The sequence below is a fragment of the Pseudomonas sp. nanlin1 genome (assembly GCF_045571515.1).
GTDB lineage: Bacteria > Pseudomonadota > Gammaproteobacteria > Pseudomonadales > Pseudomonadaceae > Aquipseudomonas.
The window spans coordinates 5,212,303-5,268,574 of record NZ_CP124218.1; the positions used below are offsets into that span (position 1 = coordinate 5,212,303).

Sequence of the window (56,272 nt, forward strand, 5' to 3'; positions counted from 1 at the left end):
CAGCACGTACACCAGGCTGACGAAGCCTTCGCCCTCGATGGCCAGCGCCCGGCCGAGACCTACCTGGCGATCGACAAGTTGCTCGCCGTGGCCAAACGCAGCGGTGCCGACGCCGTGCACCCCGGCTACGGTTTTTTGTCCGAACGGGCCGAGTTCGCTCGGGCGGTGATCGATGCAGGGCTGATTTGGGTCGGGCCGAACCCAGACACCATCGACGTGCTGGGCGACAAGGTCCAAGCGCGCAAAATTGCCCAGCAGGTAGGTGCGCCGCTGGTGGCTGGCACCCCGGGGCCGGTGGAAAATGCCGCCCAGGTGCTGGCCTTTGCTGAGCAACACGGCCTGCCTATCGCTATTAAGGCCGCTTTCGGTGGTGGCGGGCGCGGCATGAAAGTCGCCTGGCGCTTGGACGAGGTGGCCGAACTGTTCGCATCGGCCGTGCGTGAGGCCGAGGCCGCGTTTGGCCGTGGCGAGTGTTTCGTCGAGCAATTCCTCGACCGCCCGCGGCATATCGAGGCGCAGATACTGGCCGACAAACACGGCAAAGTGGTGGTGGTCGGCACCCGCGACTGCTCCCTGCAGCGGCGCAACCAGAAGCTGGTGGAAGAAGCCCCAGCGCCCTTCATCAGCGAGCAGCAGCGCCAACGCATTCACCAGGCCGCCCAGGATATCTGCGCCAAGGCCAACTATGTAGGCGCTGGCACGGTGGAGTTTTTGCTGAGCCAGGACGGTACGCTGTCGTTTCTGGAGGTCAACACGCGCTTGCAGGTGGAGCACCCGGTGACCGAAGAGACCACCGGCGTCGACCTGGTGATCGAACAACTGCGCATCGCCGACGGCTTGCCGCTGTCCATCAGCGAAACCCCGACCCCGCGCGGCCACAGTTTCGAATTTCGCATCAATGCGGAAGACCCGGGCAAAGGCTTTCTGCCAACTCCTGGCCACATCACTGTGTTCCACCCCCCCTCAGGCCCTGGCGTACGCCTGGACAGCGGTGTCATCAGCGGCTCGCAAGTGCCGAGCAACTTCGACTCGATGATGGCCAAACTGATCGTCAGCGGCGCCACCCGCGAACAAGCCATCGCCCGCGCCCGCCGCGCCCTGGCTGAATTCAACATCGAAGGCATCGCCTCGGTGCTGCCTTTCCATCGCGCGGTGATGGAGCATGCCGACTTCACCGGCGCGGACCGCTTTGCCGTGCACACCCGCTGGATCGAAACCGATTTCGCCGACCAAGTCACCCTCGCCCACCGCAGCGACACGCCGGCCGACCCGGGTGTACTGCGCACCTTCGTCGAGATCGACGGCAAACGCCACGCGCTGGGCCTGCCAACCGCGCTGTTGCAGGGCCTGAGCCTGCCAGATACCCGCCGCGAAACCACCCCCGCCGCAGAACCCGCCGACCCAAATGCCGTGCTAACCCCGGTGGCGGGCAACCTGTACGCCTGGGTGGTGGAAGAAGGCGACAGCGTGAGCAGCGGCCAGGTGATTGCCGTGGTTGAAGCGATGAAAATGGAAACCTCAGTGCTGGCGCCGTGCGCTGGGCGGGTACGGATTAGCCAAGCGGCGGGGGAATATTTCGAAGCGGGTGCTGTTATTGGGCGCATCGAGGTTGGTGATTGATGCCGAACAGATCGGGGGCAAGCCCCCTCCTACGTTTGGATGTGTGGACGCATGAACGTGTGCGCGCATGAACGTATGGGCGCATGAACGCATGAACGCATGAACGCATGAACGCATGAACGTGTGAACGCATGAACGCATGAACGTGTGAACGCATGAACGTATGGCTCGTAGGAGGGGGCTTGCCCCCGATCTGTTCCGCGCCCCCCATCACCCCTACCCTCGCGCCAATAACCGCTCCACCTGCACCAACTCCCAGGTACTAAGCAAGCTAACCGGGTCGGTGCCAAAACGTTGGTCGGTGTCGAGCGACCATTGGCGGCCGTCCGGGGTTTGGCAGTGGGTGCAGTGGTGCAGGTGATAGCCGTCGAAATCCAGGCTCAGGTGCCAACCGTCGATATCGACTTGCTGCAGGCCGAGCCGGCGCAAGGGGCGGAGCCCCAAGGCAGCGTCGCGTAATTGTTGATAGACCTCGCGGGCCTTGAGGGTGGGCATTGGGGCGCCTTTCGTTACGGGCTGACGCGTTCGAAGCGCTGCACGACCACCGGCGGGCCCCACTGCTCGCCTACGCTTTCTTCCATCAGCACGAACCCGTGCTGCTCATAAAGTGCACGCGCCGCGTCCAGGCCTTGGAACGTCCATAGCCGCACGCAGGTGAAGCCTTGCTGGTCGCAGAACTGCAGCGCCTGGCTCAATAACTGGCGGCCCAGGCCGGCGCCTTGGGCTTGGGGATCGACGATAAACCAGCGTATCAGCGCAACCTTATCGCCCGGTGCATCGCCATCGACGCTCACCGAACCGACGATCTGCTCCTCCTGCATCGCCACCCAGACCCCATTGCGCGGTGCGCCCAGGCGCCCGGCGAATTCCGCTAGACCACTGGCAACCTGGCTTTCGAAGAACTGCCCGAAGCCCGCGTGCTGCGCGTAGAAGGTGGCATGAAGCTGCGTGACTCGGCCGATCAAGCCCGGTTGGTAGCCGCATTGAATAGAAGTCATATCAGCGCCTGCACGAAAAGACCGAAGGCCCCACAGGTTAACCCAACCCGGCGATGACCGCCCCGCTCAGGCGAATTCGACGCGGTTACGCCCATTCTCTTTTGCCCGGTACAGGGCTTGGTCGCTGCGCGAAAGCACCGCATCGGGGCTGTCATCGCCCCGGCCCAGGGCGCTGATGCCGATGCTCACGGTGAGCGGCAGGTTATCGCCGTCGAAGGTCAGCGGCGCTTTGGCCAATTCCGACTGCAAGCGCTGAGCGAAGGCCGTGGCGTCTTTGGTGTTGGTGTCGGGCAACAGCACCGCGAATTCCTCACCGCCCAAGCGCCCGGCGCTGTCGGATACGCGCAGTTGGCGGCTCAACAGGTTGGCGAAGTGCCGCAGCGCCAGGTCACCAAACGCGTGGCCGAAACGGTCATTGATGCTTTTGAAGTGGTCCAGGTCGCACATGAGCACACTGGTGGTGTGGGTTTCATTACGACGGGCGCGCCCCAGTTCAGCGTCGAGCTGATGCATAAAGTGTCGCCGGTTGGGCAACTGGGTCAGAAAGTCGATGGTGGCCAAGGTCTTCAGCTCAGCTTCCATTTTCTTGCGTTCGGTGATGTCGGTGGTCGTGCCGACCATGCGTATGGGCTGGCCATTCGCATCACGGCTGATCACCTTGCCGCGGCTGGCGATCCATTTATAGCGCCCGTCCTTGCACCGGATACGGTGCTCCACCTCGTAGCTAGGGGTGATCTGCTGAAAGTGCGCCTGGATACTGGCCTGCACGTAGGGCAGGTCGTCAGGGTGCAGGCGGTGATAGCTTTCATCAATCGACGTGCCGATCTCATCTTCGCCGTAACCCAGGATGGCTTTCCAGCCAGTTGAATAGTGGATTTCATCGGTGGCCACATTGCGGTCCCAAATACCGGTGCCACTGTTGTTGATCGCCAGGGCCATACGCAGCTCGCTCTCACGCATGGCCGCCACTTCATCGCGCAGCACGGCCCTGGCGTGGTCACCTTCCACGGCGATGCCCGCCAGGTGAGCCAGGTCGGTGAGCAGGGCGTGTTCTTCGTCAGTGAGCTCGCGGAAGCGGCCGTCAAGCAATATGAAATCGCCCAGGCGCTTGCCCTCGGCACTCATGATGGGCTCGACCACGTGCAAACTGGCGTTAGTCGAGCGCGCTGGCACTCGGCTCGAGGCATCACCGATGCAGGATCGCAGCTTAAGCCGCTCGCCTTCGTGCTCGACTATCAACGCAGTGGCCACCTTGAAGTGGCGATGGGCCAAGCGGGTCAACGCGTCAAAGCGCTCATCCGCAACGCGGGTTCGGCCAACGTCAGAATCCAATAAGGCACTGATGCTCATGTTTTCGGCCGTCGCGGGCCTGCTGGCGGTATCGACATTGTGGGGGCACCGCTCCGGGGGTCAGTTCGGGCCCGCTACACAGGGCCGCTAAATGCGCTTCGAGTACTAAACAGGGCTAATCCGATGATAACGGTGCTGGTCGCAAGCGCACCGGGATCGAAACCCTGAACCTCTTTGAACCACCAGGTGCACATCACCATTCCCGTGACGAATAGGCTCAAGCCTAGCCATTTGCGCACGACATAACGGTGCAGGCCGGCAAACAGTAGCAAAAACAGGATAAATCCTGCGGTGTACTGGGCAATTTCGCTCATTTCATTTCAATCCGTTGAAAGAAGATAAGAGTTTTTCAAAACCGGTCAGACGCCAGAGAGGGCCCTGTCCGGGCCCCGTCGAGCGTACCACCGAGTAACTAATGACAACCATTTACGCGCGTGGTTCGTCTATCGACGGCCTGCATGAGGGCGATAGATTATTTTTTGTGCAAGAAAATGAACCGAAGCCGCTAATGATGGCACTAAGACATCAACTTCCTGTCTATGCCCAGACAGATGCCCAGGCGACCTCACTTTTCAGCACAGCCGGTGCAATATGCCAATTTCAGACGCGGTGTCACCCGCCTTCAAAACCGATGCTCAAGCGCTCGAGGCTATCGAACGCAAGATCGCATCGGGCCTTTGTCGCCTGCGTTTCAGCCCGGCTATCGAAGCCCAATACGAAAGCGAAACCCGAGTAGAGCGCAACCGCTTCTTAGCGCTCACGGGTTTGGTAGGCGTATTGGTCTACAACTGCTTTCTGATCAACGATTACCTGTCGCTGAACGACGCGTTCCACATCATCGCCCTGGGCCGCCTAGGGGTTTTCACCCCGGCAATCATTTTGACCCTGATCATCCTGCCGCATTTGCATTCGCGGGGTGCACGCGAGGGCCTGGCATCGTTTGGCAGCGTGCTGTCGGTCATTCTGCCGCTGGTGGCCATGCTGTTCAGCGATAGCCCGTACCGTATGCACTTCCAGATGGGCACCATATTGAACATGGTGTTCTGCACCATGATTCAACGCCTGCCCTTTCAATACGCCTGCGGTTCCATCGTCATCATGGTAAGCCTGCAAATGCTGGCGACCTTTGTCTCGGGCGCCATGGAATTTGCCGTGTGGCGGGCCAATAGCCTGTTTTTTATCGCCGCTGCGATCTTCTTGCTGATGGGCTCTTACTTTCTCGAACGCGATAGCCGCATGGCCTACCTGTTTGCCCTGCGCGGGCGAATTTTGCAGTCGCAACTCACGACCATGGCGCGGACCGACTCGCTGACCAACCTGTACAACCGCCGTTACTTGGTAGAGGTCACCGAAACCACCTGGGAAGACGCCTTGTACTCGCCCCGCAATGTTTCAGTGATTCTGCTCGATATCGACAACTTCAAAGCCTTCAACGACACCTACGGGCATATGCAGGGCGACCAGTGCCTGCAACGGTTGAGCGCCTGCATCAAGAAAACCGCCAGCCAGGAAGACACCTGGGTGTTTCGCTTCGGCGGCGAAGAAATCCTCGTACTGATGCTCAATGCCCAACCAGCCGAAGCCCGCAGCATGGCCGAACGACTGCGCGCCGAGGTCATGGCTGCGGCGATCCCCCACCCGGTCATGGGCGCCGAGGCCGTGGTGACGATTAGCCTGGGCATCGCCAGCGGCATTGCGCCGCACATCCGCGCTGATGATTTGATCGCCTCTGCCGATACAGCGTTATACGCCGCCAAAAAAGCCGGCAGAAACCGTGTGTGTTGTGCCCGCCCCGAAGTGGTGAATGCCTGACTGACCGCCAACCAATACGCCTCGTTTGCCCCCAATTAACCGTGAGCTGTAGCGGAACACGCTATGGCCAAACCTAAACGAGAAATGGAGTTTCTCAAAAAGGCCTAAAAGGCTGTCACTGAGCCCCAGTGAGCGAGAACCTGATGAACTTATTAGCCCCTGCCGTTTACGTTACCAACCGCGTTCGCTTCCCCATAAAATTTGTGATCCTGGGGATTATCATCTTCATCCCCTTGCTGCTGCTCGGTACCCGCATCATGCAGGGGCTAAACGCCAGCATCACCAGCCTGACCCATGAACAAATCGGTCAGCAATACTTGCAGAACGTCACTCCGGTGCTGCGCCTGAGCATGATGCAGCGCGCTTTGTCCCAGCGCCTGCTCAGTGGCGACACCAGCGCCAGCGCCGATTTAGTACGCAACGCCGAGAAACTCGACGACGCCTATGCGGCCCTGGCCAAATCCGATGACACCCTGGGTAAAGGGCTGGAAACCGCCGACCGCGTGCAAAAGCTGCGGGCTGACAGCCGCCAGTTGACCGAGCGGGTCAAGGCCGGCGAACCAGCCTTAGTAATGTTCGGAGCCTGGAACGACCAGCTCACCAGCGTGCTGAACTTTATCTACTACGTTTCGGCCACCTCCGGCATGGTGCTGGATGAAGACTACGGTTCGCTGTTTCTGATCGACCTGAGCACACTGCGCCTACCCCGTCAGATCAACATGATCGGGCAACTGCGCGGCTTGGCCAGCGGGTTCGACTCCAGCCGTACGCCCAATGAAGCCACCCGCTCCTTTACCTTGACGCTGCTCAAGCAAGAACAGCAGATCCGCCAGGAATTGCTACAGAGCTTACGACTGCTGCGCCGTGAAGAACCGGGACTTGCCGATACGGTGGAGCAGCCCATCAATGCGGCGGTGACCGAACTGGAAAGCCTGCGCCGCGACCTCAACGACTATTTGGACCCCACCACCCCCTCGACGGTGGTCGCCAATACCCTTGGCGAGCGCGGCAATGCCGTGGTCGCGCTGTTCTACAAGGCGCAGGAGCAGATGCAGGCCACCCTGCGCGACGAGTTGGCTTCGCGCCTGCATGCGCGCAGCAGTGAGCGCGCCTTTGTCATCGGCTTGTTTGTGGTCATCGGCGCATTGCTGCTGTATGCCTTTGCCGGCATCTATAGCGCGCTGCGTAGCGCTGTCGACGAACTGCTGAAAGTCACCGCGCGTATTGCCGAGGGCGACCTGACGGCACGCGTTCGCGTGCGCAGCCGAGATGAAATTGGCGATGTGGGTACTGGCTTGAATAGCATGGTCGAAGCGTTTTCCAGCTCGCTGAGCCAGGTCGAACGCAGTTCGCAGTCGGTTTCCGAGGCGGCCCTGCGCTTGGAGCGCTCGATTGGCCAGGCCAAGGTATCGATGAACGCTCAGCAAGGGGAAACCGAACAAGTGGCCACGGCGATCAATGAAATGACCGCCAGTGTCGCCGACGTGGCACAGAACACCGAAGGCGCCGCACGCGCTGCCGAAGAGGCCAGCAGTGCGTCCAACAAAGGCCTGCAGGTGATGCGCGACACCCACGCAACCATCGAAGCCCTGGCTGAAGAAGTGGAGCTCAGCGCCCGCAAAGTTGAAGCGCTGGCCACCCACAGCCAGGAAATCGGTGGCGTTATCGAGGTGATTCGTACCATTGCCGACCAGACCAACCTACTCGCCCTCAACGCTGCCATCGAAGCCGCGCGCGCCGGCGAACAAGGCCGCGGGTTTGCCGTGGTGGCTGACGAAGTACGCACCCTGGCCTCGCGCACGCAAAACTCCACAGAGGAAATCCGCCGTATCATTCTGCAATTGCAAAGCGCCACCGACGCGGCCGTACAGCAAATGAAAGCGGGCCAAGGCCGTGCTCAAGCGTGCATTGAGTCAGCGGCTCAAGCCTCGGGCAGCCTGACGCTGATCAACCAGGCGGTGGACGGCATCGTGGGCATGAACACGCAAATTGCCAGTGCCGCGGTGCAGCAGCACTCGGTATCCGAAGACATCAACCGCAATGTCATCGGTATCCGCAACAGCAGTTCCGTCGTGATGGAGGGGGTAGAAGACAACGCCGTTACGGCTGATGAACTCTCATTGCTGGCTAATGAGTTGCGTACCGTTGTAAGCCGCTTTCAGTTGTCCAAAGGCTGAAACCGGACGGTTCTGATAGGCTCGGCGCGCTCACTAATGCACCTTGAGCGCCCCGCCGAGCGCTGAACCCCAGGCATCGTCGAGGAATGGGCCCCAGGTGTTGGGGCCCTGTCATTTGCGCCGTGGTGCTCGGCGGAAAACGCCAGCCAGGGCGTCCATCTCGGCCTCCGTCAACAGCCCTGCCGGGTAGCGCTCTAGCATCGAACGGCGCGGGTCGACCTTATTGACGCTGGCGCCGCCGTTGCTCTTCAACCAGCGAGCAAGCATCTGCATGGACTCGCGGCTGAGGGCTGATTGCGATACCGATTCGCTGGTTGAATTCATATTCATATCCTCCCTGTTCCGTGAGCGGCCACTTTAAGCAAACTTCGTGACGAAATGACGAAGTTCTACGCGCGGGCATTTCTATAGAAAACACCTGGCAGGCAGTGAACGATACAAAAGATATGCCACTCACCATATCGAAAACAATCGGACAAAAAAAAGCCCGACGAACGTGGTCGGGCGTGATGGGTTTTTACCGCGCCGGAGCGGGTTGTTGCTGGGTCAGGCAATGGATATTGCCCCCTCCTAGTAACAGCTCACGGCCTGGGACCATGACCACCTCGTGGTCCGGAAACAGCCGCTGCAGAATCGTTTCGGCTTCAGCATCCAGGGGGTCCGCGAAGCTCGGGGCGATCACCGCGCCGTTAACGAACACGAAGTTGACGTAAGAGCCCGCCAGGCGAACCGATGGGTTGCGTTCTTGGCTGCCGGCCACTAAATCGACCCCTGCGCATTCCTCTTCGGTGGCATAGAGCGGCCCTGGAATAGGCATCTTGTGCACTATCAAAGTGCGATCACGGGCGTCGCGGGTATTTTCAAGCACGCGCAAGGCTGCCTGGCAGCGCGGGTAATTGGGGTTTTCCGGATCATCTGTCCAGGCCAGTAACACTTCCCCTGGGCGCACGTAACAGCAAAAGTTATCCACATGGCCGTCGGTTTCATCGTTGAACAGGCCGTGGGGCAGCCAGATTATTTTGTCCACCGCCAAGTGTTCGCTGAGCACCGCTTCGATCTGCTCGCGGCTCAAATGCGGGTTGCGATTGCGGTTGAGCAGGCATTCTTCGGTGGTGATCAGCGTACCTTCACCGTCGACATGGATAGACCCGCCTTCGAGCACGAAACCTTCGGTGTGGTAGCGCGGGCAGCGCTCGATTTCCAGCACTTTACCCGCCACTTGCGTGTCCCGCTGCCAAGGTGAGTACAGGCCACCGTCGAAGCCACCCCAGGCATTGAACGCCCAATCGACGCCGCGCACTTCGCCTGTGTCATTGATGACAAAGGTCGGGCCGGTGTCGCGCATCCAGGCGTCATCATTGCTGATTTCCACCACGCGAATATTGGGCACGTCCAGGCGCGCCCGGGCGTTGTCGTACTGGGCCGCCGACACCGCCACGGTGACCGGTTCGAAGCGCGCGATGGCTTTAGCCAAGGCCACATGGGCCGCCTGTACCGGCTTGCCGCCCAAGCGCCAGTTGTCCGGGCGCTCGGGCCAGATCATCCACATTTGGGTCTGCGCTGCCCATTCGGCAGGCATATAAAAGCCGTCGGCGCGGGGGGTGCTAGTGAGCGTAGTCATAGACAAGCCTCAGGACTCCAACGAGCCGTCCAGGGTTTTAACCGCACCGTACAAGTTCGGCCGACGGTCACGGAAGGTGCCCCATGCGCTGCGCACGTGCTCCAACTGGTCGAGGTCGAAGCTGTGGACCAGCACGCCCTCCTCGGTTTCATTGAGCTCTTGCACTTTTTCGCCGAACTGGTTGGCAATGAACGATGAGCCGTAGAAGGTGATGTCGTAACCGTCCTGCTCTTCATTGCCGATACGGTTGCTGGCAATCAGCGGCATCAGGTTGGCCCCGGCGTGGCCCTGCTGAACACGCTGCCAGTGGTCACGCGAGGTAATGGTTTTGTCGTGGGGCTCGCTGCCGATAGCCGTTGGGTAAAACAGCAGCTCCGCGCCTTGAAGCGCCATGCTGCGGGCACATTCGGGGAACCACTGGTCCCAGCAGATACCCACGCCGATCTTCGCGTAACGGGTTTGCCACACCTTGAAACCGGTGTCGCCTGGGTTGAAGTAATACTTTTCGTGGTAGCCCGGGCCGTCCGGGATGTGGCTCTTGCGGTAAAGGCCCAGGTTGCTGCCATCGGCATCGATGATGGCGATGGTATTGAAGCGCGCCCGGCCGGCCAATTCGAAGAAGCTGATCGGCAGCACCACCTGGAGCTCTTTGGCCAACGCCTGAAAATGCGCGATGGCTGCATTGGCCTCGACGGTGGTTGCCAGTTGCAGGTAGTCCGGGTTGGGCTTTTGGCAGAAATACGGGGTCTCGAACAACTCCTGGATCAGAATGATCTGCGCGCCTTTGGCGGCCGCTTCACGGACCAGCTTCTCGGCGGTGGCGATATTCGCCTGGCGATCCCAGGAACAGGCCATCTGGGTGGCGGCGACGGAAACGATACGGCTCATGAAACCTCCGGAACAGGGTTGAACAGTGGATGGGGCACGTTATAGACGATATAAATCGGTTTTTGAAGTGGTCATTTTCGATAAATACTCCTCTGTAAGCCTAGGCGAGGGCCTAACCGAAAACAAAAAACCGATAATTATCGTAATTTGCCCCAACGGTCATTACAGTTTGCGACACGCCTACCTACAAATAATGCATTTTTTCATATTCCCCTGCCCCTGCCGATACCCTGGGTCAATGGGATAGAATGCCCACCAAACCAACAACTGCCGGGACCATTCGCGCCCCGAGCGGCTTTTGCAGAAGGGCACAACCGACATGCGCATCCTGATTACCGGCGGGGCAGGCTTCATCGGCTCGGCGCTGGTCCGGCATCTGATCGGCGAGACCGAGCACGACGTGCTTAACCTCGACAAACTCACCTATGCTGGCAATCTCGAGTCGCTGCACAGCATCGCCAGCAATAGCCGCTATGAGTTCGTCCAGGCCGATATCGTCGACCAGGCCAGCGTCAGTGCCGTACTTGCCCGTTTCCAACCCCAGGCCATCATGCACCTGGCTGCCGAATCCCACGTCGACCGCTCCATCGATGGGCCTTCGGCTTTTATTCAGACCAACATCGTCGGCACCTACAGCCTGCTCGAAGCCACCCGGGCCTACTGGCAAGGGCTGCCTGCCGCCGAGCGCGCGGGGTTTCGCTTCCACCATATTTCCACCGACGAAGTGTATGGCGACCTGCACGGGGTCGACGACCTGTTCACCGAGACCACCCCCTACGCGCCCAGCTCGCCCTATTCGGCCAGCAAGGCGGCGTCGGACCACCTGGTACGCGCCTGGCAACGCACCTACGGCTTGCCCGTGCTGATCACCAATTGCTCGAACAATTACGGCCCGTACCACTTCCCGGAAAAACTCATCCCCTTGGTGATCCTCAACGCCTTGGCCGGCAAACCGCTGCCGGTGTATGGCAACGGGCTGCAGGTGCGCGACTGGCTGTATGTCGAAGATCATGCCCGCGCGCTGTTTGAAGTCGTGAGCAAAGGCGAAGTCGGCCAGACCTACAACATCGGCGGCCACAATGAGCAGACTAATATCGACGTGGTGCGTGGTATCTGCGCCCTGCTCGAAGAACTGGCGCCGCAAAAACCCGCGGGGCTAGGCCAGTACGCCGACCTGATCACCTTTGTCAGCGACCGCCCTGGGCACGACCAGCGCTATGCCATCGACGCCAGCAAGATCGAACGCGAACTCGGTTGGGTGCCTCGGGAAACCTTTGCCACGGGCTTGCGCAAGACGGTGCAGTGGTATCTGGCCAACCTGGAATGGTGCCAGCGCGTGCAAGACGGCAGTTATCAGGGCGAACGCCTGGGCGCCACCGACTTTAAGGATTTGATCGCATGACCAAAGGTATCGTTCTGGCCGGCGGTTCGGGCACGCGCCTGCACCCATTGACCCTGGCCATCTCCAAGCAGTTGCTGCCGATCTATGACAAACCGATGATCTACTACCCGATCTCGGTGCTGATGCTGGCCGGTATCCGCGAGATCCTGATCATTTCCACGCCCCACGACCTGCCCCACTTTCGCCAGATGCTAGGCGATGGCAGCCAGTTCGGGGTGCGCTTCGAGTACGCCGAGCAACCAACCCCCGACGGCTTGGCCCAGGCGTTTCTGATCGGTGAAGCCTTTATTGGTAAAGACCCGGTCTGCCTGATTTTGGGCGACAACATTTTCCATGGCCAGCACTTCACCGAACAGCTGCAGCGCGCGAGCCAGCAGCCTTCGGGGGCCACGGTATTCGGCTACTGGGTCAAAGACCCGCAACGCTTTGGGGTGATCGAATACGACACCGACGGCCGCGCTCTGTCCATCGAAGAGAAACCCGCGCAACCCAAGTCCAGCTACGCGGTGACGGGGCTGTATTTCTACGATAACGACGTGATCGACATCGCCAAGGCAGTACGCCCCTCGCCGCGCGGCGAACTGGAAATCACTGACGTCAACAATGCCTATCTGCAGCGTGGCGACCTCCACGTCGAGCGCCTGGGCCGAGGCTTTGCCTGGTTAGATACCGGCACCCACGACAGCCTGCTGGAAGCTTCGCAGTACGTCCAAACCATCGAGCACCGCCAGGGCTTGAAGGTCGCCTGCCTCGAAGAGATCGCCTACATGAGCGGCTGGATCGATAGCGAACAGTTACTGGTACGCGCCAGGCAATTCGGCAAGACCGGCTATGGCCAGTACTTGCATAGCCTAGTTGGAGAACCGCGATGAACGTCATACAGACCGAGTTGGCCGACGTGCTGATCATCGAGCCCAAAGTGTTCGGTGACGAACGTGGGTTCTTTTATGAAAGCTTCAATGCGCGCGCCTTTGCCGAAATGACCGGCCTGCAGCTCAACTTTGTCCAAGACAACCACTCGCGCTCCCAGCGCGGCGTGTTGCGTGGGCTGCATTACCAAGTTGAAAACGCCCAGGGCAAACTGGTGCGGGTGGCCGCAGGCGAGGTATTCGACGTGGCGGTTGACCTGCGCCGCAGCTCGGCGAATTTCGGTCGTTGGGTGGGCGTGCATCTGTCGGCCCAGAACAACCGGCAAATGTGGGTGCCGCCCGGCTTTGCCCATGGTTTTGTGGTGCTCAGCGAGTACGCCGAATTCCTCTACAAGACCACTGACTACTACAACCCGGCGGCCGAACGCTGCATTGCCTGGGACGACCCGACCCTGGCCATCGACTGGCCAATCACCGAAGCCCCCCAGTTATCGGGCAAGGACCAGCAAGGCAAACGGCTAGAAGAGGCCGATGTATTCCCATGAAAGTCCTGATCACCGGGCGCTCCGGCCAATTGACCCGCGAACTGCAAATCGCCCTGCCTGCCGATGTCGAGCAGGTGGTGCTGGGCAGCGCCGAGCTTAACCTGGCCGACCCTGAGGCGATCCGCCAACAAGTGCGCGCCATACGCCCCGATTTGATCCTCAACCCGGCGGCCTATACCGCTGTGGACCTGGCGGAAAGCGAGGTCGAACAGGCCATGGCGATCAACGCCCGGGCGCCCGGCGTGTTGGCCGAAGAAGCCGCCGCCCTGGGCATCCCGCTGATTCATTACTCCACCGATTACGTGTTCGATGGGCAAAAGGCCGGTGCCTACCTGGAAACCGACGCCACTGCCCCGCTGAACGTCTATGGCCGCAGCAAGCTGGCGGGTGAGCAGGCGATCCGCGCCGTGGGCGGGCAGCACCTGATTCTGCGCACCAGCTGGGTGTATGCCGGGCACGGGCGCAATTTCTTGCTAACGATGCAACGGCTGCTGCAAGAAAAGCCGCACATGAAGGTAGTCGCCGACCAGATCGGCGCCCCCACCTGGGCCGGTACCCTGGCCAGTACCACAGCGGCGTTGATCCAGCATTGGCGCCAAGGCCAGGCTGGCCCCTGGGGCACTTACCATTTGACCTGCCAAGGCCATACCTCATGGTTCGGCTTTGCCGAAGCCATCGCGGCCCACTTGCAGGCCGAGGGCAAGCCGAACGCTACCCTGGAGCCCATCAGCGCCGCCAGTTGGCCCACCCCAGCCACCCGCCCACTGAACTCACGCCTCGATTGCCAACGCTTGCAGGCCGATTGGCAGGTCGAACTACCCGCTTGGGAAACGGCGCTGCAACTGTGCCTGGCCCAGCAGTGAGAGCGCATAATGCGGCCCATACCGTGCCGCATTCGCCTGACCGCCCATGACTATGACCCTACCCCGCCGCCCCCGCTGGCGCAGCCTGGCGCTGTTGGCCCTGTGCCTGGCGCCGCTGTTGTGGCCGCTGGAGCACTTGGCCGAACGCTATTACCGCAGTGAACTGGCCAGCCAGAACCGCCAAACCCTCGACCTGTACGTGGCCAACCTGCTCGGCACCTTGCACCGTTACGAGACCTTGCCGCAGATCCTGGGCAACCTGCCAGCACTGCGCGGGGCGTTGTCGGCGCCCGAGCAGGCCGATGCCCTGAACAACGCCAGCCGCTTGCTCAAGGACATCTGCGACCAGACCGGTGCCGAGGTGATGTACCTCATGGACACCAACGGCAAAACCCTTGCCGCCTCGAACTGGAATAAAAAAGACAGCTTCGTGGGGCGCAACTTCGCCTTCCGGCCTTATTTTAGCGATGCCATCGCTGGGCGCCTGGGGCGCTTCTTCGGCCTGGGCACCACATCGGCCAAGCGCGGGTACTTCTTTGCCGCCGCGGTGCGTGACGGCGAGCAAATCATCGGCGCGCTGGTGGTCAAGGTCGACCTCGACCACACCGAAACCCTATGGGGCAAAACCCCCGAACAGCTGATGCTGACCGACCATAACGGCGTGGTCATCCTTACCTCCCGCCCGGAATGGCGTTTTCGCGCCACCCGCGAGATGGGCGCCAGCGAGCGCGAGGCCATTAGTTCGATCCAGCCTTACCCGACCCTGGACCCGCAACCACTGGTCCTTGACCCTTCGGCCTGGCTGAGGCAAACCGTGGCGATCCAGGAAACCGGATGGAGCGCGAGTATTCTGGCGCCACGCACCTTGATCGATCGCCCCGTGCGCACGGTCCTCGCGGTAGGCACCGCGACCCTGCTGGTGCTTATGCTGCTGCTCAGCCTGATGATGCAACGGCGGCGCAACTACCTGGACCGCATCGCCCTCGAAGAGCGCGCCCGCCGCGACCTGGAAAAGCGCGTAGTAGAGCGCACCAGCGACCTCGAAGGCTTGAACAGCCGGCTTAAACAGGAAGTGCTGGAGCGCGAACACGCCCAGCAAGAGCTGGTGCAGGCCCAGGATGAGCTGGTCCAGGCCGGTAAACTGTCGGCGTTGGGCACCATGTCGGCCAGCATCAGCCATGAACTCAACCAACCCTTGGCGGCGATTCGCAGCTACGCGGAGAACGCCGAGGTATTGCTGAACCACCAGCGCACGGAAGACGCCCGCGGCAACCTCAAGTCCATCAGTGAATTGACCGGGCGCATGGCCTCGATCATCGCCCACCTGCGCGCCTTCGCCCGGCGCGACCGGCATGCCCTGGAAAGTGTCGCCCTGCAGCCGGCCCTGGATGACGCTTTGGCCTTACTGGCCAAACGTCGCCGGGCGATGGCCGTGGAACTGTACCGCGACCTGCCCGACGCGCCCTTGTGGGTGCAGGCCGGGGAAACGCGCTTGCGCCAGGTGTTGAGCAACCTGCTGGCGAACGCCCTCGATGCCCTGACCGAAAAGGCCACCCCGCGCTGCCTGTGGCTCAGCGCCGAGCAAACCGGCGATAGCGTCACCCTGACCATCCGCGACAATGGCCCCGGTTTCACCTCCGAAGCCCTGGCGCGCGCCCGCGAACCCTTTTTCACCACCAAGACCCGCACCCAGGGCCTTGGCCTTGGCTTGGCAATCTGCGATACGCTAATGCGTGCCCTGGGCGGCGAGCTGTCGCTGGCCAACCACCCCAAGGGCGGCGCGCTCTTGACCCTGCGCCTGCGCACCGCCGAGCCCGGCGTCAACCTGCAACCTCCCGAGGATCCCAGCGCATGACGGAACCCAGCCTCGACAGCAGCATTGAGGTCGTGCTGATCGACGATGACCCCCACCTGCGTCAGGCCTTGAGCCAAACCCTCGACCTGGCGGGCCTGAACATTCTGACCCTGGCGGACGCCAGCGGCCTGGCCGAACGCATCGAGCGCGATTGGCCGGGGGTGGTCGTCAGCGATATCCGCATGCCCGGCCTGGACGGCCTGCAGTTGCTTCAGGCCCTGCACAGCCAGGACGCCGAGCTGCCGGTGCTACTGATCACCGGCCATGGCGACGTGCCGCTGGCGGTGCAGGCGATGCGCGCGGGGGCCTACGACTTTCTGGAAAAACCGTTCGCCAGCGATGCCCTGCTCGACAGCGTGCGCCGCGCCCTGGCACTGCGCCGCCTGGTATTGGACAACCGCAGCCTGCGCATGGCCCTCAGCGACCGCCAAGAGCTAAGCGGGCGTTTGGTCGGGATGTCGGCGCCGATGCTGCGGTTGCGTGAGCAGGTGGGCGCCCTGGCCGCGACCAAAGCGGATGTGTTGATCCTCGGTGAGACCGGTGCCGGCAAAGAGGTCGTGGCGCGGGCCCTGCACGACCTGTCCAGCCGGCGCAACGGCCCGTTCGTGGCGATCAACGCGGGCGCCCTGGCGGAGTCCGTGGTCGAAAGCGAACTGTTTGGCCATGAGCCTGGGGCCTTCACCGGCGCGCAAAAGCGCCGTATCGGCAAGTTCGAGTTCGCCAACGGCGGCACGCTGTTTCTCGACGAAATCGAGAGCATGAGCCTGGACGTTCAGGTCAAGCTGTTGCGCCTGCTCCAGGAACGGGTGGTGGAGCGTCTGGGCGGCAACCAACAGATCCCGCTGGATATCCGCGTGATCGCCGCCACCAAGGAAGACCTGCGCCACGCGGCAGGTGAAGGGCGCTTCCGAGCCGACTTGTACTACCGTTTGAATGTCGCTTCGCTGCGCATCCCGCCATTGCGCGAGCGTGGTGAAGACGCCCTGCTGCTGTTCCAGCATTACGCCGATGCCGCCAGCGCCCGCCACGGCCTGCCGCCCCATGAGTTGCAGCCCGGGCACCGCGCGTTGCTGCTGCGCCATACCTGGCCGGGCAATGTCCGCGAGCTACAGAACGCCGCCGAACGTTTCGCCCTCGGCCTGGAGCTGGCCCTGGACAGCAGCGGTAACGGTACGGGTGCGCCCGACCTGCCCACCGAAGGCGGCCTTAGCGAACAGGTGGAAAGCTTCGAGCGCTCGCTGATCGCCGCTGAAATGGCCCGCCCGCACAGCTCGGTGCGCAGCCTGGCCGAGGCCCTGGGCATTCCGCGCAAAACCTTGCACGACAAATTACGTAAACACGGGCTGAGCTTTGGCAGCGGTGACGAACATGACTGAGGCCGCCTGTCTGCACCTGCAAAATGTTCTGCACCACGACATTCCGCTGACCCGCGAGCTGGGGCTGCAGGTCCTCAGCTGGGCCGATGGCAGCCTGCGCTTGCGGCTACCGCTGGCACCCAACGTCAATCACAAGAACACCCTGTTCGGCGGCAGCCTTTACTGCGGTGCCGTGCTGGCCGGTTGGGGCTGGCTGCATTTGCGCCTACGTGAAGCGGGGATCGAAGGCGGCCATATCGTGATCCAGCAAGCCCACATCACTTACCCGCTACCCGTGCGCGCCGACGCCATCGCCTGCTGCGATGCACCCAGCGATGAGCTGTGGCAGCGTTTCTTGCACACCTATGCCAAACGCGGCCGCGCTCGCCTAAGCTTGCCCACTTGGCTGCACGGCGAAGACGACCCCGCGCCGGCGGTGAGTTTTACCGGCCAGTACGTGCTGCACCGTTAATTTGCCAGCTCCAGCAGGCGTTGCCGCCAAGCGGCCGCCGCCGGCATGGCGAAAAAGTGCGGATTGAGCAGGGAGGCCCGGGCTGGGTAGGTGAACTGTTGCCCATCGACCTGTACTACCTCGCCCCCGGCCCCTTCAAGCACGCCTTGGGCGGCAGCCGTATCCCATTGCGACGTTGGCGCCAGGCGCGGGTAGCAATCGGCGGCGCCTTCGGCCACCAGGCAAAATTTCAGTGAGCTGCCCACGCTGGTCATCTCCAGCGGGCCCAGCGCGGCCTCCAACCCATTGAGCAGGCGCTCCTGCTCGGGGCTGGAATGGCGTCGGCTGGCAACCACGGTAAACGCCTGGCCCGCCGCGGGTGCGTTGCGCACACCAATGGCCTGCGCCTGGCTACCAGGGTCTTGCCGCCAGGCACCCAAGCCGGCGCCGCCGAAATAGCAGCGACCGTTGGTGGGCATCGCGACCACGCCGAACACCACCTGGCCTGCCTCGATCAGGGCGATGTTGACGGTAAATTCTTCGCTGCCGGCGATAAACTCCTTGGTGCCGTCCAGCGGATCGACCAGCCACCAGCGCTGCCAGCCTTGGCGCGTGGCCAGGGCAATGTCGCAGTCTTCCTCGGACAGGATCGGAATGTCCGGCGCCAAGGCCTGCAAGCCAGCGACGATCACATGATGAGCGGCCAGGTCGGCGGCGGTTACCGGGGAGTCGTCGGCTTTGCTCACGACCTCTACCCCGGCTCGCCAGAACGGCAGGATTGCCGCGCCGGCCTGGGCGGCCAACTCGATCACGGCCGGTAAAAGTGGGTGCTCGGCGCTTACGGTCACAGGCTGAACGCTCCACGCTGGATCAATACATCGCGCGCCAGAAACAACGCGGCCAAGGCGCGCCCTTCGGAGAACTGAGGGTGCTGCACCAGGCTGAGCAACTCGCGCAGGTTAACTTTGTCGACCCGCATCGGCTCTGGCTCATCACCTTCCAGGCGCTCTTCGTAAAGGTCCGTGGCCAGTACCACCTGGATCTTCTGGCTCATATACCCCGGCGATAACGACAGCTCGGTCAGGTGCTCCAGATGGCGGGCGCCGAACCCGGCTTCTTCCTTGAGCTCGCGGTCGGCCGCCGCCAGCACATCTTCGCCCGGCTCAATCAAGCCCTTGGGCAGCGACAGCTCGTACTCGTCGGTGCCGCCGCAATATTCCTCGATCAACACCGCGTGTTCGGCGTCCAGCATTGCCACGATCATCACCGCACCGTACCCATTACCACGCCCTACCAGCCGTTCGTAGGTGCGCTCGACGCCGTTGGAAAAACGCAGCTCAACTTGCTCAACGCGGAACAAACGGCTGCTGGCGACGATTTCGCGGGCGAGAACAGTGGGTTTTTGGCGCATGGGGGGCTCCTTGACGTTAACGGGTTACTATAGCGTGGCTTGCCATCGCATTGGCCACTCTTCAGACTGAGCGAGCCGTTCACTAGAGAATTTTCGTTATGCCCCGCCTGAATTGGAGCGACATCGACACCGTCTTGCTGGACATGGACGGCACCCTGCTGGACCTTCACTACGACAACCATTTCTGGCTGGAGCACTTGCCCCAGCGGTATGCCCAAGTGCACGGGGTCAGCCGGGCCATGGCCGAGCTGGAGTTGCAGCCGCTGTTCCAGAACAACGCCGGTCATCTGAACTGGTACTGCCTGGACTTCTGGAGCCGCGAGCTGAACCTGCCGATCCGTGAATTAAAGGTGGAGATCGCCGACCTGATCGCCTTGCGCCCCCATGCCGATACCTTTCTAGCGGCGATCCGTGACGCTGGCAAGCGGGTGATCATGATCACCAACGCGCACCGCGACTCCCTGTCGTTGAAGCTGGAGCGCATCGAGCTGGCGCCCTACTTCGAACGGCTGATCAGCTCCCACGACTACGGTTTCGCCAAGGAAAGCCCGAATTTCTGGAGCGCACTGCACGCCGACATCGGCTTCGACCCCGCGCGCAGCCTGTTTATCGACGACACCCTGCCCATTCTGCGCAGTGCGCGGGCCTTCGGCGTGGCGCATTTGCTTGCGGTGCGCGAACCGGACAGCCGCAAAGGCTATAAAGAAACCGAAGAGTTCGAGGCTGTCGACAGCTACCAAACACTCCTGGAAGGGCTGTAACACTGCGCTAACCCGCCCTTGGAGCAAAGATGGACATCAAGCAACTCAAATTCCTCATTGCCCTCGACGAGACTCGGCATTTCGGCCAAGCCGCGGCGCGCTGCCATATTACTCAGCCCACCCTGTCGATGCGCCTGCGCAACCTGGAAGACGAACTGGGCTTACCCCTGGTCAACCGTGGTCAGCGCTTTGAGGGCTTTACCGCCCCTGGCGAACGGATCCTGGCCTGGGCCAGAACCGTACTCGAAGCTTATGAAGGGCTGCAGGCCGAAGCCGCCGCGTGCCGTGGCCATCTGGTCGGCACCCTGCGTTTGGGGGTAGTGCCGCTGTCGAGCTTCGATCCCCTGCCACTGTTGCAAAAACTGCATGCCGCGCACCCCAACCTGCGCTTTGAGCTGAGCGCCCTGAGTGCGGAACAGATCCTCGAACAACTAGCGAGCAACCGCCTGGACTTAGGCATCTCGTTTCTCGACCGGCTTGATCCACAGCGCTTCGATTCTCTGGTGCTCAATGAAACCCGCATGGGCCTGCTCCACGACCAGCGTCATTACGACTTCGGCGAGCAACCCTTGAATTGGCATGCTTTGACCGAGCTGCCCTTGGGCATGCTGACCAGCGGTATGCACTTTCGCCAGTCCATCGACCAAGCCTTCCACAGCCGCGGCCTGCAGCCCAATGTGCTGCTGCAAACCGATGCCGTCCATCAGTTGTTGCAAGCCGTGCACGGCGGCCTTTGTTGCGCGGTGATGCCCCTGGACAGCGGCCTCGAGGCCCTCACCGAACACCTGCGCCTGCAGCCGATCGCCGACGCCCAAGTGCTGGCCCCGCTGGGGCTGATCATGCGTCGCAGCGCCCCACGCTCGGCCCTGGCCGAAGCTTGTTTCGCGTTGCATCTCGCGCAGTCAGTGCCGGCATGATCGACGCCGTCTATCGGCACATCGCCACTACTGATTAGACGATTGCCCAGCCGGCGCCTAAGCTAAAAGCTAGGTTTACTGCCGGTACGTATTCATGAATACCAAGCGCCCGGTCTGCAAGGCGCCCCTGGTCTCCTCGGCGCTGCCCCAGGCTAGTCAGAATTACAGTTACTACGACATCGACACCTCGGTGCCCGAGCACAACGCCCTGGCCGAAGAAGTGGCCCTGGCCATTGCCTACAACGGCATTAGCCAGGCCGTGATGCTGGTCAGCCCTACTGACCTGGAAGACTTTGTCGTGGGTTTCAGCATCGGCAGCGGCATTGTCGCGTCCGCTGACGAAATCTATGACATCAAGCTCAGTGGCAGCGGCTCGGCGCAGCAGGCCGAAGTGCAGATCGCCAGCCGCGCGTTCTGGAATCTCAAGACCCAGCGTCGGCAAATGGCCGGCACCAGTGGCTGTGGGCTGTGCGGGGTAGAAGCCGTCGAACAGGCGCTGCCCGACCTGGCCATATTGCCCGGTACCCCGCTGCCACCCGCCGCCTGGCTGGCAGGCTTGCGCCAGCGCATCGGCGCTTATCAGCCCCTGGGCCAGCATTGCGGCGCGGTGCATGCCGCTATTTTTATGGATAACCAGGGTCAATTGCGCTTAGGTCGGGAAGATATCGGCCGACACAATGCTTTAGATAAGCTCATCGGCGCCTTGATACGCGAGGGCATTGACCATCGCGGCGGTGTGGCGATTGTCACCAGCCGGTGCAGCCTCGAATTGATTCAAAAAGTACTTAGAGCAGGCATCCAGACACTGGTGAGCCTGTCGTCACCGACCGGGCTCGCGCTGCAGTGGGCCCGGCGGCACAAACTAAACCTCATACACCTGCCGCAACATAGCGCGCCCCGTGTATATAGCCCTGCGTTGGAGAATCAAGCGTGAGTATCCACCACCAAGCCGATAAAACCCCGACTCCACGCTACAAGCCCTATAAAGGTGCGGCCGGCGGCTGGGGTGCGTTGATCAGTGTGACCCAGGCGTGGCTGAGCAGCGACAACGCCCTGAAGAACCTGCGCACCATGCTCAAAACCAACCAGAATGGCGGCTTCGACTGCCCAGGTTGCGCCTGGGGCGACTCGCCGGAAAGCGGCATGGTGAAATTCTGCGAAAACGGCGCTAAAGCCGTGAACTGGGAAGCGACCAAGCGCCGCGTCGATGCCTCGTTCTTCGCCAAACACAGTGTCACCTCGTTGCTCGAGCAGTCGGATTACTGGCTGGAGTACCAAGGCCGGCTGACCGAGCCAATGGTTTACGACGCCGCCAGCGACCGTTACAAGCCCATCGGCTGGAACGAGGCCTATGCCTTGATCGCCGAACACTTGAACAGCCTGGAAAGCCCCGACCAAGCCGAGTTCTACACCTCCGGCCGCGCCAGCAACGAAGCGGCATACCTTTACCAATTGTTCGTGCGTGCCTTCGGTACTAACAATTTCCCAGACTGTTCGAACATGTGCCACGAAGCCAGCGGCGTGGCGCTGTCCCAAAGCGTCGGCGTGGGCAAAGGCACTGTGACGTTTGAAGACTTCGAACACGCTGACGCGATCTTCGTGTGGGGCCAGAACCCCGGCACTAACCACCCGCGTATGCTCGAACCGTTGCGTGAAGCGGTACAGCGTGGCGCGCAGGTGGTGTGTGTGAACCCATTGAAGGAACGCGGCCTGGAACGCTTCCAACACCCGCAGCACCCGATCGAAATGCTGACCAACGGCGACCGCCCTACCAACACCGCCTATTTCCGCCCGGCTTTGGGCGGCGACATGGCGCTGATGCGCGGCATGGCCAAGTTCCTGCTGCAGTGGGAACGCGAAGCCCAGGCGAGCGGCGGCACGCCGGTGTTCGACCATACCTTCCTTAATGAGCACACCGGCGGCGTGCTGGATTACCTGGCATCGGTGGACGCCACCACCTGGGAACAGATCGTCGAGCAGTCTGGGCTGTTGCTCAGCGACGTCGAACATGCCGCCCGCATGTACCTGGCGGGCAAGAACGTGATCATGTGCTGGGCCATGGGTATCACCCAGCATCGTCACTCGGTCGCGACCATTCAAGAAATCGCCAACCTGATGCTGCTGCGCGGCAACATCGGCCGTCCTGGTGCCGGTTTGTGCCCCGTGCGCGGCCACAGTAACGTGCAGGGCGACCGCACCATGGGCATCAACGAGCGCCCTCCGGCGTTCTTGCTCGACGCCCTGGAAAAGCGCTTTAGCTTCAAAGTGCCACGCGCCAATGGCCACAACACCGTGGAAGCCATCCACGCGATGCTCGAAGGCCGGGCCAAGGTGTTCATCGGCCTGGGCGGCAACTTTGCCCAAGCCACTCCGGACAGCCCACGCACCGCGCAAGCCCTGCGTCAGTGCCAACTGACCGTGCAAATCAGTACCAAGCTCAACCGCAGCCACCTGATGCATGGCCAGCAGGCGTTGATCCTGCCGTGCCTGGGCCGTACCGACATCGACCTGCAAGCCGACGGCGCGCAAGCGGTGACCGTGGAAGACTCCTTCAGCATGGTCCATGCCTCCAATGGCCAGTTGCAGCCGTTGTCGAAGCAGATGCGTTCGGAGCCCGCCATCGTTGCCGGTATTGCCGCCGCCACCCTGGGCAGCCAGCCGGTTGACTGGAACTGGTTGATCGCCGACTACAGCCGCATCCGCGACCTGATCGCCGACACCATTCCTGGCTTCAAGGATTTCAACGAGCGCCTGGAACACCCCGGTGGCTTCTACCTGGGCAACTCGGCCGGCTCGCGGCGTTGGAACACGGCCAGCGGCCGCGCCAACTTCAAACCTAACGGGTTGCCACTGGACCTGGTGCACGAGAGCGTGCGCGCCACCGGGCAGGTGCCGGACTTGATCATGCAGTCGATGCGCTCGCACGATCAGTACAACACCACCATCTACGGCCTGGATGACCGCTATCGTGGGGTCAAGGGCCAGCGTGACGTACTGTTCGTCAACGAAGCTGACATCATCCGCCTGGGCTTCAAACCGGGTCAGAAAGCCGACATCGTGGCAATCTGGAGCGATGGTGTGGAACGTCGAGTCAAAGGCTTTACCCTGTTGGCCTTCGATATTCCCGCCGGCCAGGCCGCTGCCTACTACCCCGAGGTAAACCCATTGGTGCCGTTGGAAAGCGTCGGCCATGGCAGCAGCACACCGACCTCGAAATTCGTCGCAATCCGCCTGGAAAACCCTAGCCCGACCGCCCGCATCGCCTGATAGCGGCAACCAAAAAAGGCCCTTTGCGCAATGCAAAGGGCCTTTCCGAATAGCTTAAGACCTCCATTCAGAATTAAAGTTTCTTATCCAAAACAATAACTTAGCTAACTGTGCGCAGGTCGTGCTATTCGTCGGTTTGGCGTTGTCAGGCGAGCCGCGTGGCGGCAAAGTCGCGCCGTCATCTCACTGAGAACACTCTATGAAGAAGTACTCCTCGATTCTTTTGTTGTCCCTTGGCTTGATCAGCGGCGTTGCGTCGGCTGGCGGCACTACCGAAGCAGGTGTAGGCGGAGCATTGGGTGGGGTATTAGGGGCAGTCGTGGGCGAACAGCTGGGCGGCGGCACTGGCGCGGCGATCGGGGCCGGCCTGGGTGGCGCAGCCGGGGGCGCTGTGGGCGCTGATCGGCGCAACCGTACCGAGGCTGCCCTGGGCGGTGGCCTGGGCGCTGCGGGCGGTAACGTCGTAGGCCGCAACGTCGGCGGCGTGACCGGCGGCCTGGTCGGCGCGGCGGCAGGCGGCGGTGCCGGCGGCGCACTGGGTAACTACATGGGTAGCACCAGCGACGATAACGAGCGGCGCTACCGCGACCGTGGCCGGGACGACCGCCACTGGCGCGGCCATGACCGGGGCCGACATATGGGCCACCGCAACAAGCATTGGCGCCATCGCTGAGCACGGCGTGGCTCGAAAGTCAGCCAACACTCAGCAACACTCGAATCAAGCGGCACCCGGCAAAATCCCCGATAGTTGAGCTTCGCAATTATCACGGGTGCCCACTATGCAGGATGCAATCGCTTCCGCCCAAACCTCACTACGCAGTGGCCTGATCCTACTGCCCTTCACGCTATTGGGCTGCACCGCGCAGCCCGATCTGAAAAACGCCTTCGAAACCCCTGAGTACCATGCCCAGCCGGGCCTAGGTGTGGTCAACGCGGCCTCGCTGTACGCCCGCGGTGGCACCGGCCAGGGGGTCGCGGTGGCCCTGGTAGACTCGGGCCTGGCCAGTGACCTGCCGGCCTTCAAAGGCCGCCTGGCCGACCCAGGCTTCGATTTCACCAGCGACAGCCCCGGCAGTGTCGACCACCATGGTCATGGTACGCAAATGGCTGGCATTCTGGCTGCCAACAAAGACAACCAGGGCATGCATGGCATTGCCTTCGAAGCACAACTCATTCCGCTGCGTTTCGGCGACGATAACGAGCCGTTTTTTTTCGATGGCAACATTGCCCGCGCCTGGCACTACGGCTTCGATAAAGGCGCACGCATTTTCAGTAATTCCTGGGCCAACGCCATCCCAGCCACCGCACTGACCGAAGCCCGCTATAGCCAGGTCATGCCAGAGTCCTTGGCCATGGCCCGTGACTTGGTAGGCCAAGGTGCAGTATTCGTATTCCCCACCGGCAACGAACTCAAACGCGAGGCCTTGGCCGAGCCAGGCCTACCGCTGGCCGTACCAGAACTGGAAAAAGGCTGGATCGCCGTCGTCGCCCTCAAAGCCGATGGCACCGCCATCAACGACAAGAGTAATTACTGCGGCGCCGCTGCGCCCTGGTGCATCGCCGTGCCAGGCGGCGACTCTGGCGCTGGCCACGGCCTGCTCACCACCAGCAAAAATGGCGAGTACGTCGAAACCGCGGGCACGTCGCCCGCCACCGCACTGGTAGCAGGCGCTTTAGCGGCACTGCAAAGCCGCTTCCCGGAAAAAAGCCCCCAGCAAATCCGCGACTTATTGCTCAGTACCGCCAAGCGCGACGGTATCTATGCCAATAGCGAAGCGTATGGGCGTGGGTTGATGGACCTGGAAGCAGCTTCGCGTTAGGTTCTGTACGTAAAGTGCCTGCGCGTCGATCATGCTGCGTTAAAAACAGGCTCGGAATGCTCATTGACAACCAGTCAACTCCGCTTCCTCGCCTGTTTTTGCCTTGCCTGATCGCCGCTCGGCGACTTTACGTGCAGAACCCAGTCCTGAAAAAACCCAGCCATAAAAAAACCGCCGGTGACCGGCGGTTTTTTTCGAGCCGTGCTGCGCCTTACAACTGCGGGCCAGCAGCCTTGATCGAGTCGCTCACGTCGAACTTCTTGAAGTTCTCGATGAACAACGAGGCCAAGCCTTTGGCTGCTTCGTCATAGGCCGCAGGGTCTGCCCAGGTGTTGCGTGGGTTGAGCAGGCTGGTATCGACCCCTGGAACGACTTTCGGTACGTCCAGGTTGATGATATCGAGGTGCTCGGTCTCGGTGCCGATCAACGCGCCGCTTTGGATAGCAGCAATCACGCCACGGGTAGTGGGGATATTGAAACGCTTGCCAACACCGTAGCCACCACCGGTCCAGCCTGTGTTGACCAGGTAGACCTTGGAGCCGAAACCACGGATACGCTTGATCAACAGCTCCGCGTATTCGCCAGCTGGACGTGGGAAGAACGGTGCGCCGAAGCAGGTGGAGAAGGTCGACTTGATGCCGCTACCCGAACCCATTTCAGTCGAGCCTACCAGTGCGGTGTAACCCGACAGGAAGTGGTAAGCCGCTTGTTCTTCGCTGAGAATCGACACAGGCGGCAGTACGCCGGTCAGGTCGCAGGTCAGGAAGATGACCGCGTTAGGCTCGCCACCCAGGTTTTTAGGGGCACGCTTTTCGATCAGCTCACGTGGGTAGGCCGCACGGCTGTTCTGGGTCAGGCTGTCGTCGGCGTAGTCAGCCTTTTTGTTGGCATCCAACACAACGTTTTCCAGCACAGCACCGTGCTGGATGGCTTTCCAGATGACGGGCTCGTTCTTCTCGGACAGGTCGATGCACTTGGCATAGCAACCGCCTTCGATGTTGAACACCACACCAACGCCCCAGCCGTGTTCGTCGTCACCGATCAGGTAACGGCTCTCGTCAGCTGAAAGCGTGGTTTTACCGGTACCCGACAAACCGAAGAACAGGGTAACGTCGCCGTCTTCACCCATGTTGGCGGCACAGTGCATCGGCAACACATCCGAGGCTGGCAGCAGGAAGTTCTGTACCGAGAACAGGGCTTTTTTCATCTCGCCGGCATAACGCATGCCCGCGATCAGCACTTTTTTAGCGGCGAAGTTGATGATGACGGTGCCATCGGAGTTGGTACCGTCACGCTCAGGCACGCACTCGAACTCAGGGGCGTTGAGGATCTGCCACTCGTCCTTGCCACCGGCATTGTATTGCTCGGGGTTGATGAACAGGCAACGGCCGAACAGGTTGTGCCAGGCGGTCTGCGTGGTCATCTTGACCGGCAGGTAGTGCGCCGGGTCGGAACCTACATGCACGTGGGAAACGAAGCGCTCGCGCTCGCCCAGATAGGCTTCGACGCGGTTCCACAAAGCGTCGAACTTGTCGGCAGGGAACTTGCGGTTGATCGGCCCCCAGGCGATTGCGGCCTGCGTGGTGGGCTCTTCAACGATAAAGCGATCGACTGGCGAACGCCCCGTACGGTGGCCCGTACGAACAACCAGTGCCCCAGTATCGGCAAGTTCGCCTTCACCGCGGTTCAGGGCTTCTTTAACCAGGTCATCAACACTGATATCGGTGTACACGGCGTTATTGGCTTGCGTCATGAGGTTCCCCATCGGCCACTGGCCGAGTGCTCCAAACGTTTTGTAGTAAGTTTACAACAACCACTACAGCTAAAAAGTGGGCTGGATTATGCCAGAAACGCCTAGAAATAGTAGGGGTCTCCCGTCTAAACGGCGGCTTACCGGCACCCACGCAATGGTTTAGCGATGCTAAACCCTTTCAGTGACGAGTATCTGACGGTGTCTGCGCAGTACCACTGGCGAACAGCTGCGTAATATCTGCGGCATCGAAGAGATAACGCTGATTACAGAACTGACAGTCGATCTCGACCGTACCGCCATGTTCCTGTAATAGCTGATGGGCATCTTCGGCCCCAAGACTGACAAGCGCGCGGGCCGAGCGTTCCCTGGAGCAACTGCAACGAAAGGCAATGGCCTGGGTGTCGAACAGGCGCACAGCTTCTTCGTGGTACAGCCGGTGCAGGATGGTTTCGTTGTTCAAGCCCAGCAGTTCCTCTGCTTGCAAGGTGCTGGCGAGCGCAGTGACGTGCTGCCAACCCTCCTCGCGCTCCTGCGGGTCTTTCACTTCATGGGCCGGCAGCTGTTGCAACAGCAAACCCCGCGCCCGCTTGCCGTCGGCATTCAGCCAGAACCGCGTGGCCAGTTGCTCGGACATGACGAAATAGTTGGTGAAACAGGCCGACAGGTCTTCGCCATCAAGGTCGACAATGCCCTGGTAGCGCTGGCCTTTGATCGGGTCAATGGTCATGGCCAGCGAGCCGTTGGGCATGAGGTCTTGCAACCTTGCGTTGGCGGCAATTCGCTCGCCGTCAAAGCGCGCCAGCCCGCGAATCTCGCGCTCACTGGAACATTCGATCATCAACAAAGAGACCGGCCCCTCGGACCGCGCCTGAAGAATCAGCAGGCCGTCGAACTTGAGCGTGCCGACCAACAAGGCGGCGGCGGCCATGAACTCGCCTAACAACTGTGCTACCGGCTCCGGGTAGGGATGCTTGGCCAACACTTCGGCGTAACTACGCTCAAGCGCGACCAGTTCACCCCGCACATCACTGTTGTCGAAAATAAAGCGCTGGGTGTGATCGGTTTCCGGGAAATCATGCATAGGCTTTGGGTATCTGAATAGGTGACAAAAAAAGTACGCGCGTTATCGAGGCCCGTTGCAGCATGAGGCTAAAACGCACACGCCGGCTCAATCGGGCCATTTTATGGACAAAGCGATACGGTTCCAAGCCAAGCTAAGGCGCTAGCATCGCTCGCCCCGTGGCTTTTTGGGTGACCACACGTCGGGTTCATTGCAAATCGCCACCACGGTCCTGGAATTGGTGAAACTGCCGCCGCTGTTTTTTGCTTGGCCGGCCATCAGTGGTCACCCCAAGCCCACCGGCCTTGCGTAAGGCGGCCGCCTGTTCACGCTTGGCAATGCTTTCTTCGGTCTCCGCATAGAGGGTTTGAGCCTCTGGAGCGCCTCGCCGAACCGCTGAGAGTGCCTTGACCACTACGATGCGCTCGTCGAACCCGTTGCGTATCTGCAAAGCGTCGCCCAAGCGCGGCTCCTTGCTCGGCTTGCAGCGCTCACCACGGCAATGCACCTTGCCACTTTCAATAGCCGCTTTGGCCAAGGCACGGGTTTTGTAAAAGCGTGCAGCCCAGAGCCATTTGTCCAGGCGAACTTTGTCGTCCTCTTCCTGTTTTTGCGTCACGCAAAACCTCCAATCAACCAGTTCCAAGAACTGTACTACCGAACCGGTCGGATGCAAGCTGACAACGCTTACCGGTACAGTAGGCCTCACATCGCGCCGCGCATTGAAAACACGCAAATGACATTTTTTTACAGTATTAACGACGATATTTATCGCCAGCGAGGCTGGTTTCTGCGTGAATGGCGCGCTTTCGATTCTGCCCCTTGAACGGCAGGCTATGCTGGTTGAATTTGCGACCTGTACGCCAGTCTGATCCCGCACAAGGGGTAACTAAATTGGCCCGACCCACTTGAATCCTGGTTATCCATCTTGAAGACATTTGACCACTTGACCGTGATTGGTCTGCGCGAGTGGGTCGCCCTGCCAGACTTGGGGGTCGCAGGCCTACGCGCCAAGATCGATACCGGTGCCAGCACCTCAAGCCTGCATGCGACACACATCGAACCCTTCGAACGTGACGGCGAGAAGTGGGTGCGCTTTACCGCGCACCTCGGTTCAGTCGTGCAATTGCGCCATCGGCGCTGCGAAGCACCGGTGGTGGCACGCAAAGTCATCAAGAGCTCCAACGGGCAATCCCAGGCCCGCTACGTGATCAAGACCAGCCTGGCGCTGGGCGATCGCGTCTGGGTGGTCGAATTCACTTTAGCCTGTCGAAAGGCTATGCGTTACCGCCTGCTACTGGGCTCAAAAGCACTGGTCACCGGGCAACTGGTGGTCAACCCGGCGCTTACTTATGTTCAAGACAAGCCGGCATTCCCGGCTACCACCCCTTCTGTAACAGGTGCTGCATGAAGATCGCTGTGCTGTCGCGCAACCCGCGTCTGTATTCCACTCGTCGCCTGGTCGAGGCCGGCACTGAGCGTGGCCATGAGATGGTGGTGATCGACACCCTTCGTGCCTATATGAACATCGCCAGCCACAAGCCGCAGATCCACTACCGTGGCAAGCCGCTCGAAGGCTTCGATGCGGTCATCCCCAGGATCGGCGCGTCGGTCACTTTCTACGGCTGCGCCGTGCTGCGGCAGTTTGAAATGATGGATGTGTTTCCGCTCAACGAATCGGTGGCCATTGCACGCTCCAGGGACAAGCTGCGCTCCCTGCAATTGCTCTCGCGCAAAGGCATCGGTTTGCCCATCACCGGCTTCGCCCACTCCCCAGACGACATCCCTGACCTGATCCAAATGGTCAACGGTGCGCCGCTGGTGATCAAAGTACTCGAGGGTACCCAGGGTATTGGCGTGGTGCTCTGCGAAACCACCAAGGCGGCCGAGTCTGTGATCGAAGCCTTCATGGGGCTAAAGCAAAACATCATGGTGCAGGAATACATCAAAGAGGCGGGAGGTGCGGACATTCGCTGCTTCGTGGTGGGGGACAAAGTCATCGCTTCCATGAAGCGGCAGGCCAAACCCGGGGAGTTCCGTTCCAATCTGCACCGCGGCGGCAGTGCCAGCCTGATCAAGATCACCCCGGAAGAACGCATGACGGCTATCCGCGCAGCCAAGGTGATGGGCCTCAGTGTGGCGGGGGTCGATATTCTGCGCTCCAATCACGGCCCGCTGGTGATGGAGGTCAACTCTTCGCCTGGGCTGGAAGGCATTGAAGTCACCACCGGCAAGAACGTCGCCTGCATGATCATCGAGCATCTGGAAAAAAATGGCGGGCCAAACATGACCCGTACTCGAGGGCGCGGCTGATTAAACGGCGTCTCGCGGCAACATCAGCCCCAGTGGCAGGCGAACCCGCGCTTCCAGGCCGCCGCCGGAGCGGTTACGCAATTCGACATTGCCGCCGTGCATGGCGGCAATTCGTTTAACGATCGCCAGGCCCAAGCCCGTGCCTTTGCCACTGCGTGCACGGTCCCCACGGATGAACGGGTCGAAAATCCCCGCCAGCTCTTCAGGCGCGATGCCTGCCCCGCGGTCAAGGACGCTCAGGACGACATAAGGCGCACTGTTGTCTCCCGAAACGTAAGCGGCTACCTCAACCCCATGGCCTGCGTGGTGCAGGGCATTACCAATCAGGTTAGTCAGCAGCCGCTTAAGCGATATACGCCGCAGGGGAAAAGGCGGAATGGGTTCCAGGCACAGCCTGACCTGCTCTTCAGCCTGGTTGAAAGGTTGCACGACTTCGCGCACCAGATCGCCCAGGTCGACTTCTTCGATGGTTTCATCGCGCCCATCGCGGATGAACGCCAGGAACTGGTCGAGGATAGCGTCCATGTCTTCGATGTCCCTGACCATATCTGTGGTCAGTTCGCTGTCGTGGGTCATCAGCTCCAGTGACAAACGCAGCCGTGTCAGCGGCGTGCGCAAGTCGTGGGACACCCCGGCAAGCATCAACTCACGCTCGCGGCCAGCTTGCTCGACGTCTTCGGCCATCTGGTTGAAGGCGCGATACACCTCGGTCATCTCACTGGGCGTATCGCTGATCGGCAACCTGACGCTGCGGCCTTGCCCCAGTTGCCTTGCGGCAAATACCAAACGCTTGAGGGGTTGGTTGAGTTGGCGCACGAAGATCCAGGCCGAAGCCGTGGAGAGCAGCCCAATGGCCAGGAACCAGCCCAGTACGCTCCAGATTTTTTGCCCGCGCAGCGGATGCGGGTAGAGCGGTACTTTAAGCCAGCCGGCCCCCAGGCTCGGAGCCCTTACCCACAGTGCGGGTGGCGCATGGACGCGCAAGCGCACTTCGGTGCTGTCACCCAACTCAGCCTGCATTTGCCTTTGGTAAATTTCGCTGTAGGGCCAGTGCTGCTCACCTTCGGGCACTCCTTCGCCCACCACGCGGATAAGCCCAGCGGCCTCGGCGATCTTGTCGCGGTCGTTTTCGTCGGCGGCCCAATAGGCACGCAGCGTCAACGCCACGCCGTGGCTGTATTGCCGATCCACCAGAACATCTTCGTTCATCAACAGGTAGACCAGGGTCAATGCCTTGGAGAAAAGCACGACGATCAATACGAGCCAGAGCGTTCGAGCGAAGAAACTCTGGGGGAACCACAATGGAGTTTTCATAGGTAACACAGCCACTGACTTTGCAGGAGCGAGCGAGGCTCGCAAATGTTGCAGACAACGAACCGCCCGCACCCCCTTTGCAATAAATTGCCAAGGGGGTGCGGGCGCTCCTACAACTCAACGATCACTTCACTTGCTGGCGTTACCGTCCGGCACGAATACGTAACCCACACCCCAGACCGTCTGGATATAGCGTGGTTTGGACGGGTCGGGCTCGATCATGCGGCGTAAGCGCGAAATCTGCACATCGATCGAGCGTTCCAGGGCGTCCCACTCCCGGCCACGGGCCAGGTTCATGAGCTTGTCCCGTGTCAGCGGCTGCCGTGCATTCATGACCAAAGCTTTGAGCACTGCGAACTCGCCCGTAGTGAGCATGTGCACTTCATCGCCACGCTTGAGCTCGCGCGTGGCCAGGGACAGCTCGTAGTCACCGAAAGTCACGCTTTCGTCTTCGCTACCGGGCGCACCTGGCACGGGTGCGGCCTGACGGCGCAAGACTGCCTTGACCCGAGCCATCAGCTCGTCGGGGTTGAAGGGCTTGGCCAGGTAGTCGTCGGCGCCCAGCTCCAGCCCCTTGATACGGCTCAGCTCATCACCCTTGGCGGTAAGCATGATGATGGGTACTTGGTTGTTCGCCGCACGCAGTCGGCGGCAGGCGGACAAGCCGTCTTCCCCAGGCAACATAAGGTCAAGCACTACCAGGTGGAAGACCTCACGCGCCAGAAGCCGATCCATTTGTTCGACATTAGGCACCCCACGGGCGCGATAGCCTTTGCTGGTGAAGAAGCGCTCCAGCAGGCTGCTCAACCCGGGGTCGTCATCCACAATGAGAATCTTCTCGCCTTCGGCTGTTTGTGCAGTACTGCTCATGAGTTACTCCTTTGATCCTGGCGCGCATTATGGCTTAGCCGCCGCCGGCTGTGACGTGTGCATTGTTAGCAGATTTTTCCCCGGCTGCCATCGGGCATCTGCGCATGAACCCATTGCTATGTTCGCCGTGAGCGGAAATGGCTGGGTATAATCCGCGCCTTTACGTCAGGCAGCGCCTGGCGCAGATTGTTCGCCCGCCTCGGCTGGCGGCTTTTGAATTCACAATTGTCAGGTGGTTTGTATGGACAGCATCAACAGCCGCATCGCCGAGGAACTCGGTGTACGCCCCCAACAGGTCGAAGCGGCCGTCGCTCTGCTCGATGAAGGCTCGACCGTGCCGTTCATCGCGCGTTACCGTAAAGAAGTGACCGGAAGCCTCGACGACACCCAGTTGCGCCACCTGGAAGAACGCTTGCGTTACCTGCGCGAGCTCGACGAGCGCCGCGTCAGCATCCTGGCCAGTATCGAAGAACAAGGCAAGCTGACCCCAGAGCTAGCCCGCGATATCAAGCTGGCGGACACCAAGACCCGCCTCGAAGACCTCTACCTGCCGTACAAGCAGAAGCGCCGCACCAAAGGCCAGATCGCCCTCGAAGCCGGCCTGGGCGAGCTCTCCGATGCCCTGTTCAACGACCCGCAACTGGCGCCCGAAAGCGAAGCGGCGCGCTTCGTCGACGCCGACAAAGGTGTGGCAGACACCAAGGCCGCCCTGGAGGGTGCCAAGTACATCCTCATGGAGCGCTTTGCCGAAGACGCCAAGCTACTCGACAAGCTGCGCAGCTTCCTCAAGCAGGAAGCCACCCTCAGTGCCCGGGTTGTCGCAGGCAAAGAAGAAGAAGGCGCCAAGTTCCGCGATTATTTCGAACACGACGAGCCGCTAAAAAGCATGCCGTCGCACCGGGCCTTGGCGATTTTCCGCGGGCGTAACGAAGGCATCCTCAGTTGCGCGCTGAAAGTCGGCGACGAACAGCCTGGCACAATGCACCCGTGCGAAATGATGATCGGCGAACACTTCGGCGTGAAAAACCAGAACCGCGCCGCAGATAAATGGCTAGGCGAAGTGGTGCGCTGGACCTGGAAGGTCAAGCTGTACACCCACCTGGAAACCGACCTGCTCGGCGAGCTGCGTGATAGCGCTGAAACCGAAGCCATCAATGTCTTCGCCCACAACCTGCACGACCTGCTCCTGGCAGCACCCGCCGGCCCCCGTGCCACCCTCGGGCTTGACCCAGGCTTGCGCACGGGCTGCAAGGTCGCGGTGGTCGACTCAACGGGCAAGGTACTCGATACCGCGACCGTCTACCCCCATGTCCCGAAAAACCAGTGGGACCAGACCATCGCCGTGCTGGCCGCCTTATGCGCCAAGCATGCAGTCGACCTCATCGCGATTGGCAACGGCACCGCCAGCCGCGAAACCGACAAACTAGCCGCCGAGCTGATCAAAAAATACCCAGGCTTGAAGATGACCAAAGTCATGGTCTCTGAAGCCGGCGCGTCGGTGTATTCGGCTTCCGAATTGGCTGCGCGGGAGTTTCCTGACCTCGACGTGTCGATTCGCGGTGCCGTGTCCATTGCCCGTCGCCTACAGGACCCGCTGGCCGAACTGGTGAAAATCGACCCCAAATCAATCGGGGTGGGCCAATACCAGCACGACGTCTCACAACTCAAGCTCGCTCGCGGCCTGGATGCCGTGGTCGAAGACTGTGTGAACGCCGTGGGCGTCGACGTGAATACCGCTTCGGTGGCCTTGCTGGCGCGTATTTCCGGCCTCAACGGCACGCTCGCGCAAAATATCGTGGCGCACCGTGACGAACACGGCGCGTTCAAGACCCGCGCAGCACTGAAAAAAGTCGCCCGGCTGGGCGAGAAAACCTTCGAGCAAGCCGCAGGTTTCCTACGGGTCATGAACGGCACCAACCCGCTGGATGCCTCGGCGGTGCACCCCGAGGCCTATCCGCTGGTGCAACGCATCGCGGCAGAAACCGACCGGGATATTCGCTCGCTGATCGGCGACAGTGGCTTTCTCAAGCGCCTGGACCCAAAAAAATTCACCGACGAAACGTTTGGCTTGCCCACCGTCACGGACATTCTGCAGGAACTCGAAAAGCCTGGGCGCGACCCCCGGCCTGAGTTCAAGACGGCCGAGTTCCAGGACGGCGTCGAAGACCTCAAAGACCTACAGCTAGGCATGATCCTCGAAGGCGTGGTGACCAACGTGACCAACTTCGGGGCCTTCGTGGACATCGGCGTTCACCAGGACGGCCTGGTGCATATTTCGGCGCTCTCCGAAAAATTCATCAAAGACCCGCGCGAAGCGGTGAAGGCCGGCGATGTGGTGAAGGTCAAGGTCATGGAAGTCGACATCCCGCGCAAACGCGTTGGCTTGTCGATGCGCATGGGCGACACCCCTGGCGAGAAGGTCGACGGCGCTCGTGGTAGCCGGCCTGGCAGTGCCCCGCGCCAAGCAGCGGCCCCGGCGCGCCAGAAAGAGACGCCAGCACCGGCCAACAATGCCATGGCCTCCCTGTTCGCAAACGCCAAGCAACTGAAGAAACGTTAACGGCACGGTTTTACCACCCAGGCGTAGACGCTTTACCGCGCCTGGGTGCAAAAAACCTACTTGTCAGACTTATCTGCCCTATAGCCCGGCAAACCGATCTGAGTTAATTTCGGAACTGCACAAGCGCGGTGCAATCAACAGCCGGAGCGTCCAGCTATTTAGTAAATTGCCGGTCAATAATTACGGTACCAGGCGACAACGCCGGTTCCTTTTGTCTTCACCCTTGCAGACCGTCAGTGCCACCCCCATATCGGGGCGACTGACGCGTGAAGGAATCCAACTTGAGCGAACTTCTCAACCGCCGCCTGAACCTGCTTGGCGAGCCCGCCAACCAGGCATTGCTAGCGCAATGCCTGCACGGTATCGAGCGCGAATGCCTGCGGGTCAACGCCGATGGCCGCTTGGCACAAACGCCGCATCCAGAGGCCCTGGGTTCCGCGCTGACCAACGAACAAATCACCACCGACTATTCCGAGTCGCTGCTGGAGTTCATCACGCCGGCCCTGACCGATCCAGCCAAGACCCTACAAAGTTTGGAGTCCATCCACCGGTTCGTTTACACCCGCCTGGGTGATGAATACCTGTGGAGCCCGTCGATGCCGTGCCCCCTGCCTGCCGAGGAAGACATCCCGCTGGCCTATTACGGCACCTCGAACATTGGCAAGCTCAAGTATGTCTACCGCCAAGGCCTGTCGCTGCGTTACGGGCGGACCATGCAGTGCATCGCTGGCATTCACTATAATTTCTCTCTGCCCGAAAAGCTCTGGCCATTGCTCAAGGCCGCCGACGGGTTTGTGGGCACCGATCGGGACTACCAATCATCGGCGTACATCGCCCTGATCCGTAACTTCCGCCGGTACAGCTGGTTACTGATGTACCTGTTCGGCGCCTCACCAGCACTGGACGCGGGTTTTCTGCGCGGTCGCGCCCACCAGCTGGAACAATTCGACCCGCAAACCCTGTACTTGCCCTACGCCACGAGCCTGCGCATGAGTGACCTGGGCTACCAGAGCAACGCCCAAGCTGGGCTCACGCCGTGCTACAACGACCTGGCCAGCTACACCGACAGCCTGCGCGAAGCCGTAGCTACGCCCTATGGCCCATATGTTGAAGTGGGTACGCACAAAGACGGCGAGTGGGTTCAGTTGAACACCAACATTCTCCAGATCGAAAACGAGTACTACTCCAACATTCGCCCCAAGCGGGTCACCTACACCGGCGAGCGGCCGATTCAGGCCCTCATGGCTCGCGGCGTGCAGTACGTGGAAGTGCGCTGCCTGGACATCAACCCGTTTCTACCGACGGGCATCGACCTCACCGAGGCGCGCTTCATTGATGCGTTCCTGTTGCTCTGCGCCCTGGACGAGAGCCCGCAGTTGGGCGGCTCGGAGTGCGCAAGTTGCACGCAGAACTTCCTCAGCGTGGTCAAGGAAGGCCGCCGCCCCGACCTGCACTTGATGCGCGACGGCCAGTCGGTCGAACTCAAACAGTGGGCCGCAGAGTTGCTCGACCGCATTGCGCCACTGGCGCAACTGCTGGACCAAGGCTTGGGCGGCGAGCAGCACGCTCAGGCACTGGCAGCACAACGGGCGAAAGTCCAAGACGCCTCCTTGACCCCCTCGGCCCAGGTATTGGCACAGATGCGCGAGCACCAGGAAGGTTTTGCCGACTTTTCCATGCGCATGAGCCGTGAGCACGCGGCGTACTTCCGTGAGCAAGCGCTACCGCCCCAGGAACTGGCCGAATTCGAGGAAAAGGCCCGGGCATCGCTGGTTGAGCAAACCGAGCTGGAACAGAACGAGGTGGGCGATTTCGATGTGTTTGTAGGCGCGTATCAGGCCAGTATTTTGGCGATCAGCCACTGACCTGATGAAACTCGGGGCGCAAGCCCCGATGGCCTACAGCGCCTTTTCAAAAATCTTCGAGTTACGCTGATAGTTGTACAGCGAGGCCCGCGCCGCGGGCAGGCGCTCAACGCCGCTGGGAATAAAACCGCGCTCGCGAAACCAGTGCGCGGTGCGGGTCGTCAATACGAACAAGGTGTTGAGCCCGAGCGCCCGCGCGCGCTCTTCGATGCGCTCGAGCAACTCGTCCCCGCGCCCGCCATGCCGGTATTCCGGGTTCACCGCCAGACACGCCAGCTCGCCAGTCTGAGAGTCGGCGATGGGGTAAAGTGCGGCGCAGGCGATGATCATGCCTTCGCGCTCTACCACACTGAACTGCGTGATCTCGCGCTCCAGCACTTCGCGCGAGCGGCGCACCAGAATGCCCTGCTCTTCCAATGGGCTGATCAAGTCCAGCAGCCCGCCGACGTCGTCGATGTTGGCCTCGCGTACCTGCTCGAACTGCTCCTGGGCCACCAGCGTACCGCCGCCGTTGCGGGTGAACAGCTCGGTCAGCAGCGCACCATCCTCGGCATAGCTGACGATATGGCTGCGAGTCACGCCGCCTTTGCAGGCCTGGGCGGCGGCATCCAGCAGTTCGCCTTGATAGTCGCTGCCCAAACGCAGCAGATGCGCGGGGACCTGCTGAGGGCGCAGCTCGCGGACCAACCGGCCATTTTCATCCAGCAAGCCAGGGTCGGCGCCGAACAACAGCAGTTTGTCGGCCGCCAGGTCGATGGCAGCGCGGGTAGCAACGTCTTCACAGGCGATGTTGAAAATCTCACCGGTGGGCGAATAGCCCAGGGGCGACAGCAACACAATGGAGCGCTCATCGAGCAGGCGGTTGATGCCCTTGCGGTCGACCCGACGCACCTCGCCGGTATGGTGATAGTCAACGCCTTCGAGTACGCCAATCGGCCGGGCCGTGACCAGGTTGCCGCTGGCCACGCGCAGGCGTGAGCCCTGCATGGGCGAGGAGGCCATGTCCATGGACAGGCGCGCCTCAATAGCAATACGCAGGTGCCCCACGGCGTCGATCACGCATTCCAGGGTCGGCGCGTCAGTGATCCGCAGGCCATGGTGGTAATGCGGTTCGAGGCCACGGGCCGCCAGACGGCTTTCGATTTGCGGACGTGAACCGTGCACCAGCACCAGGCGAACGCCCATGCTGTGCAGCAGTACCAGGTCGTGGACGATATTGCCGAAGTTGGGATGGTCGACGCCATCACCGGGCAACATCACCACAAAGGTGCAGTCGCGGTGGGCGTTAATGTAAGGGGAAGCGTGGCGAAGCCAGTTGACGTAGTCGGGCATAACCGCAGGGGCCTGTATGAAAGTAGGACGAAAAGCGTGAAAACTGCAGGCGCGTAAAGGTTATCGTCGGAACAGGCTTGGCAACACGCGCGCTCTCCTTAGTGCTGGAATACGGATGGCAAAGGGGCCAGTTTAGCCTGCCAGGTTTAAGTCGACTGGCTTCAGGCAGTAATGTTCGATCAGGTCACGCAATAGACGCACGGTAGGCTGCAAACGTGACATTTCCAGGTATTCGCCCGGCTGATGGGCGCAGGCGATGTCGCCTGGCCCCAGCACCAGAGTCTCGCAGCCCAAGCGCTGGAAGTACGGGGCTTCAGTGCCGAACGCCACGGCAGCGGCACGATGGCCCGTCAGGCGCTCTGCAACCCGGACCAACTCGGCATCGGCGGCCTGCTCGAAGGGCGGCACCTCGCCAAAGATCGGCCCGTAGTCGATCTGCACCGCATGCTGCTCAGCCAACGGGCTAAGCTTTTGCCGAATCGCCGCGCGCAGCACCTCCGGGTCCATGCCTGGCAACGGGCGCAGGTCAAACTCTAGCGAGCACTGGCCGCAAATACGGTTGGGGTTGTCGCCGCCGTGAATGCAGCCAAAATTCAGGGTCGGCTGCGGCACGCTGAACTGGCTATTGTTGTACTCGCGCTGCCATTGGGCACGCAGATTCATCAATTCGCCCATGGCACCGTGCATCGCTTCCATGGCGCTGTTACCCAGGCTCGGGTCGGATGAATGCCCGCTGCGCCCGAGGATATCGATGCGCTCCATCATCACACCCTTGTGCAGGCGGATCGGCTTGAGCCCTGTGGGCTCACCAATCACCGCCGCGCGCCCTAACGGCCGCCCGGCATCGGCCAGGGCACGGGCGCCCGCCATAGAGCTTTCTTCGTCGCAGGTGGCCAGGATCAGCAGTGGCTGACGGAAGGGTTGGCCGACCAACTCGCGAACCGCCTCGATCACCAGGGCGAAAAAGCCCTTCATGTCGCAGCTGCCCAAGCCGACCCAGCGGCCATCCACTTCGCTGAGTTTGAGCGGGTCGGTCTGCCACAGGGCTTCATCGAACGGCACTGTGTCGCTATGCCCGGCCAGGACCAGGCCACCGGGGCCACTGCCATAGGTGGCCAACAGGTTGAACTTGCCAGGCGCTACGGTCTGGATGTCACAGGCAAAGCCTAAATCGCCGAGCCAGGCGGCCAGTAAGTCGATCACGGCGCGGTTCGACAGGTCCAGGTTGGCCTGGGTGCAGCTCACCGAAGGGGCTGCGATCAGGGCGGCAAACTGGTCTTTCATGGACGGTAGCGGCATGTCGGTTCTCCCAGAGCGAGCGCCCATCATAGAGCCATTAGCGTCCGAGAATAAACCGTGCGCGGTTGACTCCTGTACACTGCACGGCCTTATCTAGTCAGCAGCGCGCCGCATTCGTCAGCGCTTGGATTGCCCCGCCATGCAAAAAGAAACCGAAATCAAATTGCGCGTCAGCCGCGAAACCCTCGCCGCGCTGCGCGATCATCCGCTATTGAAAAAACGTAACAAAAGCGGCTGGGAGCGCCGAGAGCTGTTCAATCAGTACTTCGATACCCCAGAGCGCGACTTGGCCGCCGCCAAGGTTGCCCTGCGCCTGCGCAAGGACGGCGAAGAAGTCATCCAGACCCTGAAAACCCGGGGCCAGAGCGTCGCTGGGTTGTCTGAACGTAACGAATATGACTGGCACTTGCCCAAAGCCAAACTCGACCTGAAGAAACTTGACGGCGAATGCTGGCCCGCCGAGCTGGCGGACTTGGATAAAAAGACCATCAAGCCGGTCTTTACCACGGACTTCGTGCGCGAACGTGCCGAGATCGCGTGGGGCCGCGGCAAGGCCAAAGTCGTCATAGAGGCGGCTCTGGACCTGGGCAAGGTCATCGTGGGCAAGCAGTCCGAAGAAATCTGCGAGTTGGAGCTCGAGTTGCGCGAAGGCGAGCCGGCGGCATTGCTGGAGCTGGCCGCCGAGTTGGCCCAGAGCCTGCCACTGATGCCCTGCGACATCAGCAAGGCCGAGCGCGGTTATCGCTTGAGCGACCCGGGCAGCTATGCCTTGAGCCTGCCGACGCCCGTACTGACCGCCGAAACCACCCTCGACGACGCCTACGCGGCGCTGGCCTGGCATCTGCTCGCCAGCAGCCAACGCCTGGCCGAGCAGTACCGTTTCAATGGGCACTGGCGCTTGCTACAAGAATGGGTCGAGCAGCTCGTGGAATTGCGCGCCCTCACCGGCAGCCTTGGCCAAGCCGCGCCCCGCACCACTACCCATGAGCTGCGCAGTGCGCTGGACGCGTTGCTCGAAGACTGGCGCCCGCTGGTGCAAGCCGGGCAAGACGATGAAGACATTCGCAAAGCCGCGCCGGAGCAATTTGCCGAAGAACTGACCGACACCCGTTGGGGCCTGTTCTCGCTGAATACCTCCCGCTGGCTGCTGGAGCGGCACTGGAGCCTGGCGCGCAACAACCGAGGCAACCGCCAAGGCCAGGCCCTGCTGGCCAGTTGGTTGGGGCACTTCCTGGCTGAAGAGGGCGCCGCGTTGCAACTGCAGCGTTACCAGCAGCAACCCGAAGACCTGGCCGAACAGTTGCCACGCATCGAGCGCATTCAAAGCTGGTTGCACCATGCACGTTCTGTGCTGGAGCTGCCGGAAGTGGATCGCCTGTATGGCGAATTGAACAAATTGCACGTGCTGGCCACCCAGCCCATCGACGAGCTGGCCCTGACCGCGCGGGTTCAGCAGGCCCTGGCAGTGTCGCAAAGCCGTGCCTGGAAACAGGCCCTGAGCAAATAGGCCGAAAGGATTGGCAACGCTTACCTGCCCCTCCCGCGCTTCACAGGGCTGCTCAGGGGCTAAGCTGGTATGGACCGGAACAAGGAAGTCCCGCCATGCCTGCCGAACCGCTATACCCCAACGAAGACCGCTGGCTTGACCTCAGCGAACTGTTAGCCGCCCTGCGCGATCAGGGCGTTATTGCCGCCGCACCCGTTGGCAAGCTGTTAGCCAGCAGGGAATCGCCCCACTATCGGCACCTGCACCCCCTTGAGTTCATCGCCCGCCAGCAACTGGAGAACCAAAAGCGCCCTGGCCGGCGTTTGTCCATGGACGACCTGCTGCAATGGTTGGCGCAATGGGTGGGTCAGGCGTTTCTGCACATCGACCCGGTCAGCATCGATGTCGCCCGTACCGCCCCGCTGATGTCTCAGGCGTTCGCAGAACGCCATGGCATTCTCGCCGTGGCTGCCGATGCCCAGGCAGTGACCGTGGCCAGCGCCGAGCCTTGGGTAGTGAGCTGGGAAGCCGACCTGGCCCACACCGTGCGCAGGCCCATCAAGCGCGTACTGGCCAACCCCAACGATATTGCCCGGTTCACCACGCAGTTCTACCGCATGGCCAAATCGGTCAGCGGCGCCTGCTCGACCGGTGCCCAGCCCTCCATGACGCGCAGCCTGGAGCAACTGCTTGACCTCGACACCGAGCAGGCCAACGACCCCGATGCAGCACCCACCGTCAATATCGTCGACTGGCTGTTTCAATATGCGTTCAAGCAACGCGCCAGCGACATCCATATTGAACCGAGGCGCGACCAAGGCTGCGTGCGCTTTCGCATCGATGGCGTGCTCCACGATGTCTACCGGCTGCCCACGTCGGTCACCCTGGCCGTGGTCAGCCGCCTGAAAAGCCTGGGCCGAATGAACGTTGCGGAAAAGCGCAAACCCCAGGACGGCCGGATCAAGACCCGCGCGCCCGAAGGCGGCGAAATAGAGTTGCGCCTGGCTACCCTGCCCACCGTCTTCGGCGAAAAAATGGTCATGCGTATTTTCGACCCTGACGTACTGCTTAAAAACTTCGATCAGTTGGGCTTCTGCAGCCAAGACCTGGACAAGTGGCAATACATGACCCGCCAGCCCAATGGCATCGTGCTGGTGACCGGCCCAACGGGTTCGGGCAAGACCACCACGCTCTACACCACGCTCAAACAGCTGGCCACCCCGGCGGTGAACCTGTGCACCATCGAAGACCCGATAGAAATGGTCGAATCGGCCTTCAACCAGATGCAGGTGCAGCACAACATCGGCCTGAGCTTTGCCAGCGGCGTACGGGCGCTGATGCGCCAAGACCCGGACATCATCATGATCGGCGAGATACGCGACCTAGAGACTGCAGAGATGGCCATTCAGGCGGCCTTGACGGGCCACCTGGTGCTATCGACGTTGCACACCAACGACGCACCCAGCGCCATCAGCCGGCTGTTGGAGCTGGGGGTGGCGCATTATCTGATCAAGGCCACGGTGCTAGGGGTCATGGCGCAACGCTTGGTACGCACCCTGTGCCCAGCCTGCAAGCAGCCCTGCAGCCTCGATCAGGACGCCTGGCAAGGGCTGACCAAGCCCTGGAGCGCAGCGCGACCGGCTGCCGCCTGCCAGGCGAAAGGTTGCCTCGAGTGTCGCGAAACGGGTTATCGGGGCCGTGCCGGGGTGTACGAAATCATGCCGCTGAACGAGCGCATCAAAGCCCTGATACAGCCAGACCTAGATCTGCAGGCTTTGCGCCAGCAGGCGTACCGAGAAGGCATGCGCAGCCTGCGCTTGTCCGGCGCGCACAAGATCGCTGCCGGCCTGACAACTCTGGAAGAAGTGCTGCGCGTCACCCCTGGCAGCCTGTGACGCGGCAACATCCCTTTGAAAAAGCCGGGTGGATATCGGGGGCTGGCAGTGGAACTATGTGGGTTCTTTCATGATCTGATTAACTAGATCAGCTCGTCTAGATCAACCCGAATAGTAAGGAGTCACCCCTATGCGTCTTAAACTAGCGGTCGCGACAATTGCTGTGCTTTCCCTTCCAGTCGGCTCGGCGATGGCTGACTCTTTCTGGCGCAACGTCATCTCTTCCGGCGCCACCACCGGCTCCACTTACCTGACGTTCAAAGACCACAAAATGGTCGTGGCCGCTCAGGACGACGCTGGCAGCTTTGTTGCCAGCAACGGTGAAATCCGTGGCCCGTACTTGGAATCCGCCATGCAAAAAGTGCGTGCCGACAATCCTGGCCTGCAGGCCAGCGACATGGACCTGGCTAACGCTATCTTGGCTAAGAATGCCGTAGCTAGCGAATAGGTTATAGCAGCATAACGATCGGGGCCAAGGCCCCTCCTACGTCCGCGTAGGAGGGGCCTTGGCCCCGATCTTTTTAAGCTTATTCGCCAATCAGCGCCTTGTAAGCCCCGCCATCGAGCAACTTGTCCAGCTCTGCCGCACTGGCGGGCTTGAGTTTGAAGAACCAGGCCTCGCTATAAGGTGCGGAGTTGACCAGCTCAGGGCTGTCTGCCAGTGCTTCGTTGATGGCAATCACTTCGCCGCCTACTGGCGAGTAGATATCCGAAGCGGCCTTGACCGATTCAACCACACCGGCCGCGTCGCCTGCGGCAAAAACTTTGCCGAGCTCCGGCAGTTCGACGAATACCACGTCACCCAATGCTTCTTGGGCGTGGTCGGACACACCGACAGTCACGCTGCCGTCAGCTTCCAGGCGTGCCCATTCGTGGCTTTCAGCAAAACGCAGATCAGCAGGAATATCGCTCATTTGTTTCATCCTCATTAGGGTCAGCGGCAAGCCCGCTCGAATTTCAGATCAAAGTCTTACCATGCCGTACAAAAGTCGCTCGGACTACCCTTACGGGGTACCATTTTCCGCGGATTTCAACTTCTGCCCGGTCGGCGGTCGCCGTGGGCACACGCGCCAGGGCGATCGATTTGCTCAAGGTCGGCGAAAAACTCCCACTGGTGATTTCGCCTTCGCCGACTTCAGCGATGCGCACCACCTGATGTGCCCGCAGCACACCGCGCTCTTCGAGCACCAGGCCGACCAGTTTGTACTCGATTCCTTCGCGGCGTTCACGCTCTAAAGCGCTTCGCCCGATAAATGCACGGGTCGCCGGCTCCCACGCGATACTCCAGGCCATGTTCGAGGCCAATGGAGAATGCCCCTCGTCCATGTCCTGGCCATAGAGGTTCATGCCCGCTTCGAGGCGCAGCGTGTCCCGCGCGCCGAGCCCAATGGGCGAGATACCGGCGCCCACCAGGTCGTTGAAAAACCCCGAGGCCTGCCCGGCGGGGAGCACCACCTCCAGGCCGTCTTCGCCGGTATAGCCGGTGCGCGCGAAAAACCATTCACCCTCGGCGCGCCCTTCAAAGGGCTTAAGTTGATCGACCAGGTCGGAGCGGGCCCGGCTCAACAGGTCGGCGACCTTGCGCCGCGCCTGGGGGCCTTGGATGGCAAGCATGGCCAACTCGCTGCGTTCGTGCAGTTGCACCTCGAATCCGGCCACCTGCGCGTGCAGCCAGGCCATATCCTGGTCACGTGTCGAGGCATTGACCACCAGGCGGTAGCCGTCATCCAGGCGGTAGGCGATCAAGTCATCGACCACCCCGCCCTGCTCGTTGAGCATGGCGCTATACAACGCCATGCCGGGAGAGGTCAGGCGCTGAACGTCGTTGGCCAGCAGTTGCCGAAGAAACGCCTCAGCCTGTCGCCCCTGAACGTCGACGATGGTCATGTGCGAGACGTCAAAAACACCGCAGTCGCGGCGTACCTGATGGTGCTCCTCGACCTGAGAACCATAGTGCAGCGGCATATCCCAGCCGCCGAAATTGACCATCTTCGCGCCCAATGCCAAATGCAGGTCGTGAAGAGGCGTGCGCTGTCCCATGGGTTTCTCCTTCCGGGATTGGCGAAGGCGCGAGACACTTGTCCATCTTCGCTCGCACCGCATGCGGCGCATTGTAGCCGCAAGCCCGCAGGCTGGCACCCTCGCCTTATCGACTTCGACCCACGGGCCTGGCCGAACGCTGAATCAACGCGATGACCGGCAGCAAACCCACCAGCACCAGGGTCAGCGCGGGCAGTGAGGCGCGGGCCCATTCGCCTTCGCTGGTCATTTCGAAAATCCGTACGGCGAGCGTGTCCCAGCCAAATGGGCGCATCAGTAAGGTGGCGGGCATTTCCTTGAGCACGTCGACGAACACCAGCAACATCGCGCTCAACGCACCCGGCACCAGCAGCGGTACATAGACCCGCAGAAACAGCCGCGGGCCGCTGACGCCCAGGCTGCGCCCAGCCTCGGGCAACGACGGACGAACCTTAGCCAGGCTGCCCTCCAGCGGGCTATACGCAACGGCCATGAAACGCACCAGATAAGCCAGCAACAACGCGCTCAGGCTACCCAATAGCAAGGGCCGACCGGCCCCGCCCAGCCAACTGGACACAGGGATAACCAGTACCCGATCAAGGTAACTGAAGGCCAGCATCAAGGCCACGGCCAGCACCGAACCCGGCAACGCGTACCCCAGGTTAGCCAGACCCACGCTGGTGTTGACCAGCGGCGTGGGTGCCAGGCGCCGGGCAAAGGCCAGCAACAGCGCAACGCTGACGGTGATTAACGCCGCCATCCCGGCCAGGTACAGGCTGTGCAGGATCAGCCCGGTATAACGCTCGTCCAGATCGAGGCGGCCGCGCTGAAAAAACCAGACCAGCAATTGTGCCAACGGAATAACGAATGCGCAGGCAAATACCAAGCCGCACCAGGCGCTGGCGGCAAATGCTTTGCAACCGCGCAGGTGATAGAGGGCCTGCGCCCGCGGCCGCTCGTTAGCCCCGCGCACGACGCCACGGCTGCGCCGCTCGCCATAGAGCACCAGCACCACCACCAGTAACAATAGGCTGGCCAGTTGCGCCGCGCTGGACAAGCTAAAAAAGCCGTACCAGGTCTTGTAGATCGCGGTGGTGAACGTGTCGAAATTGAACACCGAAACAGCGCCAAAATCTGCCAGTGTTTCCATCAGCGCCAATGCCAGGCCCGCCCCGATGGCCGGCCGCGCGGTGGGCAGCGCCACCCGCCAGAACGCGCGCCATGGCGACTGGCCCAGCGCCCGCGCGGCTTCCATCAAGCCTTTGCCCTGGGCCAGAAAAGCGTTGCGCGCGAGTAGGTAGACGTAAGGGTAGAACACCAGCACCAAGACGATGATGACACCCCCGGTGGAGCGCACCCGCGGCCACCGAACGGCGCTGCCGAACCAGTCACGGGACAGGCTTTGCAGCGGCCCGGCAAAGTCCAACAAGCCGACAAAGACGAACGCCAAGACATAGGCCGGGATCGCGAAGGGCAGCATCAAGGCCCAGTCGAGCCAGCGCCGGCCGGGAAATTCACACAGGCTCGTGAGCCACGCCAGGCTGACACCTATCAGGGTGACGCCCACGCCGACCCCCATCAGCAATACGCCCGTGTTGAGCACCAACCTGGGCAACTGGTTGGCCCATAAGTGGGCCCATATCTGCGTGTCGATGCTGTGCCAAGCCCCCACCAGCACGCTCAGCGGGAGCATGACCAGCGCTGCCACGGCCAGGGCGATTGGGTACCAGCGGCGCTGGATAGGCTGGCTCAAGGAAGGCCGCCTAGTTCCAGCCAGCGCGGTCCATCAACCTGATCGCCTCGGCCTGGCGCTTGCCCGCCACCTCGACCGGCAGGCTGTCGGCTTTGAACGGGCCCCAACTAGCGACTTCATCGGAAGGCTTGACCGCAGGGTTAGCAGGAAACTCTTGATTGATGCCCGCGAATATCTTCTGCGCCTCAGCGCCGGTCATCCACTCCACCAGCTTGATCGCCGCTTGTGGGTGCGGCGCATAGCGGGTCAGGCCGATGCCGGAGAGGTTAACGTGCACCCCTCGGTCCAGCTGGTTGGGCCAGAACAACTTGACCGCTAGGTCTGGCTTCTGCTTGTGCAGGCGCCCGTAGTAGTAGGTGTTGACGATGCCGACGTCGCACTGCCCGGCATTGATTGCTTCGAGCACGGCGTTGTCGTCGGAAAACACATCAGTGGACAGGTTGTTGACCCACCCCTTGAGCACTTTTTCGGTTTGCTCCGCGCCATGGGTTTCGATCATGGTCGCGGTCAGCGACTGGTTGTAGACCTTTTTCGCCGTGCGCAGGCACAAACGCCCTTCCCACTGCGGGTCGGCCAGGGCTTCATAGGTCGAGAGCTCGGTCGGCTCGACCCGGGTGGTGGAATAGGCGATGGTGCGGGCACGCAGGCTTAAGCCTGTCCACTGATGGGACGCGGCGCGGTACTGGGCAGGGATATTGGCATCGACGGTGGCTGATTTGATCGGCTGCAGGATGCCCATTTGCTCGGCTTGCCAGAGGTTGCCCGCATCGACGGTGAGCAGCAGGTCAGCCGTAGCGTTCTCGCCCTCGGCTTTGATGCGCTGCATCAGAGGGGCTTCTTTGTCGGTGATGAATTTGACTTTGACCCCGGTTTCTTTGGTGTAGGCATCGAACACGGGTTTGATCAGTTCGTCGATACGCGACGAATACACCACCACTTCGTCGGCCGCTTGGGCTGAAAGGGCTGCCAGGCCTGATAGGGAAAAGGCCAGCCCGGCCATCAATGGCTTGCACGGCAACATCGGGAACCCTCGCCACGGTAAATGTGTGGCGGATGTTAGTGCCTCCCATTTAGCAGCTCAAACCCAAGTTAAGCTGCAGCAGTTACCAGATGTTGCAGATGCCTCAGGGCTTCGCCAGGCCCGGCAGGTCGCCGATCAAGCCCAAGGCCTCACGCACGAACAGAGCCTTGGCGGCAGGCAGCCCTTGGACACCCTTCAAGCCCGTGTTGCGCAGCCAGCGCCAGGGCAATGCATCGGCCTGGAACAGGCGCTCGAAGCCCTCCATGGCGGCCATCAGGGCCAAATTGTGTGGCATGCGCCGGCGCTCGTAGCGGCTCAATACGCGCAGGTCGGCCAAGCGCTCGCCCCGCGCCAGGCTGTGCAGCAACTCTTCAGCCAGCACTGCGGCGTCAAGAAACCCCAGGTTGACCCCTTGGCCTGCCAATGGGTGGATGGTGTGCGCTGCGTCGCCGATCAAGGCCAAGCCCGGGGCCACGTACTGTTTGGCATGGCGTTGCCGTAGCGGTACGCAGAGCCGCGGGTCGACCTGCTCGACCGTGCCCAGACGTGCTTCGAACGCGCCTTGCAGGGCCTGGCAGAACGCTTGATCGTCCATGGCCATCAGACGCTCGGCTTGCACCTGAGTTGTTGACCAGACGATCGAGCACCAGTCCTGGCGGCCGTCACGTAGCAGCGGCAGAAAAGCCAGCGGGCCGTCATCGGTGAAACGCTGCCAGGCCGTACCACGGTGCGGCTCGCTGCACTTCACACTGGTTACGATAGCGTGGTGCAAATAGTCCCACTCGCGGGTCGCACAGCCGGTCAGGCGCCGCACGGCCGAATGAGCGCCGTCTGCGGCGATAACCAGGGGCGCGCGCAATTGGCGGCCATCGGCCAGAGTGAGCAGCCAATCGTCACCCGAATGGCGCATCTGCTCCAGGCGCGCATTGGCCAGCAATTGGATCGAGCTGTCGTGCAGGCGCTCGGCCAAGGCATCCTGGACCACGCGGTTTTCGACAATGTGCCCCAGCACTTCGGCGTGCACGCTGGCCGCCGAAAAATGCACGTGGCCCGTGCCGCTGCCGTCCCAGACATGCATGTCCGAGTACGGGCTGATACGCCGAGCAGCGATACCCTGCCAGGCGCCCAGACGCTCGAGGATGCGCTGGCTCGCACTCGACAGCGCGCTGACCCGGGGTTCGAAAGACGCCTGGGGATCATAGGCCGCTACGTCCAACGAGCCGCCGTCCAGCAGGACGATGTCGAGCCCACTGTCTTTTAGCGCCAGCGCAAGGGCGCTGCCGACCATTCCGGCACCGACGATCAACAGGTCTGCACGCGTTTCCATGCTTTAGGGTTGCCTCAAAAGTGGCGGCTGCCATGGGTTAATGTACATCGTTCAGCCTTGCAAGCCAGTGCGCGTGCCCAAGCCCATGGCCTGGCGGGCGAACCAGCGCTTGGCGGGCGGCAGCAGGTCGAGGCCCAGCAGCCCAAGGTTGCGCCCGGCGGCCACCCAGGGGTCTGAAGTGCTAAACAGGTGAGTCACCTGATCACTGAAGCCCACGGTCAAAGCCTGGTCGGCGCGTTGGCGCTCTCGATAAGCCTGTAACGTTGCGAAGTCGCCGGGGGTGGCAGCGCTGCCCAGTAAAGCTTCGGCCAATGCTTGCACATCGCGCATCGACAGGTTGAAGCCCTGCCCCGCAATCGGGTGCAGCGCGTGCGCCGCATTGCCCACCACCGCCAGATGCGGGCGCACTTGCTCTTCGGCTTCGACCAGCAGCAAAGGGTACAACTGCCGAGCGCCGACATGGCGCAGGGCCCCCAAGCGATAGCCGAACACCCCTTGCAGCTCGCGCAGAAAAGCCTGATCACTGAGCTCGAGCAGGCGCTGTGCGTCCATGCCTTTGCGGGTCCAGACCAGTGCGCTGCGGTGCTCTGGCAATGGCAGCAAGGCCATTGGCCCCTGCTCGGTAAAACGCTCGAAAGCCTGGCCACCATGGGCAGCACTGGTGCTGACGTTGGCGATGATCGCGCTCTGATCATAGGGCCGTTGGCGAACGGTGATCCCGAGCTGCTCGCGCAAGCCCGAGCGGCCGCCATCGGCCAGTACCGCCAGGTCGCACTCCAGGTGGCTGCCATCGTTCAGCGTTAGCCGGTAGCCATCGGCCAAGGGCTGCATGGCGGTCACTTCGGCCGGGCAGTGCCAGCTCACTACACTGCGGTCCAGCCCCTGCCAAAGGCACTGGCCCAGCCAGGCATTTTCGACCACATACCCCAAGGCCGGCACGCCCTCTTGCTCTGCTTTGAGCCGCGCTGTACCAAAGTGCCCTTGATCGGAGACGTGGATCTGCCGGATGGCTTCGGCGCGTTCGCTGATAGACGTCCACAACCCTAGCCGTTGATAAATTTGCCGGGTACCAAAAGACAGCGCCGAAGAACGCGCATCGTAACTGGGCTGGTAGCTGTCACCGGGCGCGAACGGCTCGATCAATACGATGCGCCAGCCCCGCGCCTTGGCCCCTGCCTGTAGGGCCAAGGCCAGGCTCGCCCCTACCAGGCCGCCACCAATGATGGCTAAGGTTGCGCGGCTCATGCGGCGTGCACCTGGGCAGCGGCCATCAGCGCCTCGATGGCTTCGACGCTCTTGGGAACGCCCTCGGTGAGCACTTCGCAACCTTTGCGGGTGACCAATACGTCATCCTCGATGCGCACGCCAATCCCGCGCCATTTGCGCGGCACGTTTTGGTTGTCCGGGGCAATGTAGATGCCGGGCTCCACGGTGAGGGTCATGCCTGGCTCCAGCACACGCCACTCGCCGCCTACGCGATAATCGCCAACGTCGTGCACGTCCATACCCAACCAGTGCCCGGCGCGGTGCATGTAAAAAGGTTTGTAGGCTTCGTCGCGGATCAGTTGGTCGAGCGTACCGCGCAGCAACCCGAGGGCGAGCAAGCCTTCGGTGATGACTCGCACCGTGGCCTCATGGGCTTGATTCCAATGCTTATTGGGGCCGATGGCGGCGAAGGCGGCTTCCTGCGCCTGCAGAACCAGCTCGTAAATGGCTTTTTGCTCGGGGGAAAAGCGCCCGTTGACCGGGAACGTGCGGGTGATATCACTGGCATAGCAGTCGATCTCACAACCGGCGTCGATCAGTACCAAGTCCCCGTCCTTGAGCAGCGCGGTGTTCTCTTGGTAGTGCAGGATACAGGCATTACGGCCCGCCGCGACAATGGAGCCGTAGGCCGGCATGCGCGCGCCGCCTTTGCGAAACTCGTAGTCCAGTTCGGCTTCGAGGCTGAATTCGTGCAACCCCGCGCGGCAGGCTTGCATCGCCCGCACGTGGGCGCGCGCGGAAATCGCCGCGGCCTCGCGCATGACTTTCACTTCAGCGGCCGATTTATACAGGCGCATGTCATGCAGCAAGTGGTCCAGGGCCACGAATTCGTTGGGCGGCTGTGCGCCCAGGCGGGCCTTGGAGCGGATGGTGTTGATCCACTCCATCAAATGGCGGTCGAACTCGGCGTTGCTGCCCATGGCGCTGTACACCCGCTCGCGGCCTTCGATAAGGCCCGGCAGGATGTCGTCGATATCGCTGATAGGGAAGGCATCGTCGGCACCGTATTCGGCAATCGCGCCTTCCTGGCCTGCCCGCAGGCCATCCCATAGCTCGCGCTCGGGGTTGCGCTCGCGGCAAAACAACACGTACTGGCCATGCTCGCGACCGGGAATCAACACCACCACCGCTTCGGGCTCGGGAAAGCCACTGAGGTATTGGAAGTCGCTGTCTTGACGATAGACGTGCTCGACGTCCCGATTACGGATCATCACCGCCGCCGCTGGCAGAATGGCGATGCTGTTAGGCTCCATCTGCGCCATCAGGGCCTTGCGCCGGCGTGCGTATTCGGATTTCGGGATATGAATCATCAGCGGACCGCGCCTCCTTGAGGCAAATCAGTGCAACGAAGGCTTGGCAGCCGCGGGCTCAGGCTTGGCGCACTCGGTGAACAGTAGCAGCGGCGCGACGCGCAGATACTCCATCACCTCCATGTAATCGCTTTCGCCGTCTTCGGACTCTTCCAAAGCGTCTTGCACCTGGGCGATGGCGGCCAGGTCCTGCAACACTTCCATGGCCTCACTGCTCAGGGCCGTATCGCGGGCGGCCAAACCGAAGCCGGTGAGAAAGCCCTGGCACCATTGGCCCAAAGCAGCGGCGCGCTCAGGCAACGGCGCATCGTCGCCGGGCAGCAGAAGTACTACGGTCATGTCGTCGCCGGTCAACTCGCCTTTGACCATCTCTTGCAAGCCAATGAGGGCCTGGCGGATGTTCTCTGCCGGCGCCGTTTCGAGCACGTCTTGAGCATCTTTCAACCAGGGGTCGACGTCGAAGCCTGCGCCCGCGCAACTGCGCCCCAACAATAGGCCGTGCAGTTCAGCAGGCGAGACCGGGTGGCCGCTCGTAGTGAGCAGAGTGGCGAAAGCATTGTACGGCGAATTTTGAATAGGCATGGGCAACTAGGCGCCAAGCGGCGCAATGACTAGAATGAAGGCCTCGTATCCTAGCACCGGCAGGCGCGCCAAGACCATCGACGCCGCCAACTCCGTGCAATGCGGCCCCACCTTACCGCCGCACGCCTCTCTCGGCACTGACTCCACAGGACCCCATGGACCACAACGACCTGCAAGCACTGATGGGCCGACTCGAAGCATTGATTGAGCGCGTCGAGCAACTAAAACGCCAAAATGGACTCCTATTAGCTCAGGAAAAATCCTGGCGCGAGGAGCGCGCACATCTCATTGAAAAAAATGAAATCGCCCGCCGTAAGGTCGAATCGATGATTTCGCGCCTCAAGGCCTTGGAGCAAGACTCATGAGTTCAAGCAATAGCGTCACTGTTCAGATCCTCGACAAAGACTATTCCATCATCTGCCCCCCCGAAGAGCGCAGTAATCTGGTCAGTGCTGCCCGCTACCTGGACGGCAAGATGCGCGAAATCCGCAGCGGCGGCAAAGTCATCGGGGCCGACCGCATTGCTGTGATGGCCGCGCTGAACATTACCCACGACTTGTTACACAAGCAGGAAACCCCTGATTTGACGGTCAATGGCTCTACCCGCGAACAGGTCCGCGACCTGCTTGAGCGGGTCGATTTAGTCCTGTCCAGTGACCAAGATTCCCCCCATAGCTGAAAACTATTACAGGGTCGGGTATACTCCTCCCCGTTCCCTGGAGTGCTTGCCAGTCGGTCATGTCCCTGAGCCGATACGCACAACCACGGGGGTTGCACGTTGGGGCTGGTGTGCATGTCCGCTAGACGGAAAGCCTTAAAGCCTCCTGCAAGCTCCACCTTGAACTTTCGGGTTCAAGGGCTACACCGACAGCGGTTCGTCGGGGGACACCTTCTTTTTTGCTCGTGCCGCCTGGCATGGGCGCTGGCGATGTCTGTATCAAGGCTGCCGCAACCATGACACCACCCCCCCTATCTCGTCAGGCATTACGCCGCCAGCTTCGCCAAGCGCGTCGAGCGCTCTCCCCTGCCCAACAACGCCAGGCCGCCCAAGGCCTCTATCGGCAATTGGCGCAGCACCCATTATTTCGCCGAGCCCGCCACGTGGCCTTGTATTTGCCCAACGATGGCGAGATCGACCCTCGCTGGTTGGCAGAAGCAGCTCAACGCCGGGGCAAGCGGGTCTACCTGCCGGTGCTGAGCGCCTGGCCGCGGACGAAAATGGTGTTTCAGCGGGTGACACCCCGAGAGGTCTTCAGGCCTAACCGCTTCGGCATACCCGAGCCCGTGATCAGGCCTGCCCGGCAACGGCTGGTCTGGGCCTTGAGTGTGCTGTTGATGCCCCTGGTGGGCTTCGACGAAGTGGGTGGCCGGCTGGGCATGGGCGGTGGTTTCTATGACCGCAGCCTGGCCTATCGCAACCGCCGAAGCACCTGGCTGGGGCCGCGACTGTTAGGGCTCGCCCATGAGTGTCAGAAAGTGCCCAGGCTGGCGCAGGCCGCCTGGGACGTACCGCTGGACGCTACCGTGACTGATAGCGGCTGGTATGTTAGCGCTGCTGTACCGCCGGAGTAACACTTTGGCTGTAGCTATTTTTGTCCCAGAGACTCTGGGCATAACCCGTGGTGACGACACCCAAGCCGAACAGAAAAACGAGAATCCAAAGTAAATCCGGTTTGCGGCGCATCGATTTGCCCTCCCTAAGGCCAACCACGAAACGATATCAGCGACGGTTTTGATAGGCCGCACAGCTGCGTCAAGCTCAAAATCGCCGCATTCTGCGACAAGCTGCCGCGCCAAGCAAACGTTGGCGCCAACCGGCCGTCGGTTTGTATTGAAATTGCCATATCACTGCGATTTACCACTAACTGGAGCGATACCCATGGCCCACTGGTTGATGAAGTCCGAGCCTGACGAGCTGTCCATCGAGCGGCTCGCCCAGCTAAAAACCGCGCGCTGGGACGGCGTGCGCAACTACCAGGCGCGCAACTTTTTACGCAGCATGGCGCTAGGCGATACTTTCTTCTTTTATCACTCCAGCTGCCCCGAACCCGGCATCGCCGGCGTTGCCCGCATTACCGCTGCGGCGTACCCCGACCCCACGGCGCTAGACCCCCACAGCCCATACCATGCCCCCAAAGCCTGCGAAACCAACAACCCCTGGAGCGCAGTGACCGTGGAACACGTGCGCACCTTTGCCAAGGTCATACCCTTGGCCCTGTTGAAACAGCAAAGCGCACTTGAAGAACTCGCCCTAGTACAAAAAGGCAGCCGGCTTTCTGTTATGCCGGTCACGCCTGAACAATGGTCAGCGGTGCTGCAGCTGGCTCACTGAACGATAAAGTTGTTGAACAGTAAATCTTCGACGATGGGCTTGCCCTCTTCATCGTTCATGACTTGCTGAACCTGCTTGAGTGCTTCTTGGCGCAACTTCTCGCGAGACTCCACGCCCGTCATCGAGTCCTGAGTCTGCTGCACGAACAGCGACACCAGCTGATTACGGATCAGCGGGTCCTGGCGCTTAACGGCGGCGACGGCATCGGCACCGGTCACGCGCAAAGCAACGTCAGCCTTGTAAACGCGCAGCTTGGAATTGCCATCCAAGGCGAAGTTACCCACGAAAGGCGGCGTCAGCGACACATACGCCACGGTGGGCGCCGCCCCCTCGCCTTCCTTGGGTGTTTCATTAGCCATTACCCCGGCCGGGAGCATCAGGGCCATGCACAGTAAGATCCACGCTTTCACAATCCACTCCTTTAACAATGACAAGAGCATAGCCGCTGCGGGCCAGCCGTCGAAGATTATGCACAGACCTCAGGCAAAGGGTTGCCCGTAGACCGAAGGCTACGCACTCAGGCTTATCGGCCAGTAGCGCAGAAAAAAGAGGCCGACGCAAAAGATCGGGGGCAAGCCCCCTCCTACAGTAGGAGGGGGCTTGCCCCCGATCTTTTATCCTGCAAACACAAATTTCCCAGACACCACGAAACGGACCGTGATGCCGGGTGGTGTTGGTGAGGATTAAGAGCTCGGGTGCTATAGCCCAACACCCTTCGTCAGCTTAGCTCTCCACACTCCCCCATTAACCCATTCAACTTTGCATACGTAAAACCCGTAAGCGCTTGCGTATCCAACTGCCCGCGCTCGATGAAAGAGCGCGCAAGCCCTTCCATCGCTCCGTAAAGGAACTCCGCGATACTTGAACCGGCGCTCAGGCGTCTTACGCCTAAGCGCTGCAAATCGTCAGGTGCAGGCAGCCCATCGCGTGCAA

At 61.4% G+C, this 56,272-nt stretch carries 53 protein-coding genes, 1 other RNA gene and 1 pseudogene (2 of these 55 running past the window's edge); 29 read left to right on the forward strand and 26 right to left on the reverse strand.

All coding sequences use genetic code 11. The features are described from left to right. On the forward strand, positions 1-1,620 hold the 3' portion of the coding sequence (locus QCL65_RS24015) for an acetyl/propionyl/methylcrotonyl-CoA carboxylase subunit alpha (RefSeq protein ID WP_407313325.1). The gene continues 114 nt to the left of window position 1, outside the view; 1,620 of the gene's 1,734 nt are visible here — the last part of the coding sequence; its start codon lies beyond the left edge, outside the window; the stop codon is at positions 1,618-1,620. Positions 1,621-1,836: 216 nt separating this feature from the next. Here the strand turns inward: QCL65_RS24015 and QCL65_RS24020 are convergent, their stop codons facing one another. The 4 genes from QCL65_RS24020 to QCL65_RS24035 all read right to left on the reverse strand — a co-directional run bounded on the left by QCL65_RS24020 (position 1,837) and on the right by QCL65_RS24035 (position 4,282). After that, positions 1,837-2,115, reverse strand: coding sequence for a hypothetical protein (locus QCL65_RS24020; protein WP_407313327.1), 279 nt, complete (start codon positions 2,113-2,115; stop codon positions 1,837-1,839). A gap of 14 nt (positions 2,116-2,129) precedes the next feature. Then, on the reverse strand, positions 2,130-2,618 hold the full coding sequence (locus tag QCL65_RS24025) for a GNAT family N-acetyltransferase (RefSeq protein WP_407313329.1): 489 nt from the start codon (positions 2,616-2,618) through the stop codon (positions 2,130-2,132). Between the two features lie 66 nt (positions 2,619-2,684). Further along, positions 2,685-3,968: a GGDEF domain-containing protein gene (locus QCL65_RS24030; protein WP_407313331.1), complete on the reverse strand. Its 1,284-nt coding sequence runs from the start codon at positions 3,966-3,968 to the stop codon at positions 2,685-2,687. Between the two features lie 74 nt (positions 3,969-4,042). Next, on the reverse strand, positions 4,043-4,282 hold the full coding sequence (locus QCL65_RS24035) for a hypothetical protein (protein ID WP_407313333.1): 240 nt from the start codon (positions 4,280-4,282) through the stop codon (positions 4,043-4,045). Between the two features lie 277 nt (positions 4,283-4,559). Here QCL65_RS24035 and QCL65_RS24040 point away from each other — a divergent pair, with 277 nt between their 5' ends. From QCL65_RS24040 to QCL65_RS24050, 3 genes and pseudogenes are all read left to right on the forward strand, one after another. Then, on the forward strand, positions 4,560-5,780 hold the full coding sequence (locus QCL65_RS24040; protein ID WP_407313335.1) for a diguanylate cyclase: 1,221 nt from the start codon (positions 4,560-4,562) through the stop codon (positions 5,778-5,780). 1,049 nt (positions 5,781-6,829) lie between these two features. Continuing rightward, positions 6,830-7,084, forward strand: a pseudogene (locus QCL65_RS24045) (HAMP domain-containing protein); the annotation flags it as partial. A 159-nt stretch (positions 7,085-7,243) separates the two neighbouring features. Beyond that, a complete protein-coding gene (locus QCL65_RS24050; RefSeq protein WP_407317003.1) occupies positions 7,244-7,957 on the forward strand; it encodes a methyl-accepting chemotaxis protein in 714 nt (237 codons plus the stop codon). 111 nt (positions 7,958-8,068) lie between these two features. Here QCL65_RS24050 and QCL65_RS24055 read toward each other — a convergent pair whose 3' ends face one another. From QCL65_RS24055 to aguB, 3 genes are all read right to left on the reverse strand, one after another. Further along, on the reverse strand, positions 8,069-8,281 hold the full coding sequence (locus tag QCL65_RS24055; protein ID WP_407313337.1) for a hypothetical protein: 213 nt from the start codon (positions 8,279-8,281) through the stop codon (positions 8,069-8,071). Between the two features lie 193 nt (positions 8,282-8,474). After that, positions 8,475-9,578 (reverse strand): agmatine deiminase, encoded by a 1,104-nt coding sequence (aguA, locus tag QCL65_RS24060; protein WP_407313340.1) that lies wholly within the window; start codon positions 9,576-9,578, stop codon positions 8,475-8,477. A gap of 9 nt (positions 9,579-9,587) precedes the next feature. Continuing rightward, positions 9,588-10,466 carry an N-carbamoylputrescine amidase gene (gene aguB, locus QCL65_RS24065; RefSeq protein ID WP_407313342.1) on the reverse strand — a complete coding sequence of 293 codons (879 nt, stop codon included), beginning with the start codon at positions 10,464-10,466 and terminating at the stop codon, positions 9,588-9,590. Positions 10,467-10,785: 319 nt separating this feature from the next. On the opposite strand from aguB, the gene rfbB reads away from it, so the two are divergent. Genes rfbB through QCL65_RS24100 form a run of 7 tightly spaced genes read left to right on the forward strand, consistent with a single transcriptional unit; the run spans position 10,786 to position 17,827 of the window. Next, complete coding sequence (gene rfbB, locus QCL65_RS24070; RefSeq protein WP_407313344.1) at positions 10,786-11,868, forward strand: dTDP-glucose 4,6-dehydratase; 1,083 nt, start codon at positions 10,786-10,788, stop codon at positions 11,866-11,868. Next, entirely contained in the window at positions 11,865-12,740 is an 876-nt protein-coding gene (gene rfbA / locus QCL65_RS24075; protein ID WP_407313346.1) for a glucose-1-phosphate thymidylyltransferase RfbA, read from the forward strand. Before rfbB ends, rfbA begins: the two co-directional genes overlap by 4 nt. Continuing rightward, a complete protein-coding gene (rfbC, locus tag QCL65_RS24080) occupies positions 12,737-13,282 on the forward strand; it encodes a dTDP-4-dehydrorhamnose 3,5-epimerase (protein ID WP_407313348.1) in 546 nt (181 codons plus the stop codon). The genes rfbA and rfbC overlap by 4 nt, the downstream gene beginning before the upstream one ends. Further along, positions 13,279-14,145 carry a dTDP-4-dehydrorhamnose reductase gene (gene rfbD, locus QCL65_RS24085; protein WP_407313350.1) on the forward strand — a complete coding sequence of 289 codons (867 nt, stop codon included), beginning with the start codon at positions 13,279-13,281 and terminating at the stop codon, positions 14,143-14,145. The genes rfbC and rfbD overlap by 4 nt, the downstream gene beginning before the upstream one ends. A gap of 46 nt (positions 14,146-14,191) precedes the next feature. Next, positions 14,192-16,000 carry an ATP-binding protein gene (locus tag QCL65_RS24090; protein WP_407313352.1) on the forward strand — a complete coding sequence of 603 codons (1,809 nt, stop codon included), beginning with the start codon at positions 14,192-14,194 and terminating at the stop codon, positions 15,998-16,000. Further along, entirely contained in the window at positions 15,997-17,376 is a 1,380-nt protein-coding gene (locus QCL65_RS24095; protein ID WP_407313354.1) for a sigma-54-dependent transcriptional regulator, read from the forward strand. The genes QCL65_RS24090 and QCL65_RS24095 overlap by 4 nt, the downstream gene beginning before the upstream one ends. Next, entirely contained in the window at positions 17,369-17,827 is a 459-nt protein-coding gene (locus QCL65_RS24100) for a thioesterase domain-containing protein (protein WP_407313356.1), read from the forward strand. Before QCL65_RS24095 ends, QCL65_RS24100 begins: the two co-directional genes overlap by 8 nt. On the opposite strand, the gene cysQ is transcribed toward QCL65_RS24100, so the two are convergent. Together cysQ and nudE are read right to left on the reverse strand one after the other, a co-directional pair. Beyond that, positions 17,824-18,654: a 3'(2'),5'-bisphosphate nucleotidase CysQ gene (cysQ, locus tag QCL65_RS24105; protein WP_407313358.1), complete on the reverse strand. Its 831-nt coding sequence runs from the start codon at positions 18,652-18,654 to the stop codon at positions 17,824-17,826. The two genes, QCL65_RS24100 and cysQ, sit on opposite strands and share 4 nt — an antisense overlap. Next, positions 18,651-19,217, reverse strand: coding sequence for an ADP compounds hydrolase NudE (gene nudE / locus QCL65_RS24110; protein WP_407313360.1), 567 nt, complete (start codon positions 19,215-19,217; stop codon positions 18,651-18,653). The genes cysQ and nudE overlap by 4 nt, the downstream gene beginning before the upstream one ends. 98 nt (positions 19,218-19,315) lie before the next feature. Between nudE and yrfG the strand changes: the two genes are divergently transcribed. The 6 genes from yrfG (at position 19,316) to QCL65_RS24140 (ending at position 25,982) form a co-directional block, all read left to right on the forward strand. Next, complete coding sequence (gene yrfG, locus QCL65_RS24115) at positions 19,316-19,978, forward strand: GMP/IMP nucleotidase (protein WP_407313362.1); 663 nt, start codon at positions 19,316-19,318, stop codon at positions 19,976-19,978. A 29-nt stretch (positions 19,979-20,007) separates the two neighbouring features. Beyond that, positions 20,008-20,895, forward strand: a complete 888-nt coding sequence (locus QCL65_RS24120; protein WP_407313364.1) for a LysR family transcriptional regulator — start codon at positions 20,008-20,010, stop codon at positions 20,893-20,895. A gap of 94 nt (positions 20,896-20,989) precedes the next feature. Next, entirely contained in the window at positions 20,990-21,829 is an 840-nt protein-coding gene (fdhD, locus tag QCL65_RS24125; RefSeq protein WP_407313366.1) for a formate dehydrogenase accessory sulfurtransferase FdhD, read from the forward strand. Beyond that, positions 21,826-24,162, forward strand: coding sequence for an FdhF/YdeP family oxidoreductase (locus QCL65_RS24130; protein ID WP_407313369.1), 2,337 nt, complete (start codon positions 21,826-21,828; stop codon positions 24,160-24,162). Before fdhD ends, QCL65_RS24130 begins: the two co-directional genes overlap by 4 nt. Before the next feature lie 199 nt (positions 24,163-24,361). Then, positions 24,362-24,835, forward strand: a complete 474-nt coding sequence (locus QCL65_RS24135) for a hypothetical protein (protein WP_407313371.1) — start codon at positions 24,362-24,364, stop codon at positions 24,833-24,835. 106 nt (positions 24,836-24,941) lie between these two features. Beyond that, a complete protein-coding gene (locus QCL65_RS24140) occupies positions 24,942-25,982 on the forward strand; it encodes a S8 family peptidase (protein ID WP_407313373.1) in 1,041 nt (346 codons plus the stop codon). A gap of 211 nt (positions 25,983-26,193) precedes the next feature. Here the strand turns inward: QCL65_RS24140 and QCL65_RS24145 are convergent, their stop codons facing one another. The 3 genes from QCL65_RS24145 to QCL65_RS24155 all read right to left on the reverse strand — a co-directional run bounded on the left by QCL65_RS24145 (position 26,194) and on the right by QCL65_RS24155 (position 29,414). Then, positions 26,194-27,735, reverse strand: a complete 1,542-nt coding sequence (locus tag QCL65_RS24145; protein WP_407313376.1) for a phosphoenolpyruvate carboxykinase — start codon at positions 27,733-27,735, stop codon at positions 26,194-26,196. A gap of 178 nt (positions 27,736-27,913) precedes the next feature. Next, positions 27,914-28,816 (reverse strand): Hsp33 family molecular chaperone HslO, encoded by a 903-nt coding sequence (gene hslO, locus QCL65_RS24150; RefSeq protein ID WP_407313378.1) that lies wholly within the window; start codon positions 28,814-28,816, stop codon positions 27,914-27,916. 187 nt (positions 28,817-29,003) lie between these two features. Then, positions 29,004-29,414 carry an RNA-binding S4 domain-containing protein gene (locus tag QCL65_RS24155; protein ID WP_407313380.1) on the reverse strand — a complete coding sequence of 137 codons (411 nt, stop codon included), beginning with the start codon at positions 29,412-29,414 and terminating at the stop codon, positions 29,004-29,006. A 342-nt stretch (positions 29,415-29,756) separates the two neighbouring features. Here QCL65_RS24155 and QCL65_RS24160 point away from each other — a divergent pair, with 342 nt between their 5' ends. Beyond that, the gene (locus QCL65_RS24160) at positions 29,757-30,206 is read left to right on the forward strand and encodes an ATP-dependent zinc protease (RefSeq protein ID WP_407317005.1); all 450 of its coding nucleotides are present in this window, start codon (positions 29,757-29,759) and stop codon (positions 30,204-30,206) included. Then, positions 30,203-31,108: a 30S ribosomal protein S6--L-glutamate ligase gene (gene rimK / locus QCL65_RS24165; RefSeq protein ID WP_407313382.1), complete on the forward strand. Its 906-nt coding sequence runs from the start codon at positions 30,203-30,205 to the stop codon at positions 31,106-31,108. The genes QCL65_RS24160 and rimK overlap by 4 nt, the downstream gene beginning before the upstream one ends. On the opposite strand, the gene QCL65_RS24170 is transcribed toward rimK, so the two are convergent. Beyond that, the gene (locus QCL65_RS24170; RefSeq protein WP_407313384.1) at positions 31,109-32,422 is read right to left on the reverse strand and encodes an ATP-binding protein; all 1,314 of its coding nucleotides are present in this window, start codon (positions 32,420-32,422) and stop codon (positions 31,109-31,111) included. A 129-nt stretch (positions 32,423-32,551) separates the two neighbouring features. Continuing rightward, positions 32,552-33,292 carry a two-component system response regulator OmpR gene (gene ompR / locus QCL65_RS24175; protein WP_407313386.1) on the reverse strand — a complete coding sequence of 247 codons (741 nt, stop codon included), beginning with the start codon at positions 33,290-33,292 and terminating at the stop codon, positions 32,552-32,554. A 241-nt stretch (positions 33,293-33,533) separates the two neighbouring features. On the opposite strand from ompR, the gene QCL65_RS24180 reads away from it, so the two are divergent. Continuing rightward, complete coding sequence (locus tag QCL65_RS24180; RefSeq protein WP_407313388.1) at positions 33,534-35,852, forward strand: Tex family protein; 2,319 nt, start codon at positions 33,534-33,536, stop codon at positions 35,850-35,852. Between the two features lie 281 nt (positions 35,853-36,133). Further along, positions 36,134-37,717: a glutamate--cysteine ligase gene (gshA, locus tag QCL65_RS24185; RefSeq protein WP_407313390.1), complete on the forward strand. Its 1,584-nt coding sequence runs from the start codon at positions 36,134-36,136 to the stop codon at positions 37,715-37,717. A 33-nt stretch (positions 37,718-37,750) separates the two neighbouring features. Here the strand turns inward: gshA and argA are convergent, their stop codons facing one another. Both argA and argE read right to left on the reverse strand, forming a co-directional pair. After that, complete coding sequence (gene argA, locus QCL65_RS24190) at positions 37,751-39,049, reverse strand: amino-acid N-acetyltransferase (protein ID WP_407313392.1); 1,299 nt, start codon at positions 39,047-39,049, stop codon at positions 37,751-37,753. Positions 39,050-39,181: 132 nt separating this feature from the next. Next, positions 39,182-40,348 (reverse strand): acetylornithine deacetylase, encoded by a 1,167-nt coding sequence (argE, locus tag QCL65_RS24195; protein WP_407313394.1) that lies wholly within the window; start codon positions 40,346-40,348, stop codon positions 39,182-39,184. Between the two features lie 139 nt (positions 40,349-40,487). Here argE and QCL65_RS24200 point away from each other — a divergent pair, with 139 nt between their 5' ends. From QCL65_RS24200 to QCL65_RS24210, 3 genes are all read left to right on the forward strand, one after another. Beyond that, on the forward strand, positions 40,488-41,855 hold the full coding sequence (locus QCL65_RS24200; protein ID WP_407313396.1) for an inorganic triphosphatase: 1,368 nt from the start codon (positions 40,488-40,490) through the stop codon (positions 41,853-41,855). 95 nt (positions 41,856-41,950) lie between these two features. Continuing rightward, on the forward strand, positions 41,951-43,729 hold the full coding sequence (locus QCL65_RS24205) for a GspE/PulE family protein (protein WP_407313398.1): 1,779 nt from the start codon (positions 41,951-41,953) through the stop codon (positions 43,727-43,729). A gap of 130 nt (positions 43,730-43,859) precedes the next feature. Then, positions 43,860-44,177: a DUF2388 domain-containing protein gene (locus QCL65_RS24210; RefSeq protein WP_407313400.1), complete on the forward strand. Its 318-nt coding sequence runs from the start codon at positions 43,860-43,862 to the stop codon at positions 44,175-44,177. Positions 44,178-44,256: 79 nt separating this feature from the next. On the opposite strand, the gene gcvH is transcribed toward QCL65_RS24210, so the two are convergent. The 8 genes from gcvH to QCL65_RS24250 all read right to left on the reverse strand — a co-directional run bounded on the left by gcvH (position 44,257) and on the right by QCL65_RS24250 (position 53,007). Beyond that, positions 44,257-44,643, reverse strand: coding sequence for a glycine cleavage system protein GcvH (gene gcvH, locus QCL65_RS24215; protein ID WP_407313402.1), 387 nt, complete (start codon positions 44,641-44,643; stop codon positions 44,257-44,259). 43 nt (positions 44,644-44,686) lie between these two features. After that, positions 44,687-45,769, reverse strand: a complete 1,083-nt coding sequence (gene gcvT, locus QCL65_RS24220; protein WP_407313404.1) for a glycine cleavage system aminomethyltransferase GcvT — start codon at positions 45,767-45,769, stop codon at positions 44,687-44,689. Between the two features lie 106 nt (positions 45,770-45,875). Then, the gene (locus QCL65_RS24225; protein WP_407317007.1) at positions 45,876-47,441 is read right to left on the reverse strand and encodes an ABC transporter permease; all 1,566 of its coding nucleotides are present in this window, start codon (positions 47,439-47,441) and stop codon (positions 45,876-45,878) included. A gap of 70 nt (positions 47,442-47,511) precedes the next feature. Continuing rightward, positions 47,512-48,522: an extracellular solute-binding protein gene (locus QCL65_RS24230; protein ID WP_407313406.1), complete on the reverse strand. Its 1,011-nt coding sequence runs from the start codon at positions 48,520-48,522 to the stop codon at positions 47,512-47,514. Positions 48,523-48,625: 103 nt separating this feature from the next. Beyond that, positions 48,626-49,849 carry a 2-octaprenyl-3-methyl-6-methoxy-1,4-benzoquinol hydroxylase gene (locus QCL65_RS24235; protein ID WP_407313408.1) on the reverse strand — a complete coding sequence of 408 codons (1,224 nt, stop codon included), beginning with the start codon at positions 49,847-49,849 and terminating at the stop codon, positions 48,626-48,628. Positions 49,850-49,900: 51 nt separating this feature from the next. Then, positions 49,901-51,094 carry a 2-octaprenyl-6-methoxyphenyl hydroxylase gene (ubiH, locus tag QCL65_RS24240; RefSeq protein ID WP_407313410.1) on the reverse strand — a complete coding sequence of 398 codons (1,194 nt, stop codon included), beginning with the start codon at positions 51,092-51,094 and terminating at the stop codon, positions 49,901-49,903. After that, positions 51,091-52,425 (reverse strand): Xaa-Pro aminopeptidase, encoded by a 1,335-nt coding sequence (gene pepP / locus QCL65_RS24245; RefSeq protein ID WP_407313412.1) that lies wholly within the window; start codon positions 52,423-52,425, stop codon positions 51,091-51,093. Before pepP ends, ubiH begins: the two co-directional genes overlap by 4 nt. A 27-nt stretch (positions 52,426-52,452) precedes the next feature. Beyond that, positions 52,453-53,007, reverse strand: coding sequence for a YecA family protein (locus QCL65_RS24250; protein WP_407313414.1), 555 nt, complete (start codon positions 53,005-53,007; stop codon positions 52,453-52,455). 155 nt (positions 53,008-53,162) lie between these two features. Here QCL65_RS24250 and QCL65_RS24255 point away from each other — a divergent pair, with 155 nt between their 5' ends. The 5 genes from QCL65_RS24255 (at position 53,163) to QCL65_RS24275 (ending at position 55,339) form a co-directional block, all read left to right on the forward strand. Next, complete coding sequence (locus QCL65_RS24255) at positions 53,163-53,372, forward strand: TIGR02449 family protein (RefSeq protein WP_407313416.1); 210 nt, start codon at positions 53,163-53,165, stop codon at positions 53,370-53,372. Next, positions 53,369-53,686, forward strand: a complete 318-nt coding sequence (locus QCL65_RS24260) for a cell division protein ZapA (protein ID WP_407313418.1) — start codon at positions 53,369-53,371, stop codon at positions 53,684-53,686. Before QCL65_RS24255 ends, QCL65_RS24260 begins: the two co-directional genes overlap by 4 nt. A gap of 31 nt (positions 53,687-53,717) precedes the next feature. Next, a non-coding RNA gene (gene ssrS / locus QCL65_RS24265) (6S RNA) lies at positions 53,718-53,896 on the forward strand. 65 nt (positions 53,897-53,961) lie between these two features. Next, positions 53,962-54,579 (forward strand): 5-formyltetrahydrofolate cyclo-ligase, encoded by a 618-nt coding sequence (locus tag QCL65_RS24270; protein ID WP_407313420.1) that lies wholly within the window; start codon positions 53,962-53,964, stop codon positions 54,577-54,579. Between the two features lie 307 nt (positions 54,580-54,886). Beyond that, complete coding sequence (locus QCL65_RS24275) at positions 54,887-55,339, forward strand: EVE domain-containing protein (RefSeq protein WP_407313422.1); 453 nt, start codon at positions 54,887-54,889, stop codon at positions 55,337-55,339. On the opposite strand, the gene QCL65_RS24280 is transcribed toward QCL65_RS24275, so the two are convergent. Both QCL65_RS24280 and QCL65_RS24285 read right to left on the reverse strand, forming a co-directional pair. Further along, a complete protein-coding gene (locus QCL65_RS24280; protein WP_407313424.1) occupies positions 55,333-55,749 on the reverse strand; it encodes a flagellar basal body-associated protein FliL in 417 nt (138 codons plus the stop codon). The genes QCL65_RS24275 and QCL65_RS24280 overlap by 7 nt on opposite strands. Positions 55,750-56,057: 308 nt before the next feature. Continuing rightward, a protein-coding gene (locus QCL65_RS24285; protein WP_407313426.1) for an isocitrate lyase/phosphoenolpyruvate mutase family protein crosses the window boundary here: on the reverse strand, positions 56,058-56,272 show its 3' portion. Its footprint extends 601 nt past the window's final position; the window shows 215 of its 816 coding nt (coding positions 602-816); the start codon falls outside the window, past its right edge; it ends in the stop codon at positions 56,058-56,060.

Coding starts and splice junctions, on each gene's coding strand:
- QCL65_RS24025 (WP_407313329.1), bottom strand. CDS start 2,618: ATGACTTCTATTCAATGCGGCTACCAACCGGGCTTGATCGGCCGAGTC.
- QCL65_RS24050 (WP_407317003.1), top strand. CDS start 7,244: ATGACCGCCAGTGTCGCCGACGTGGCACAGAACACCGAAGGCGCCGCA.
- rfbA (WP_407313346.1), top strand. CDS start 11,865: ATGACCAAAGGTATCGTTCTGGCCGGCGGTTCGGGCACGCGCCTGCAC.
- QCL65_RS24100 (WP_407313356.1), top strand. CDS start 17,369: ATGACTGAGGCCGCCTGTCTGCACCTGCAAAATGTTCTGCACCACGAC.
- QCL65_RS24270 (WP_407313420.1), top strand. CDS start 53,962: ATGACACCACCCCCCCTATCTCGTCAGGCATTACGCCGCCAGCTTCGC.
- QCL65_RS24235 (WP_407313408.1), bottom strand. CDS start 49,849: ATGGAAACGCGTGCAGACCTGTTGATCGTCGGTGCCGGAATGGTCGGC.
- QCL65_RS24020 (WP_407313327.1), bottom strand. CDS start 2,115: ATGCCCACCCTCAAGGCCCGCGAGGTCTATCAACAATTACGCGACGCT.
- QCL65_RS24170 (WP_407313384.1), bottom strand. CDS start 32,422: ATGAAAACTCCATTGTGGTTCCCCCAGAGTTTCTTCGCTCGAACGCTC.
- QCL65_RS24275 (WP_407313422.1), top strand. CDS start 54,887: ATGGCCCACTGGTTGATGAAGTCCGAGCCTGACGAGCTGTCCATCGAG.
- QCL65_RS24250 (WP_407313414.1), bottom strand. CDS start 53,007: ATGCCTATTCAAAATTCGCCGTACAATGCTTTCGCCACTCTGCTCACT.
- rfbD (WP_407313350.1), top strand. CDS start 13,279: ATGAAAGTCCTGATCACCGGGCGCTCCGGCCAATTGACCCGCGAACTG.
- yrfG (WP_407313362.1), top strand. CDS start 19,316: ATGCCCCGCCTGAATTGGAGCGACATCGACACCGTCTTGCTGGACATG.
- QCL65_RS24200 (WP_407313396.1), top strand. CDS start 40,488: ATGCAAAAAGAAACCGAAATCAAATTGCGCGTCAGCCGCGAAACCCTC.
- QCL65_RS24035 (WP_407313333.1), bottom strand. CDS start 4,282: ATGAGCGAAATTGCCCAGTACACCGCAGGATTTATCCTGTTTTTGCTA.
- rimK (WP_407313382.1), top strand. CDS start 30,203: ATGAAGATCGCTGTGCTGTCGCGCAACCCGCGTCTGTATTCCACTCGT.
- ompR (WP_407313386.1), bottom strand. CDS start 33,292: ATGAGCAGTACTGCACAAACAGCCGAAGGCGAGAAGATTCTCATTGTG.
- QCL65_RS24140 (WP_407313373.1), top strand. CDS start 24,942: ATGCAGGATGCAATCGCTTCCGCCCAAACCTCACTACGCAGTGGCCTG.
- gcvT (WP_407313404.1), bottom strand. CDS start 45,769: ATGGGACAGCGCACGCCTCTTCACGACCTGCATTTGGCATTGGGCGCG.
- QCL65_RS24030 (WP_407313331.1), bottom strand. CDS start 3,968: ATGAGCATCAGTGCCTTATTGGATTCTGACGTTGGCCGAACCCGCGTT.
- nudE (WP_407313360.1), bottom strand. CDS start 19,217: ATGCGCCAAAAACCCACTGTTCTCGCCCGCGAAATCGTCGCCAGCAGC.
- QCL65_RS24205 (WP_407313398.1), top strand. CDS start 41,951: ATGCCTGCCGAACCGCTATACCCCAACGAAGACCGCTGGCTTGACCTC.
- QCL65_RS24135 (WP_407313371.1), top strand. CDS start 24,362: ATGAAGAAGTACTCCTCGATTCTTTTGTTGTCCCTTGGCTTGATCAGC.
- QCL65_RS24260 (WP_407313418.1), top strand. CDS start 53,369: ATGAGTTCAAGCAATAGCGTCACTGTTCAGATCCTCGACAAAGACTAT.
- QCL65_RS24145 (WP_407313376.1), bottom strand. CDS start 27,735: ATGACGCAAGCCAATAACGCCGTGTACACCGATATCAGTGTTGATGAC.
- QCL65_RS24120 (WP_407313364.1), top strand. CDS start 20,008: ATGGACATCAAGCAACTCAAATTCCTCATTGCCCTCGACGAGACTCGG.
- QCL65_RS24090 (WP_407313352.1), top strand. CDS start 14,192: ATGACTATGACCCTACCCCGCCGCCCCCGCTGGCGCAGCCTGGCGCTG.
- aguA (WP_407313340.1), bottom strand. CDS start 9,578: ATGACTACGCTCACTAGCACCCCCCGCGCCGACGGCTTTTATATGCCT.
- QCL65_RS24255 (WP_407313416.1), top strand. CDS start 53,163: ATGGACCACAACGACCTGCAAGCACTGATGGGCCGACTCGAAGCATTG.
- QCL65_RS24055 (WP_407313337.1), bottom strand. CDS start 8,281: ATGAATTCAACCAGCGAATCGGTATCGCAATCAGCCCTCAGCCGCGAG.
- argA (WP_407313392.1), bottom strand. CDS start 39,049: ATGCCCGACTACGTCAACTGGCTTCGCCACGCTTCCCCTTACATTAAC.
- rfbB (WP_407313344.1), top strand. CDS start 10,786: ATGCGCATCCTGATTACCGGCGGGGCAGGCTTCATCGGCTCGGCGCTG.
- pepP (WP_407313412.1), bottom strand. CDS start 52,425: ATGATTCATATCCCGAAATCCGAATACGCACGCCGGCGCAAGGCCCTG.
- hslO (WP_407313378.1), bottom strand. CDS start 28,816: ATGCATGATTTCCCGGAAACCGATCACACCCAGCGCTTTATTTTCGAC.
- QCL65_RS24095 (WP_407313354.1), top strand. CDS start 15,997: ATGACGGAACCCAGCCTCGACAGCAGCATTGAGGTCGTGCTGATCGAC.
- QCL65_RS24230 (WP_407313406.1), bottom strand. CDS start 48,522: ATGTTGCCGTGCAAGCCATTGATGGCCGGGCTGGCCTTTTCCCTATCA.
- aguB (WP_407313342.1), bottom strand. CDS start 10,466: ATGAGCCGTATCGTTTCCGTCGCCGCCACCCAGATGGCCTGTTCCTGG.
- QCL65_RS24225 (WP_407317007.1), bottom strand. CDS start 47,441: ATGCTCCCGCTGAGCGTGCTGGTGGGGGCTTGGCACAGCATCGACACG.
- QCL65_RS24180 (WP_407313388.1), top strand. CDS start 33,534: ATGGACAGCATCAACAGCCGCATCGCCGAGGAACTCGGTGTACGCCCC.
- QCL65_RS24210 (WP_407313400.1), top strand. CDS start 43,860: ATGCGTCTTAAACTAGCGGTCGCGACAATTGCTGTGCTTTCCCTTCCA.
- gcvH (WP_407313402.1), bottom strand. CDS start 44,643: ATGAGCGATATTCCTGCTGATCTGCGTTTTGCTGAAAGCCACGAATGG.
- ubiH (WP_407313410.1), bottom strand. CDS start 51,094: ATGAGCCGCGCAACCTTAGCCATCATTGGTGGCGGCCTGGTAGGGGCG.
- fdhD (WP_407313366.1), top strand. CDS start 20,990: ATGAATACCAAGCGCCCGGTCTGCAAGGCGCCCCTGGTCTCCTCGGCG.
- argE (WP_407313394.1), bottom strand. CDS start 40,348: ATGCCGCTACCGTCCATGAAAGACCAGTTTGCCGCCCTGATCGCAGCC.
- rfbC (WP_407313348.1), top strand. CDS start 12,737: ATGAACGTCATACAGACCGAGTTGGCCGACGTGCTGATCATCGAGCCC.
- QCL65_RS24040 (WP_407313335.1), top strand. CDS start 4,560: ATGCCAATTTCAGACGCGGTGTCACCCGCCTTCAAAACCGATGCTCAA.